This is a genomic window from Klebsiella sp. D-Nf1 (assembly GCF_002810515.1).
GTDB classification, from domain to species: domain Bacteria; phylum Pseudomonadota; class Gammaproteobacteria; order Enterobacterales; family Enterobacteriaceae; genus Klebsiella; species Klebsiella variicola.
Map to the genome: position 1 here is coordinate 287309 of NZ_PIOK01000005.1, position 56782 is coordinate 344090.

A 56782-nucleotide genomic window follows, 5' to 3' on the forward strand; every position below is an offset into this window, starting at 1 on the left:
ACCGTTTCGTCGGTGCTGCCGGAGTCGACGACGATACATTCATCGGCCACCTTCAGCAGCGGCGGCAGCACCTCCATCAGCAGGCGCGCAGAGTTACAGGTCAGTAAGCATACGGAGAGTTTAAGCATGATAGTTACAAAGTTAAACCGCGACTAAACACACTGTATAAGCGAATAACCGTAAAATCGATGTAGAAATTGTGCGCTTAATATTAAGCAGGCTAAAAATGTTATCCAAATCTAAATTAAGGCGCCCGCAGGCGCCTTTTTTGCTGATTTTTACAACAGACCGGAGGCGTTATTCCCAGCTCAGAACCACTTTACCGGACTGGCCGGAGCGCATCGCGTCAAAACCTTTCTGGAAGTCATCAATGCCGAAGCGGTGGGTGATGATCGGTGAAAGATCCAGACCAGACTGGATCAGCGCCGCCATCTTGTACCAGGTCTCGAACATTTCGCGACCATAGATACCTTTGATAAACAGCCCCTTGAAGATGACCTTGGTCCAGTCGATGGACATATCCGACGGCGGGATACCCAGCATCGCGATGCGGCCGCCGTGGTTCATGGTATCGAGCATGCTGCGAAACGCCGGCGGCGCGCCGGACATCTCCAGACCCACGTCAAAACCTTCGGTCATGCCCAGTTCGGCCATCACGTCATTGAGGTTCTCTTTCGCCACGTTCACCGCGCGGGTCACGCCCATTTTGCGCGCCAGCTCAAGACGGTACTCGTTGACGTCGGTGATCACCACGTTACGCGCGCCGACGTGTTTCGCCACCGCCGCCGCCATCACGCCGATCGGACCGGCGCCGGAAACCAGTACATCTTCCCCGACCAGATCGAAGGAGAGCGCGGTGTGTACCGCGTTGCCGAACGGGTCGAAGATAGACGCCAGGTCATCAGAAATATTGTCCGGGATTTTAAAGGCGTTAAAAGCCGGGATCACCAGATACTCGGCAAAGCAGCCCGGGCGGTTGACGCCCACGCCGATGGTGTTGCGGCACAAATGGGTGCGGCCCGCGCGGCAGTTGCGGCAGTGGCCGCAGGTGATATGCCCTTCGCCGGAGACGCGGTCGCCAATCTTAAAGCCGCGCACTTCCTGACCAATCCCCACCACTTCGCCGACGTATTCGTGACCGACCACCATCGGCACCGGAATGGTCTTCTGCGACCACTCATCCCAGTTGTAGATGTGCACGTCGGTCCCGCAAATGGCGGTCTTGCGGATTTTAATCAGCAGATCGTTATGGCCGACTTCCGGTTCCGGTACGTCGGTCATCCAGATGCCTTCTTCCGCTTTTAGTTTGGATAACGCTTTCATCTCACACCCTTATTAGGCGATGACGCCCAGTTGTTTGCCGATGCGGGTAAAGGCTTCCACCGCACGCTCAATTTGTTCAGGGGTATGCGCCGCCGACATCTGGGTGCGAATACGCGCCTGGCCTTTCGGTACCACCGGATAGAAGAAGCCGGTGACATAGATCCCTTCTTTCTGCAGCTCGCGGGCAAAGTTCTGCGCCACCACCGCTTCACCCAGCATCACCGGAATGATGGCGTGGTCGGCGCCCGCCAGCGTGAAGCCCGCCGCGGTCATTTGTTCGCGGAACAGACGCGCGTTAGCCCACAGGCGATCGCGCAGGTCTGCCCCCTCTTCAACCATCTCCAGCACTTTGATGGAGGCGGCCACGATGGCCGGCGCCAGAGAGTTGGAGAACAGATACGGACGGGAACGCTGGCGCAGCCACTCAACCACCTCTTTACGCGCGGCGGTGTAGCCGCCGGAGGCGCCGCCCAGCGCTTTACCCAGCGTGCCGGTGATGATGTCGACGCGACCCATCACGTCGCAATATTCATGAGAGCCGCGGCCGTTTTCGCCGACGAAGCCGACGGCGTGGGAGTCATCGACCATCACCAGCGCATCGTATTTATCCGCCAGGTCGCAAACGCCTTTCAGGTTGGCGATCACGCCATCCATCGAGAAGACGCCGTCGGTGGCGATCAGCACATGACGCGCACCGGCCTCGCGCGCTTCTTTCAGACGCGCTTCCAGCTCCTGCATATCGTTGTTGGCATAGCGGAAGCGCTTCGCTTTACACAGACGCACGCCGTCGATGATCGAGGCATGGTTCAGGGCGTCGGAGATAATGGCGTCTTCCGGCCCGAGCAGCGTTTCAAACAGGCCGCCGTTGGCGTCAAAGCAGGAGGAGTAGAGGATCGCGTCTTCCATCCCGAGGAAATCGGCCAGCTTCTTCTCCAGCTGCTTATGCGTGTCCTGGGTACCGCAGATGAAGCGCACCGAGGCCATCCCGAAGCCGTGGCTGTCCATGCCGGATTTCGCCGCGGCAATCAGTTCCGGGTGGTTCGCCAGACCCAGATAGTTATTGGCGCAGAAGTTAATCACGTGGCTGTCGCCGACGGTAATGTCCGCCTGCTGCGCCGAGGTGATGATCCGCTCTTCTTTGAACAGGCCTTCGGCCCGAGCGGTTTCCAGATTACTCGTTAACTGTTTGTAGAAATCACCACGCATTGCAACTCTCCAGATTCGGCAAAATTTGGCACATATTACCCAAAGCTATACGCTGATACGAGATGATGCAGGCCTGAATGAATTATTTGCAGCATAAATCACGTCAGCCCAGCACCTTATTCTGCGAATGGCTGTAGGCTTGCTCATGTGGTGATATGATATGAGCATTCATGCCCGGATTGTCTTCGGGCTCCCAACTTCAAAGGTACAGTTATGATCATCGTTACCGGCGGCGCAGGCTTTATCGGCAGCAACATCGTTAAAGCGCTGAATGACAAAGGCATCACCGACATTCTGGTTGTCGACAATCTGAAAGACGGCACCAAGTTTGTGAACCTGGTTGACCTGAACATCGCTGACTACATGGATAAAGAAGACTTTCTGATCCAGATTATGGCGGGTGAAGAGTTCGGTGAAATCGAAGCGATCTTCCACGAAGGCGCGTGCTCTTCCACCACAGAGTGGGATGGCAAGTACATGATGGACAACAACTATCAGTACTCTAAAGAAGTGCTGCACTACTGCCTGGAGCGCGAGATTCCGTTCCTGTACGCCTCTTCCGCGGCCACCTACGGCGGGCGCACCAGCGACTTCATCGAGTCCCGCGAGTACGAACAGCCGCTGAACGTCTACGGCTACTCCAAATTCCTGTTCGACGAATACGTCCGCCAGATCCTGCCGGAAGCCAATTCGCAGATCGTCGGCTTCCGCTACTTCAACGTCTACGGGCCACGCGAAGGCCACAAAGGCAGCATGGCGAGCGTGGCTTTCCACCTCAACACCCAGCTGAATAATGGCGAAAGTCCGAAACTGTTTGAAGGCAGCGACGGCTTCAAGCGCGACTTCGTCTACGTGGGCGACGTTGCCGCCGTTAACCTGTGGTTCTGGGAAAACGGCGTTTCCGGGATCTTCAACCTCGGCACTGGCCGCGCGGAATCCTTCCAGGCCGTCGCCGATGCGACCCTGGCGTACCACAAGAAAGGCAGCATCGAGTACATCCCGTTCCCGGACAAACTGAAAGGCCGCTACCAGGCGTTCACCCAGGCGGATCTGACTAACCTGCGCAAAGCGGGCTATGACAAACCGTTCAAAACCGTTGCCGAAGGCGTAACGGAATATATGGCCTGGCTGAATCGCGACGCGTAAGAAACAAGCATGAAAATATTGGTGATAGGCCCGTCTTGGGTGGGCGACATGATGATGTCGCAAAGTCTTTATCGTACGCTCAGGGCGCGCTATCCCCAGGCGATTATCGACGTGATGGCGCCAGCCTGGTGCCGTCCGTTGCTATCGCGCATGCCGGAAGTGAACGAAGCGATCCCGATGCCGCTGGGCCACGGCGCGCTGGCTATCGGCGAACGCCGCAAGCTCGGCCACAGCCTGCGCGAGCGTCGCTACGATCGTGCCTACGTGCTGCCAAACTCGTTTAAATCGGCATTAGTCCCTTTCTTTGCCAACATCCCGCTGCGCACCGGCTGGCGCGGCGAGATGCGCTACGGCCTGCTCAACGACGCCCGGGTGCTGGATAAAGACGCCTGGCCGCTGATGGTGGAACGCTACGTGGCACTGGCCTACGACAACGGCGTGATGCGCTGCGCCAAAGATCTGCCGCAGCCACTGCTGTGGCCGCAGCTGCAGGTCAACGATGGCGAAAAATCACAGGCCTGCAACGCCTTTAATCTCTCAAACGAGCGGCCGATCATCGGCTTCTGCCCCGGCGCGGAATTCGGACCGGCAAAGCGCTGGCCGCACTATCACTATGCTGCGCTGGCGAAAAAGCTTATCGACGATGGCTATCAGATTGCGCTTTTCGGCTCGGCGAAAGATAACGATGCCGGCAAAGAGATCATCGCCGCCCTCAGCAGCGAGCAGCAGGCCTGGTGCCGTAATCTGGCGGGTGAAACCCAGCTGGAACAGGCCGTGATCCTGATAGCCGCCTGTAAAGCTGTAGTGACTAACGATTCGGGGCTGATGCACGTCGCCGCCGCGCTGGACCGCCCGCTGGTGGCACTGTACGGTCCGAGCAGCCCGGACTTCACCCCGCCGCTGTCGCATAAAGCGCGCGTGATCCGCCTGATTAGCGGCTACCACAAAGTGCGCAAAGGCGATGCCGCGGAAGGCTATCATCAAAGCCTGATCGACATCACGCCAGAACGCGTCCTGCAAGAGCTGAACGAATTGTTGACGGAAAAAACCGAGCACGAGGAAGCGTAACGGATGCGGGTATTGATCGTAAAAACCTCGTCCATGGGCGACGTGCTACACACGCTGCCCGCGCTAACCGACGCTGCGCAGGCCATCTCCGGCATTCGCTTCGACTGGGTGGTTGAAGAGGGTTTCGCGCAGATCCCCTCCTGGCATGAAAACGTCGACCGGGTGATTCCAGTGGCGATTCGCCGCTGGCGTAAAGCCTGGTTTTCCGCGCCGATTAAAGCGGAGCGTCAAGCCTTCCGCGAGGCTGTTCAGGCGGTAAAGTATGACGCCATCATCGACGCCCAGGGGCTGGTGAAAAGCGCCGCGCTGGTCACTCGCCTGGCACACGGCGTGAAGCACGGTATGGACTGGCAAACGGCCCGCGAGCCGCTGGCGAGCCTGTTTTACAATCGCCGCCATCATATCGCGAAACAGCAGCACGCGGTGGAGCGTACCCGTGAGCTGTTCGCCAAAAGCCTCGGCTACGCGAAACCCCAGACGCAGGGGGATTACGCCATTGCGCGCCATTTCCTGCAGCACGAGGCTAGCGCTACCGCGCCCTATCTGGTGTTCCTGCACGCCACCACCCGCGACGATAAACACTGGCCAGAAACCCGCTGGCAGGAGCTTCTCGATCTGCTGGCCGACAGTGGCGTCCGCATTAAGCTGCCGTGGGGCGCCCCGCACGAAGAGGCGCGGGCAAAACGACTGGCGGAAGGACGTGAGTATGTTGAAGTGCTGCCGCGTATGAGCCTTGAGCAGGTGGCGCAGGTCCTGGCCAGCGCCCGGGCCGTCGTCTCGGTCGATACCGGACTGAGCCATTTGACCGCTGCGCTGGATAAACCGAACTTCACGCTCTACGGCCCGACCGATCCGGGGTTGATTGGCGGATACGGTAAAAACCAGCATATCGTCAGGCCGGAAAACAGCACCAGCACCAGCGATATTCCGGCCAGTCGGGTTCATCTTCTCCTGCAAAATCAGGGGCTGCTCTGATGGGATCCCTGTTTAAACAGATCTACCGCTATACACGCCCTCGCGCTTATCGTCACAATGAAAATCTGTGGCCTTTTACCCGCATTACGCGCGCGCCGAGCGGCGAAATCAGCGCGTTACGCTATAAAGGGAAAACGGTGCCGCTGGTCAGCCTGAGCGCGCTGAAAAACAGCATGCAGGGCGAAGTCCTGCTGACCGCCACCGGCCCCTCAACCCGTAATATCGACTTTTCCCTGTTATCGGAAACGATCCCGGTGATGGGCGTCAATGGCGCCTGGCATCTTGCCGACAGGCTGCACTTTTCGCTCTATACCATCGTCGACATGGAATTTTTCGATAAGAAGCCTGACATTATCCGCGCCATTGTCAGCCAGCCGGAGATTCTGCTGTTCACTACCATGCACGGAATTGCCAAGATCCTCGATCGCTATGGGGACGCACTACGCTGCCGTTTGGCGTTGATTGAGGACGGTTGCTATAAGATTTACCAGCCGAAAGTCGCCAGCGAAGCGATAAAGCGCACTTACCAGCAGAATGCGGCGATGTGCTTTCATCCCCAGCGCCCGGATATCTGCTTTAGCACCGATATTCGCCAGGGCATCTTCGATGCCGGCACGGTGGTCTACTGGGCGCTGCAAATTCTCGCCTGGCTGGGCTTCAATACTATCCTGGTGAGCGGCCTGGATATGACCAACTTTAACCAGCCGCGATTCTATGAAACACAACAAGAAAAATTGCCTTCGTACCTGGCAACAAAAGTGGATACCCTCGTCATGCCCTCCTTTGCGCATGCCGCTCAGGTACTGCAGCAACGTCAGGTCCGGGTGATTAATTTTTCTCCAGAAAGCGCTGTGCCGGATACTATCTTCGAAAAGGTTGCGTTTAATGAGTACTTTAAAAATGAGTAACTTCGCCAGACAGGGTTACTCGATTGTCTTTCCTTTGTTTTTATTTTTCAGCGCGATTTTTTGCATGTCCACCCGGACCAATAATCTGCTGCATTTATCGATCCTGCTGCTATTGCTGTCGCTGGTACGCCAGGAAAACCGCCAGGCGCTGGCCGGGGTGTTACGCGAGCAGTGGCAGACCTGGACGCTGCTGGCAGCTTTCTTTATCTATTACGCCCTCAGTAACCTGTGGGGACATACGCCACAGCATATTGACTCGCCGATCACCCACGGCGTGTATCTGACGGGGTATCTGTTGCTGATGACGATGCTGCTCAGCGACGAACGAACCCGCCGCCTGGCCATGCTGGCGGTGGTTGGCGGGATCACCGTGCTCTCCCTGTGGACGCTGATTATCGACCATACGCTGGTCCTCACTGCACGAGCGGTCTCCCCCGAGAATCCCGGACCAACGAACGTTATCGACCTTGCCGGTTACTGTGGCATCGGCATTTTAATCTGCGGCATGCTACTGAAAGAAAAAGCCAGCCACTGGCTCTATCTGCCGGTCGCCATCATGCTGGTGATGCTGCTGCTCACCCAAAGCCGTGGGCCGATCATCGCCCTGGTACTGGCGGTCGGCTGTACGCTGCACCTGCACGTCTTCACCCGCCGCAACCTGCTGATCGCCGCGGCGCTGGCCGTACTGGTAGCGCTGCTTTTGGTCATGACGCCGGTGGGTGACATGCTGCTCGCCCGTTTTGAAGAGCTTGGCACCCAAAGCGGGCTGCGCCTGAGCATCTGGCACCATACGCTGTCGGAGATGGCCAGCCAGCCGTGGCTGGGGCGCGGCTTCAGCTATGAACTGGATTTCATCAACTACAGCGGTGAGCACATCACTACCACCCACAGCGTGTATATGGGTGCCCTGCTGAAAGGCGGCATCGTGGGGTTACTGCTGCTGCTGGCGGTCATTGCCTGTGGGCTATGGCAGGCGTGGCGCAAGCGCCGCACCGACAGCCGCTACAGCCTGGCGATCCTGTTCTACGCGCTGGTTTTTATGGCCTCGCAGGGGATGTTTATCATTAGCAACCCACGGGAGACCTGGGTGCTGTTCTGGCTGCCGATGGGCATTGCGCTCAGCAAAGGGCTGGCGGAAAAACGCTAACAAAAAGGGCCGTCAGCGGCCCTTTTTTTATATTCACTTTTAAATCAACCGCGGGCGGCGACCAGCCGGTCGGCCTGCTCTTTAATCACGGGCCACACCGACTCAATCGCCACATCGGCGACATTCGCTTCTTCACAAACGATCTGCTTCGCCTTGTCATAGCCCGGCGCCCAGATGTGATAGCCGGGCAGGCCGGTATCCTTGAGTTTGCGTTTGTTATAGACCGCCACCATCGGTTTATCGAAGGCCCGGGCGATATGCACAATTGAGGTGTCCGGCGTAATGACTAAATCACAACTGCGGATCACTTCGACGGCGGAGTTGATGGTGCTGTCGGCGATGTACAGCGCCAAATTCAGCCCAAGCTGCCGAATTTTCTCACTGCGCCCCACCATCACGATACAGACCCGGTAAGGCAGAGCATGTAGCCGCTCGACCAGGGCCGCCACCTGATGACGACAGAAGTCTTTATCCTCGGAGGCGGTAAAAGGGTTAATGGCGATGCGCAGTTCGACCTCTCCGGCCTGGGAAAGCAAGCGAGCCACTTTCTCCCGCTCATGGCGACAGCCGGGGAGATGATAGTGGTATGGGTGGTCGTCAACGATGCCAAACAGCTTCACTACCTGCTTATAGCGCAGGGAAATATGGCTGTTGCTGTCAAAAAAAGCGATCGAATGATCGTAAAGTTTATAGGGCTCTTTATTAAAACCAATCACGCTGGCCGCCCGTAAATCGGCGAGTAATTTAAAGCGTTCATAGCTGGTCACGTCATCAAAATCGATAACTGCATCAAAACCTACCGCCCGCAACGTATTTAAGGACATGCGCGGCCGATATAAATATACTTGCTGAATGAATTCTGAGCCTGCTAATATTTCGCAACATATTGGTCCGGTTAACACCGAAACCTGATATCCCCGTTCGGCCAGTATTCTGGCGCAGCCGGTAGTGACCACCATATCGCCGACTTTATCGTCCAGGCGCAATAACAGCACGCGACGGACAGCCGCTGGGTCAAAGGCTTTACGCGCTGGCTTATTTCTGTATCGATAGTTAATTAAATTAAATTTAATGCCGCGGAAAAAAGCATTCTTTTTCCGCGTTAATTGTTTAAGGATACGCATACGGTACCTTGAGCTGTGTTAGCGCTGTGTAATTTTCCGCTGGTAATATTCTGCCAACGTCATGCCCTTCACCTGCGGCGCCAGCCAGCTAAAAAAGGCTTCAAGGTCAGCGTATAAACGCTCAATATCCCGTTCATTCTGGAACGTGGGGCTGCCGCCGGGCATATACTCTGAAGAGTGGAGCATATATTCCACGTAGTCATTGCCCTGCGTCAACGTTTGTTCGACGACTTTTTTCATCGTCTCCACGTTGCCGCCCATCGGACGCAACCAGTGTACGGAGGGGGAACGCACCTTGCCACGCAGCCTATCGTAGCCCTGCTTCACGCTGTTCATCCACGCTGAGTGCTTGTACTGGATGCTCATCGGCACTTCCAGCAGCGGAGAGTGGCCTTCGCGGCTGATATCATTTTCATCGAGAAAATAGGCATGCTGCGGGAAGCGGCGATAATCGGTCCCGCCATCGCCCTGCGGCGCTCCCTTGGCGGTCTTCCAGTTCACCCGCGGGGTCACCGAGCAATCCACCTGATAACCGTGCTCCACCAGCAGACGCGCATAGCGCTCGTCGAAGGCCCAGCGCCCGGCGCGATGGCTGACCATTTTGGTCTGGAAAGTATCCTCCAGCAGATGCGTCATATAGTCGACTTTCTCACGCATCATGGCATCGCTGTATTCAATGAGATAAGGCTTATGCCGCCAGTCATCGGCGGTCAGTGGCTCGGTCGGCGGGCTGTTCCACGCATGCAGATGCATGCCGACTTCCGCGGTGCCGCGGGCGATCACGTCTCTGGCGAATTCGATATAAAAGGGGTCGATAGCCATTTCATAGTTGGTCAAATAGACCGGTTTAAAGCCATACTTTTCGCAAAGCTGCTGAAAACGCGGGAGATAACGCGCATTCTCGGTGGTGATGCTGTCATGTTTTTGCCAGAGGTTATCGCCCTCTGTATCAATCGTGATGAGAAATGCGGGATTGTGCACGAAAACGTCCTCAGGCCATACGTATCGGGTCATGGTAGAGCAATACAACGCTTCTCTCAATCTGTCTGATCCCCTAGAATCGGAACCCTTATCCTGGATGAAGAACAGAGTATGACGCCTGAAACCCTCTCCCGCGGCCCGTTGAACCCGGCGCGGATCCTGGTCATTAAGCTGCGCCATCATGGCGACATGCTGCTGATCACGCCGCTTATTCACGCGCTGAAACAGCAGTATCCCGCCGCCAGCGTGGATGTGCTGCTGTATGAAGAGACCCGGGATATGCTCGCCGCCAACCCCGATATCCATCATATTTATGGTCTCGATCGCCGCTGGAAAAAGCAGGGAAAAAGGCATCAGTTGAAGATGCAATGGCAGCTCATTCAGACGCTGCGTCAGCAGCGATACGATATGGTGCTTAACCTTGCTGACCAGTGGCCGAGCGCGATTATCAGCAAACTGACCGGCGCTGCGACGCGGATTGGTTTTGATTTTCCGAAGCGCCGCCACCCGGTCTGGCGCTATTGCCACACCGCGCTGGCCCCCACCCAACAGCACAACCAGCTGCATACGGTACAGCAGAATCTCTCTATTCTCGCTCCGCTCGGTCTCCCGTTGAACGACGCGCCGGCGCGGATGGGCTACAGCGAAGCAGACTGGGCCACCAGCCGCGCCCTGCTGCCGGAGGAGTTCCGGGAAAACTACATCGTCATCCAGCCAACGTCGCGCTGGTTCTTTAAATGCTGGCGCGAAGATCGTATGAGTGCGCTGATCAACGCGCTGTCCGCCGAGGGGTACGCGGTCGTGCTCACCTCCGGCCCCGACGATAGAGAGAAGAAGATGGTGGACACCATCATCGCCGGCTGCCCGCAGGCGCGTCTGCACTCTCTAGCCGGCCAGTTAACGCTGCGCCAGCTGGCGGCGGTAATCGATCACGCCCGCCTGTTTATCGGCGTCGACTCAGTGCCGATGCATATGGCTGCGGCGCTCGGCACTCCGCTGGTCGCCCTGTTCGGCCCCTCGAAGCTGACCTTCTGGCGTCCGTGGCAGGCGAAAGGCGAAGTGATCTGGGCCGGCGACTTCGGTCCGCTGCCCGATCCGGACGCCATCAACACCAACACCGAAGAACGTTATCTCGATTTAATTCCTACCGACGCCGTGATCGCGGCGGCGAAAAAGGTACTGGCATGAGTAAATTCAGGCTGGCCCTGGTGCGGCAGAAGTACCGCCCGGACGGCGGCGCAGAACGGTTTGTCTCCCGCGCGCTGGAAGCCCTCGACAGCAGTCATCTGCAGCTGAACGTTATCACCCGCGAATGGCAGGGGCCGGTGAAACCGGACTGGCAGATCCATATCTGTAATCCGCGCAAATGGGGGCGCATCAGCCGCGAGCGCGGCTTTGCCAACGCCGCGCGCGCGCTCTGGCAGCGCGAGTCTTTCGACCTGGTGCAGAGCCATGAACGTATTCCCGGCTGCGATCTCTACCGCGCTGGCGATGGCGTTCATCGCCGCTGGCTGCAGCAGCGCTCGCGCATTTTACCGGCCTGGAAAAGCCGCCTGCTGTTCGCCGACCGTTATCATCGCTACGTCATGCAGGCGGAGCGCGAGATGTATGAAGACTCACACCTGCGCGGGGTGATCTGCAACGCCGAGATGATCAAGCGCGAAATTATCGAAGACTTTGGCCTGCCGGCGGAGAAGATCCACGTTATTTACAACGCCATTGACAACCAGCGCTTCCTGCCACCGGGCGAAGACACCTTTGCCGCCTTACGCGCCAAATGGCAGCTGCCGCTGCAGGCGACCTGCCTGATTTACGTCGGCTCCGGCTTTGAGCGCAAAGGACTGGCGGCGGCAATCCGCGCCATCGCCCCCACCGATCGCTATCTGCTGGTGGTTGGCAAAGATAAGGATCAGCCGCGCTATCAGGCGCTGGCGAAGAGTCTCGGCTGCGAAGCGCGGGTGCGCTTCTTCGGCATGCAATCGGAGACGCTGCCCTTCTATCAAATGGCCGATGGTCTGCTGCTGCCCACCCTCTACGATCCGTTCCCCAACGTCATTCTCGAGGCAATGGCCTGCGGTCTGCCGGTGATCACCACCACCGGCTGCGGCGGAGCGGAGTTTATCGTCGACGGCCACAACGGTTACGTCTGCGACGCCCTGGATATCCCGGCGCTACAGCAAGCGGTGATGGCTCTGCCGCCGCGCGCGCTGGGCTCTGCGCAAGGCGGCCGCGCCCGCGAGCGAATTATGGACTGCACCAGCGAGCGCCTCTCAACCCAGCTGCTTTCTCTTTATCAGGATCTGGTGAAATAACGATGCGCATCTTATTTGTGATTGACGGTTTACCCGGCGGCGGCGCGGAAAAAGTGGTCCTGACCCTGGCGGCACAGTTCCTGCGCGACGGCGATCGGGTGTCGCTCATTTCGCTGCGCGATGTCTGCGAGTATCCGTTGCCCGAGGGTCTCGACTATCAGGTGGTGGCCGATCGCTGCCGTAAACCGTGGCGCAAGCTGACCGAGCTGTCCCGCCGCGCCCGCCAGCTGGACGCCGCGGTCATCCGGGCCGAACAGCAGGGGCAATTTGACCTCGTGCTTTCCAACCTGCACAAAACCGACCGCATCGTCGCCCGCAGCCGGGCGCTGCGCGAGCGTAACGTCTGGTTCTGCCTGCACGGCGTATTCTCTGCCTCCTATCTCGGGCACCGCACCGGCTTTGACCGCTGGATGAAGCAGCAGAAAATTAAGCGAATTTACCAGGGTCGCAACGTGGTGGCGGTTTCCGACGCCGTGGGACGCGATCTGGTGGAAGCCTTCGCCCTGCGTCCGGCACAGCTGAAAACCATCTACAACCCCTTCGATATCGCCACTCTGCGCGCCGAGGCGGAAGCCGAGAGCGAGCGACCGGCCGGTGACTATCTGATTCACGTCGGCCGCTTCCATCCAGGCAAACGCCACGACCGCCTGCTTGAAGCCTATGCGCAAAGCGGCATTGACGCGCCGCTGGTGCTGTTAGGCCAGGGAAAACCGGAGCAAGAGCAGCGCCTGCGCCAGCTGGCCAAAACGCTGCAGGTTGACGATCGGGTGTGGTTCAAGGGTTTTCAGAAAAACCCCTTACCGTGGATCAAAGGCGCACGGATGCTGGTTTTAAGCTCCGATAGCGAAGGATTCGGCAATGTGGTGGTGGAAGCGCTGCTGTTGCATACGCCGGTTGCCAGCACCCGCTGCCCCGGCGGCGTCACCGAGATCCTCACCGGCGAACTTGCCCGCGGTCTGGCGGATCTGACCAGTCCGGCGCTGGCTCAGACGATGCAAAGCATTTACCATAACCCGCCGACTATCGACGACGCCGCGCTGGAAAAATTCAGCGTCGTGTCCATTTGTCAGCAGTATCGTCAGCTGCAGCGCACCTGACGCCGTCAGTTAACCAGGATCGAAGATTTATGAGTCAAACGCCTTTATTGAGCATCGTGGCTGCCGTCTACAACGGTGAGAAATTTCTTGCGCAATTCTTTGAGTGCCTTGAACAGCAGCAGCTGGAAAGCTATGAACTGATCCTGGTGAACGATGGTTCGACGGACAACAGCCTGGCGGTGATCGCCGAATGGCGGGATCGGCTGCAGAACGTCCAGGTACTGGAGCAGGAAAACCAGGGCGTCTCGGTCGCGCGCAATACCGGCCTCGCCGCCGCCAGCGGCAAGTATCTCGCGTTTCCGGATATCGACGACAAACTCTATCCGGGCATGTATCGCACGCTGCTGGAGATGGCCGAGAAAGAACATCTCGATATCGCGACCTGCAACGGCACCTACGTGTACGAAAAGCGCCGCGAGAGCCACCCGATCTTCCCGCTGGATCGTCTGCCCTCGACCGGTGTGCTGCCGGGCCATGTCTGGCTCAAGCAGGCCCTGGACTCGCGGAAGTTTCTGCACGTCACCTGGCTCAACATCTATCGCCACGACTTTATCCGCCAGCACCACTTCCATTTCGAGCCCGGCCTGCGCCATCAGGATATCCCGTGGACGACAGAGGCGCTGCTGGCCGCGGAGCGCGTGCAGTACACCAGTCAGCAGTTCTATGATTACTACATCCACTCTGAGTCGGTGTCGCATAAGCCGGACAACGACGACACGCTGATGCGTTCGGCGCGCCACTATATGAAGATTCTGGAGATGCTGGAGGCGATCAACCAGCGCTACCCGGATAAAGTGCGCCATATCGCCGCCTGTCGCTGGCAGATCGCCAAAGAAGGCCTGGGGATCATCCACACCTTCGACAGCATGAAAGATGAGTCGAAAAAGCATGTTATTATTAAAGAATTCTTCGACCGCGGTATCTGGCGGTTAATCTGGAAAAACGCCTGTACTTTCCGTTTACGCTGGCGCCTGGGACGCCGTTATCTGCGTATTAAGCGTTATCGCCACGCGGTATAGACCAAAAACCCGCTGTTTCCGCCAAAGAGATAGCTTTACGCGGGCTAAATGCTTAGAATTTGCCCGCCAAAACAGAGAACGGATAAATAGTTTGGAATTGCTTTATACCACCCTACTTTACCTTATTCAGCCGCTGGTGTGGCTGCGGCTGCTGCTGCGCAGTCGTAAGGCTCCTGCCTATCGTAAACGCTGGGCGGAACGCTATGGCTTCTGTCAGAACAAGGTAGAGCCGGATGGCATTCTGCTGCACTCCGTTTCCGTCGGAGAAACCCTGGCCGCCATTCCGCTGGTTCGCGCTCTGCGCCACCGCTACCCTTCGATGCCGATCACCGTCACCACCATGACGCCGACCGGCTCCGAGCGCGCCATGTCGGCGTTCGGCAAAGATGTCCATCACGTCTATCTGCCCTACGATCTGCCCGGCGCCATGAACCGCTTCCTGAATACCGTTCAGCCGAAGCTGGTTATCGTTATGGAAACCGAGCTGTGGCCGAATATGGTGGCCGCGCTGCATAAGCGTAAGATCCCGCTGGTGATCGCCAACGCCCGCCTCTCTGAACGTTCCGCTAAAGGCTATGCCAAACTGGGCGGTTTTATGCGCCGTCTGTTAAGCCGTATTACGCTTATCGCCGCGCAGAATGAAGAAGATGGCAACCGCTTCCTCGCTCTGGGGCTGAAGCGCAACCAGCTGGCGGTCACCGGTAGTCTGAAATTCGATATCTCCGTCACCCCGGAGCTGGCGGCCCGCGCGATTACGCTGCGCCGCCAATGGGCGCCGCACCGCAAGGTCTGGATCGCCACCAGCACTCACGACGGCGAAGAACAAATCATCCTGCAGGCGCATAAAAAACTGCTGGAGACCTTCCCGAACCTGCTGCTGATCCTCGTTCCTCGGCATCCGGAGCGCTTCCCCGACGCGCGTGAGATGGTGCAAAAGGCCGGAATGAGCTTTACTCTGCGCAGCACCGGCGAGATCCCCTCCTCCAGTACCCAGGTGGTGATTGGCGATACCATGGGTGAACTGATGCTGCTCTACGGCATTGCCGACCTCGCCTTCGTTGGCGGCAGCCTGGTGGAGCGCGGCGGTCATAACCCGCTCGAGCCGGCGGCGCATGCCATTCCGGTGCTGATGGGGCCCCATACCTTCAACTTCAAAGATATCTGCGCCAAGCTGCAGCAGGATGATGGCCTGATCACGGTCACCGACGCCGACTCGCTGGTCAGGGAAGTGTCCACGCTCCTGACCGATGAAGACTACCGCCTGTGGTATGGCCGTCACGCGGTGGAAGTGCTGCACCAGAACCAGGGCGCGCTGTCGCGTCTGCTCAAGTTACTGCAACCTTACATGCCGCAACGGAGTCATTAATGTCGAACCGACTTTCCGTGGTGATGATCGCCAAAGATGCAGCGGACCTGCTGCCGGATTGTCTGGACTCCGTTAGCTGGGCAGATGAAATCATTGTCCTCGACTCTGGCAGTACCGACAACACCGTCGAGCTGGCCCGCCGCCTCGGCGCCCAGGTCTATACCCATACCGACTGGCGAGGCTATGGCATTCAGCGCCAGCGCGCGCAGGACTATGCCACCGGCGACTGGGTGTTGATGATCGATACCGATGAGCGCGTCACGCCAGAACTCAGGCAGGCTATTCTTAAGGTGCTGGCAGCGCCGCAGCGCGGCGCCATCTACAGTATTGCTCGTCGCAACTACTTTCTCGGACGCTTTATGCGCCACAGCGGTTGGTATCCCGATCGCGTGCTGCGCCTGTACGAACGCGCCCGTTACCGCTATAACGATAATCTGGTCCATGAATCGCTGGATAGCCTGGGCGCAGAGGTCATTCCGCTAACCGGCGATCTCTTGCATCTGACCTGCCGCGACTTCGCTGGCTTCCAGCAAAAACAGCTGGCGTATGCTGCCGCGTGGGCGCTTGAGCGCCACCGCAAGGGCAAGAAGACCTCGATGGCGGGGATTTTCAGCCATACCCTGGGCGCGTTCCTGAAAACGCTGCTGCTGCGCGGTGGGGTGCTGGACGGTAAGCAGGGCTGGTTACTGGCGATGGTCAACGCGCAGTATACGTTTACGAAATATACCGAGCTGTGGGCGCTGAGCCACGGCTACTCGGAGAAAGGGTAATCATGAGCACAAAAGCGATCTATCCGGGTACCTTTGATCCCATCACCAACGGTCATATCGACATTGTCACCCGCGCGGCGAGCATGTTCGATAAAGTGGTGCTGGCTATCGCCGCAAGCCCGAGCAAAAAGCCGATGTTTACCCTCGACGAGCGTATCGCGCTGGCCACCCAGGCTACAGCGCATCTGGTTAACGTGGAGGTTATCGGCTTTAGCGACCTGATGGCCAGTTTCGCGCGCGCACAGCAGGCCAATATCCTGATCCGCGGCCTGCGGGCAGTGGCGGATTTCGAGTATGAGATGCAGCTGGCCCACATGAACCGCCACCTGATGCCCACCCTCGAGAGCGTGTTCCTGATGCCGTGCAAAGAGTGGTCGTTTATCTCTTCCTCACTGGTGAAGGAAGTGGCGCGTCATCAGGGCGACGTTTCTCATTTCCTGCCAGCTAACGTCCACCAGGCGCTGTTGAATAAGCTGAAGTAACGCATCTATCTGCTGGGGCATGAGCCACGCAGGCTGGCGCTGCACTGCGCACCGCAGGCCCATCCACACCGGCTCTGTCCCGGTCTTTGTGCCAGGTGGCGCTACGCTGACCTGGCCTACAAACATCCCCGGCCCACCAGATGCGCACCCGCAGGCTCGCTGACCTGGCCGTTCCTGAGAACTACTTCTGGCACTGACGGCAATAAAAGGTCGCCCGCTGGGCATGTTTGGTCCCGACAACAGGCGTGCCGCAGATCCGGCACGGTTCGCCCTTGCGGCCATAGACCTGCAGCTCCTGGGCAAAATAGCCCGGCTTGCCATCGCTTTGCAGGAAATCCTTCAGCGTCGTGCCTCCCTGCTCTATCGAACGCAGCAGGACCAGCTTAATCACTTTCACCAGTTGCTCACACTCTTCCCGCGACAGTGAAGAAGCCAACCTGTCGGGATGGATCCCGGCCGAGAACAGCGATTCGCTGGCGTAGATATTGCCGACCCCTACCACCAGCTTGTTATCCATCAGCCAGGGTTTGATCGCAGTTTTTTTCTTCGCGCATTTCTGCTGAAGATAGTCGGCGTTAAATTCATCGCTGAGCGGCTCCGGGCCAAGATGCGCCAGTACCGGATGGTCTTCCAGCGTTTTGGTCCACAGCCAGGCGCCAAAGCGGCGCGGATCGGTATAGCGCAGCACCTTGCCATTACTCATGACCAGGTCAACGTGATCGTGTTTTTCGGCCGGTAGCTCTTCGCTCAGGATACGCAAACTCCCCGACATCCCGAGATGGACGATGATCCAGCCGTCCGGCAGTTCCAGAAGCAGGTATTTGGCACGACGCCGCACGCTGAGCACGGGTACATCGCTCAGGCGATAAATCTCCTCGGAAACCGGCCAGCGCAGCCGTCCGTTGCGCACGACGGCGTGCAGAATGGTTGCGCCAACCAGGTGCGGCTCGATGCCGCGGCGACTGGTTTCAACCTCTGGTAATTCAGGCATGATTTTCCTCATCTACATAGGCAGGCGTCACTATTTTACCTCGTTCAGGAGGCAGCGACGCGATTAGTGGAGAAAATTCACACCAACGGTCATCCGCCTGCCATCAGGCTGCGGTTTAAAGTTCCAGCGCCACAGCATATTGACCGCCTGCGCATCATACTGTTCCACTTCGCTGCTTTTGCTGATGAGAACCAGCGTCGGCATGCCAGTGTCATCGATATCAACGGTCAGTTCCGCCCGCCGTTCGTCCGGCCTCTGCGGCGCCTTCCACTCCACGTTGAAGAGAGCGGCGTTCAACACCTCATCCTGATCGATATCAACCGTCATGCGCTGCGCTGGATCCAGGGGGGCGACGGTTTCCTGACGATCCAGTTTTTTACTGGCGGGTAAGATCGCCGCGGCCTTCGCCGTATCCTCCCCTTTCGTTCTTTCCCCAAGGATATCGCCATAGTCGGCGTAGACCTTTGCCGAAAGAATCGCCTTACGTGGCCCCATGCCAACCCGCATCAGCAGCTTCGTCTTGATATTCTCTATTTTCTGCTCGGTATCCTCGGTGAGCGGCTGTAGCAGCATGGAAGCGATCATCGCGCCCATATACAGCTCAGGATCGCGCTCAGCCCACACGCTCCCCCAGGCCATCCACACCTGCGGATCCTCTGGCGCCAGCGCCAGCAGCTGCGACCATGCTGCCCGCTTCTCCTCAAAGGAAGCGTAACTTTTTCTGAACGCCAGATCCTTCAATAAGGGCGCGTAGTACGGGTGCGTATCCACCAGAGCCTCCATCGCCTCCGTCATTTCAGTAAAGCTTTCCATTCTGCCTTTGGTCGTTTTATCCCGCTTTTTGAGGTAGATAAGCTGTAACTGATGCGCCTCTTCCGCGCTCAGTCTCTGTTGCGGAAACAGCGTTTTCATTCGCGTAAATCGCGCAACCATTTCCTTCGCGGCGCTTTCCATCGCCGTTTTATCATGACGAGCGGCCAGCCGGGAAATGCGCATCGCCCGCGCCTCCATCTCCCCATAGTATTCTTCCGGCGGTACGCGATCGCTGATAAAGCTCACCGGCATCAATACGCGTTTTCCCTGCCGGTGAGAACCAAAACGCCACTCCTGCGCATAGTGCAACGCCGCCTGGTCGAACTCGGGAACGCCGCTGCTGCACTCAACGACCACGTTTAACAGCTCGCCGCTGGCGTCGGTATCCAGCGAGAGTATGGTCGTCGCTGACTTGATATATTTGTGTATCGCCGGATACAGCATCGCCTGCAAACTCTCTTTCCTGATGCCATAGCGCGCCGTATCAATGCTGACGTGGCCTGGAAAGCGTTCGTTAATCGGGCTGACGCTACGCACGGGAGCAGTTTTAAACACGATTGATTTTGCCAAAGGCAGCACCTTGCTCGCTTCACCCTGTTCTGTTGCATACTTATCCAACGGCAAGTCGCAGGAGCGCGTCTGCATCCGCGCCTGCAAAATGAGCAGGATTTGCCGATCTTCCGCTGGCATTTGCGCGATGTATGCTGCCAGCCGCTGCTGTAGCGCAGGCTGACGAGGGCTATCCTTCAGACCCTCCGCCATTAACAATCCGGTCGTAATGCTCTTTGTGAACGGCTGAAACTGCGAATTTCGCACCCGCTCATCATCGCGGGCCTGGATCAATGCTAATGCCCAGCCCAGCCAGGCATCCGGGTTTTCCGGCGCAATGGCAATGGCCCGGCGAAACGCCGTTTCCGCCTGCGCTTTATCCGCCTCGCTCGTCAGCGTCAGGACGGCCGTGGCCAGCGTCAGATCGCCACGGTCCGGCATCCAGGCCAGATAGTCCATCATTTTGGGTAATGCTTTCGCTTCCCGTTCACGATAGCCCAGCGCCTGCTGCCAGAGCGCATCCGCAGCTTCAGCATCTTCTTCATTCCAGCCAAGCGGCAGCACCGCCAGCGTTTTTTTCTGCGCGAGAAATTGCTCGGTGATGTTGTGCTGATTCAACGGCCCCCCACGCAGCGCTATCTGAATAAAACGGGCATGGCGGTTATAGAGAAAATCGGTCCAGGCGGGCATTTCCAGCTGATTCATACTCTGCCAGCGCCGCTGGTTTTGTTCGCCAAAAGGCACCTTGCATAGCGTAATACCGATGACAAAAACAATCTGCGCCACGGCGACGGCAAGATAGCCTTTATTGCGTCGGGTAACCGCCACCCACATCAGGGCAGAAAAATAGATCGTTCCCCCCAACCACAGGCCATAGAGATATAAACGCTGAGGATCATTGAGCGCGGCAGGTAACAGCGGCAGTGTATCCATTAAGCGGAACGGTGCGGACCACAGCAAGGAGACTAAATCCGGCGCCACAAAAGCCATCAACAACGCGAAAAAGAGAATGAGATATCTTAATTTCAGCGTCATTTATGGCTTACTCCGAATAATGGACCGGAATATCAGCGCCGCCACCCAGATAAAAATAATCAGTAACGCCGCAATATCAAACCATGCTGGACCAGAACCGTTGAGCCGGGCAAAACTGCGCGCCAGCCCCCCCATAATCAGCGTACTCATCAGCGCCAGCGCGCCATGCCAGGCAAACGAAGGAACGCTGCTGCGAATACTGCGCCACAACAGGGTTAACGGCCCCGGCCCGGTAGGTTGACGAGGTACGGCAGCGGCTGGCGCCCTGCGAGGCTGCCGCATTACCGGCGCGACCCGCGGGCGATCGGTTTCCGCTTGCTTACGCTGCTTTGCCTGTTTTATTCCCGCAACAACCTGTTTTTTCCGCGCGCAGACCAGGCACGGCATCCCGGCAAAATGCTGGTGTTTTTGGTGACAAAGCGTAATTTTTTGCGTGCTGCGTAGCGCATAAGGACGCAGCACCTGCGCCCATTCATCGGCGGAAGGTCGTCGGGCGGGTGAATCGCTAAATGCGCGATCGAAAAGCTTACGCAGCTCAACTGGCAGCAAATGGTGGGTACTGCCCGGCACCGGAACACTACTTTTTGCGGCATTGATACCGTAGGCGTAACAACGAGCGGCGATACGACCGGGTAAATCATCAGGTACCTTCGCCGATATCGAGCGACCGCTGTAGGGATGAATTCCGTGATTGAGTAGCTGGAAAATAATCACCGCCAGCGAAAAGCGGTCCTGCGCCTCCTCTTGCTCGCCGGGGACCTGGCCGATGCGTTGAAACTCAGGCGCCAGATAATCCGGCGTGAACTGCCCGGCAGGGAAACGCTCTCCCTCGCCCTGAATGCTAAAGCCATCGCAGTCCAGCAGCGCGATATAAAGGCTGTCGCGATAGAAACGCAGGTTGACCGGCTTCATATCGATAACCCGGTGCTGTCGGGCATGCAGCGCCGATACCAGGGTGGCAAGGTTGCTGGCCAGACTGACTTTTGCGCCTATCCCTTCCGGCAGATGGTGCGCCTTCGCCTGCCGTGCCTGTAAAATATACTCCAGCTCAATGGTGCGCTGGGTGTCGAGAACCGGCATGACAAAGCCCACTACGCGCTTGCGCTCGTCGTAGAGCAAATAGTCGGGCCATGCCAACTGGACAATCGACTCACCTTCCGCGGGGGCGGGGATCTCAGGCCGCTGCGACAGCATGGCGTTGAGCTTGCGCTGGTAGTAAGCGGTATCGGTCTGCGGATGGTAAAGTTTAGCAACGCGGGAAGGGTCATCCGCCAGGAAATAAACACTCCCCGCGCCGCCGCTCTTGATCAGTTTCCCCAGACGTACCGTGCGGCGCTGTCCGTCATAGCAGGCTGGCAGCTTTTTATGCTTCATGACGCAGGGCTACCAGAAGCGTCTTGTCATCACCGGTTATCGCCCAGGTGCGCGGGTCGTCCAGCGTGGCGCGCAGCGCTTCGCTTCCTTCAGCTTCTGAGACCTGCTGCACATAACGCAAAACCGGATCGATAAACGGAGAGAACAGCGCATCCCCACGCCGATTGAGCGCGAACGGCTGCACGCCGTCAGTCATCATCACCAGTCTCGTGGCTCTGCCAGAAAACTGGCTGATATGTAAATGCTCCCGCCAGTCGTCGCTGGTCAGGAACCAGGTCTGGTTAGCGTATTCGCCGTTTTCAGGCAGGGAGAAGTGCTGTTCGGCATCCAGGCTTAACGCCGCAGCGCCATCGCCAATATGCACTATCACAGAGGCGGCCTCTCCCAGCCAGGCAGCCAGAACGGTACAGGCAAAATCGCCCGCGGAAATTTCCCGCGCCTGCGCCTGTAGCAGCACGGTCTCGCGCACACTACCGAGCAACGTCGCCAGCTGATTTTCATCCGGCGCCGTGATGAATGTCGCCAGGCGATCGGCCAGCGCATGCGCGACCAACGCTGCGCCCTGTTCGCTATAAGCGGCAGAGCCTGCACCATCGCATACGACGGCGACAAGCCGTTCGCCCAGCTGGCGATAGCAAAAGGCATCCTGGCAGGGAAGTTGATTTTGTCGGTGGCTGCTACCCATGACCGACGCTGCGTATACGCGCCAGTTCATCGTATCAGACCGAAATTTCGGACCAGCTATCCGTCGGCGGTAGCTGTGCTTTACCGCCCGGTGTCGACTGCGACACCACCTGCATACTGGCGCTGAGCCAGAGGAACAGCTCGCGGAACTGCAATCCCTTCAGCTGCTTCACGCCGTTAATGCCGCTACGACTGAACTGCCCCATCGACTCAGTTGCTTCGTGTCCTACGCTAATCGGAAACACAGCGACTTTATTTGCCGCCTGCGCATCACGGCACGCCTGCGCTGCCGCCTGCCAGTTGTCGGTGGGCTCGCCATCCGACATTAAAAACAGCCATGGTCGGGTATAGGGGACGCCAGCCGCTTTCAGGCGCTGTTTTTCCGCTTCAATTTCGCCCAGCGCCAGGCTAACAGCCTGCCCGGTGGGCGTCAGGCCACTGGCCTCAAGCTCGGGGGCGATGAAGTCCATCGCATCACACCAGTCGCCATACAGCTCGCATTCATCATAGCCGCCGTATTTAATCACCAGCAGGCGAACGCGCTTAGCGGCGATGACATCCTGCTTAAGCTCTTCCTCCAGCAGCTGTAGCCCCTGATTCAGTTGGGCGATGGGCTGGCCCTGCATGCTGCCTGAACAATCGAGGACCAAAATTAACGGTGTACGCTGTTCGCTGTTATCGATAAATGAAACATCTGGAATAAAAGAGGCCATAACAATCCCTGTCGCTGATTTTCTGTACCGGAAGAATAGACAGACTATACAAGCAAGACAAGAAAAACCTTTATATTCATTAAGTTAATTGATTTTGAGTTAATAATTAAAAGAGGGATATATGATAAGTTTTGAAGGTGTTTTGCCTGAATAATGGCAATAAAAAACCCCGCCGGGGCGGGGTTTTCATTACAAGAAAGCGAAAATTATTTGATTTTAGCTTCTTTGTAGATAACGTGCTGACGTACAACCGGATCGTACTTTTTCAGTTCCATTTTTTCCGGTTTGGTACGCTTGTTCTTCGTGGTGGTGTAGAAGTGACCAGTACCAGCGGAAGAAACCAGCTTGATTTTCTCACGAATACCTTTAGCCATGATTTATTTCCTCTAAGTACTTAGTACTTTTCGCCACGGGCACGCAGTTCAGACAGAACTGTATCGATGCCTTTCTTATCGATTACACGCATACCTTTAGCAGATACGCGCAGGGTGACAAAACGCTTCTCGCTCTCAACCCAGAAACGGTGAGAGTGCAGGTTCGGCAGGAAACGGCGTTTAGTCGCGTTCAGTGCGTGGGAACGGTTGTTACCGGTCACCGGACGCTTGCCAGTAACTTGGCAGACTCGGGACATGTCTATTCTCCAAAAATCAAATTAGCTCGAGCTTCGTATGGGGTATTGGCGCCTCGTCAGGCTTTACAGCCTGGTCATCGCAGTTCAATGTGAACTCTCGACTGCCAGGCCCAAATGCCAAACCCGAGATTCTCAAAGGTGGCGTAGTATACGCTGACTCGGCGATGTGCTCAAGTCCCGAACAGACAAAGATCCCGAAGGATCGCCAGTTCGGGGCTAAATCCAGCCACGCTCGGCAAAAGATACATACGCACCGCGGCCGATAACCAGATGGTCAAGCACGCGTATCTCCATGAATCGACAACATTTTACCACCCTTTCGGTAATCAGCCTGTCAGCCTGGCTCGGCTCCGGACTACCGGAGGGATGATTATGCGCAAGGATCACGGCGGCAGCGTTCACTTTGATGGCTTCGCGTACAATTTCTCGCGGATGCACCTCAACGTGGCTAAGAGTACCAGAAAAAAGGCGACTATGTTTCAACACGCGGTTCTGATTATCTAAAAAGATCACCATAAAGATCTCGCGCTCCTCTTCCGTGAGCTGGCTTTGTAAAAATTCCCGCGTCATTGAGGGGCTGACCAGCGCAGCCTCCTCGACCAGCTGCGAGCTAAAATAGCGTCGCGCCAGCTCGGCAATGCCCTTCAGTTGCGCATATTTCGCCAGCCCCAGTCCATCCACGGCTATCAGTTGCGCTTTATCCGCGGAAAGCAGAGCGTAGAGCGAGCCAAAACGCTGCAGTAACGCCTGCGCATAGCTGAGCACATCCTGACGACGCGTGCCGACACGCAGAAACAGCGCCAGCAGCTCAACATCCGTTAGCGCTTCGATGCCGTATTGCAGCATCTTCTCCCGTGGCATCAGATTTTCCGTTCCGTCCATGCGCCCTCCTGCGTTAATCAGGCTATCCTGGCACAGCCTGACGGCGCTGCCGACCCGCGGCTTTTCACCCTGCGTAGCCGCTCGCAAAGTGAATGCCCACCAGAGGCACGACGGCGACAGGATTGTGATAAGATGCGCGGATTCTGGTCTACGGCAACAGGAATACATCATGATGACTCTGGCGGGTAAAAAAATCGTCCTGGGCGTCAGCGGCGGTATCGCGGCGTATAAAACCCCGGAACTGGTGCGCCGACTGCGTGAACGCGGCGCGGAGGTGCGCGTCGCAATGACGGAGGCGGCAAAAGCATTCATCACCCCACTCAGCCTGCAGGCGGTATCCGGCTATCCGGTTTCCGACAGCCTGCTCGATCCGGCGGCGGAAGCGGCCATGGGCCATATTGAGCTCGGAAAATGGGCCGACCTGGTGATCCTCGCCCCGGCAACCGCCGATTTAATTGCCCGCGTGGCGGCCGGCATGGCCAACGATCTGGTGTCGACGATCTGCCTCGCCACCCCTTCCCCGGTTGCCGTGGTGCCCGCCATGAACCAGCAGATGTATCGCGCGCAGGCCACCCAGCACAATCTGCAGACGCTCGCTTCCCGCGGCCTGCTGCTGTGGGGACCGGACAGCGGCAGCCAGGCCTGCGGCGACGTCGGCCCGGGGAGAATGCTCGATCCGTTAACCATCGTGGAGATGGCCGCGCAGCATTTCGCCTCCCCTGTCAAAGATTTGCAACATCTCAACCTCATGATTACCGCGGGCCCGACCCGTGAGCCGTTGGATCCGGTGCGTTACATCAGCAACCACAGCTCAGGCAAGATGGGCTTCGCGATTGCCGCCGCTGCCGCGCAGCGTGGTGCGAAGGTCACTCTCGTCAGCGGCCCGGTATCGCTACCGACACCGCCGTTTGTGCAGCGCATTGATGTCACTACCGCACTGGAAATGGAAGCGGCCGTCCAGGCCAGCGCCCAACAGCAGCATATTTTTATTGGCTGCGCCGCGGTGGCGGATTACCGCGCTGCCGCCATCGCCGAAGATAAAATTAAAAAACAAGGTGATGAATTAACAATAAAAATGATTAAAAACCCCGATATTGTCGCTGGGGTTGCGGCGCTAAAAGCGCATCGCCCTTACGTCGTTGGGTTTGCCGCCGAAACGAATAATGTGGAAGAATATGCGCGGCAAAAACGTGCCCGCAAAAACCTCGACCTGATTTGCGCCAACGATGTTTCTCAGCCTAATCAGGGCTTTAATAGCGATAGCAACGCATTACACCTTTTCTGGCAGGATGGGGAAAAGCGCTTACCACTTGAGCGCAAGGAACTCCTGGGCCAATTATTACTCGACGAGATCGTGACCCGTTATGATGAAAAAAATCGACGTTAAGATTCTGGACCCGCGTGTCGGCCAGCAATTTCCGCTGCCGACCTATGCCACCTCCGGCTCCGCCGGACTTGACCTGCGAGCCTGTCTCGACGACGCCGTAGAGCTGGCGCCGGGTGCAACCACGCTGTTGCCGACGGGCCTTGCGATTCATATCGCCGATCCCTCTCTGGCGGCGGTGATCCTGCCGCGCTCCGGCCTGGGTCATAAGCATGGCGTGGTGCTGGGCAACCTGGTGGGGCTCATCGACTCCGATTACCAGGGGCAACTGATGGTGTCCGTCTGGAACCGCGGTCAGCAGAGCTTCATCATCGAGCCGGGCGAACGTATCGCACAGATGGTCTTTGTGCCGGTCGTGCAGGCGGAATTTAACCTGGTGGAAGAGTTTGACGCCACCGACCGCGGCGAAGGCGGCTTCGGTCACTCAGGGCGTAAATAAGCCCAGCAACACGGAACCTGCATCCCAACGCGCATAATGCAATAACATCACCGCAAACTCAGGTTTGCGGTCGCGTTGTGGATGTCTGCCTGACAAGTGCTTATTTTCAGGGGTATTTTAAAACATGGCAGAAAAGCAAACTGCGAAACGGAATCGTCGCGAAGAAATACTTCAATCTCTGGCGCTGATGCTGGAATCCAGCGATGGTAGTCAACGTATTACCACCGCGAAACTGGCGGCTTCCGTCGGCGTCTCTGAAGCCGCGCTGTATCGCCATTTTCCCAGCAAAACCCGCATGTTTGACAGTCTGATCGAGTTCATTGAAGACAGTCTGATTACGCGCATCAATTTGATTTTGAAAGATGAAAAGGACACGACCGCGCGCCTGCGCCTGATCGTTCTGTTGATTCTTGGTTTTGGCGAGCGTAATCCTGGGCTGACGCGTATCCTCACCGGGCACGCACTGATGTTCGAACAGGACCGGCTACAGGGCCGCATCAACCAGCTTTTTGAACGCATCGAAGTACAGCTGCGTCAGGTGATGCGCGAGAAAAAAATGCGTGAAGGCGAAGGCTACACCCTCGACGAAACCCTGCTGGCCAGCCAGCTGCTGGCCTTCTGCGAGGGCATGCTGTCGCGCTTTGTGCGCAGCGAGTTCAAATATCGTCCGACGGATGACTTCGAGGCCCGCTGGCCGCTGGTCGCCGCACAGCTGCAGTAAATCCTCACATGCAGCCGCCAGGCTGCATGATTCTCCTCGCAATCTGCGTAAGTTTGTTGCAAATCCCAGGGCCATTGGTTGAATTGCCCAATGCGCGTTTCCGCTTTCCTTTCCTACTATCCAGCTTGCTGATCGTTTCACCCTCCCCCAACACCACCCGACAAGGAGAGATTTGATGGCGACGTCACGGCGGGATTTATTGAAGATAGGCGGGTTGGCAACCGCATCACTACTAGTCAGTCAAAAAAGCTTCGCAGCATGGGCCCCTTCGGAACGCTATCCTGACCCACGCATCGTGGCCGTCGATGCCAGCTTTCGTCGCTATATGCTTGCCAGCGCAAAGGTTGAACGCATCGCCAGCGGCTTCCGTTGGGCGGAAGGCCCAGTCTGGTTCGGCGACATGCGAATGCTGCTGTGGAGCGACATTCCGAATAACGCCATCATACGCTGGGATGAAATCAGTGGAGAAACCAGCGTCTTTCGCTACCCGGCCAATTATAGCAATGGCCACGCCCGCGACAGACAGGGGCGCTTAATCAGTTGCGAGCACGACACCCGCCGCATTACGCGTACCGAATACGATGGATCTGTCACCGTACTGGCCGATAGCTACCAAGGTAAGCGCCTCAATTCCCCAAACGATATCGTTGTGAAGTCAGACGGTACCATCTGGTTTACCGACCCGCCATTTGGCATCAGCGGCTTTTACGAAGGCCACAAAGCAACGCCAGAATTGCCGCAAAACGTCTATTGCCTGGAGCCAGAAAGCCGCAAACTAAGCGTGGTATTGGGCGACATAAAAGGGCCAAATGGTTTGTGTTTCTCGCCGGACGAAAAGACCCTGTACGTGGTGGAAAGCCGGGCGACACCGAACCGCTTAATTCTGACTTGGGACGTGGAAGGCAATACGCTGAAAAATAAACGGGTGTATCTCGACTGTGGCAACGGTACCGCCGATGGGATCGCCTGCGACGCAGACGGCAATCTGTGGTGCGGATGGGGAAGCGGAAACGAAGAACTCGACGGCGTGCGGATCTTTAACCCTCAGGGTAAGCATATCGGCACCATTCAACTGCCGGAGCGCTGCGCGAACTTGTGTTTTGGCGGCGAACAGCGCAATCGGCTGTTTATGGCGTCCAGTACGTCAATCTATTCGCTGTACGTCAATGCGCAGGGCGCTAAGCTGGTATAGAGGAAATATCCGGCAGCCGAGGCTGCCGGATGCATCATCAGATGCCGTAGGCTTCACGATAGGCGCGAACTGACGCCAGATATTCCGCCATCTCTGGTTTCTCTTCCAGATAAGCGATCAGCTCTTTCAGGGTGATGATTGAGATCACCTGGCAGCCGTAATCCCGCTCCACTTCCTGAATGGCGGAGATCTCGCCGCGGCCGCGCTCCTGACGATCCAGGGAGATCAGTACACCCGCCAGCTGCGCGCCCTGGGCCTGGATAATCTCCATGGATTCGCGGATCGCCGTACCGGCGGTGATCACGTCATCCACCAGCATCACACGCCCCTGCAGCGGGCTACCAACCAGATTGCCACCTTCACCGTGAGTTTTTGCCTCTTTGCGGTTAAAGCAGTAAGGCAGATCGCGGTCATGATGCTCGGCTAACGCCACCGCGGTGGTGGTGGCGATCGGAATACCTTTATAGGCCGGGCCAAACAGCAGGTCGAACTCAATCCCGGAATCCACCAGCGCCTCGGCATAAAAACGCCCCAGCAGAGCCAGATCGCGCCCGGTGTTAAACAGGCCGGCGTTGAAGAAATAGGGACTCTTGCGTCCGGATTTCAGCGTGAACTCGCCAAACTTAAGAACCTGCTTGCTAAGCGCAAACTCAATAAACTGGCGCTGATACGGCTTCATGGATTCGCTCCTTTTGGTACTTTCATCATTGTCAGACTACGCGCTCATCCTTCGCAGGTGTAATGAAGGATGAAGCGCAAAAAAAAAGGCGACTTCTCAGTCGCCTTAATCATTAATTTTCTAACGCCGCCTTCTGCGTCGTGATAATGGATTCGATCCCCCCTCGGGCTAACGCCAGGAGAGTGAGGAGCTCTTCATGGGTGAACGGCTCGCCTTCTGCCGTGCCCTGCACCTCGATAATGCGGCCATCTTCGGTCATCACCACGTTCATGTCGGTTTCCGCGGCGGAATCTTCGATGTACTCCAGATCGCAAATGGCTTCGCCATTAACGATACCAACGGACACCGCGGCCACCATCCCCTTCATCGGGTTGGTTTTCAGCTTGCCGGCTGCCACCAGCTTGTTCAGCGCATCGGCCAGCGCCACGCAGGCACCGGTAATAGACGCGGTCCGGGTGCCGCCGTCTGCCTGCAGCACATCGCAGTCGAGGGTGATGGTGAATTCGCCCAGCGCTTTCAGGTCAACCGCAGCGCGCAGCGCGCGAGCGATCAGACGCTGAATTTCCATCGTCCGGCCGCCCTGCTTGCCTTTTGCCGCTTCACGCGCGTTACGCGTGTGCGTTGAGCGCGGCAGCATGCCATATTCGGCAGTGATCCAACCCTGTCCCTGCCCTTTCAGAAAACGCGGAACGCCTTCGTCAATGGAAGCGGTGCACAGCACTTTGGTATCACCGAATTCGACCAGCACGGAGCCTTCAGCGTGTTTTGTGTAATTACGGGTCAGGGTGACGGGACGCACCTGATTAGCGCTACGACCTGCTGGACGCATGATAGAAATCTCCGGCTTGAAACGAATGTGGGGCGCATTATACGAATTTCATGGCGAAAAGCCTATGCCAACACGTGCCGGGCGCGCACATAATGTCAGTCCAGCGTTTTACGATAAGATTTCAACCCCACGCCAATCACAATCACTGCCAGGCCGATCAACGGCAAAAGATCGGGTAATAATGCCATCGCAGAATATCCTTTCAACATGATGCCCTTAACCAGTCGGATGAAATAGGTCAGCGGTAAACAGGAGCCAATGGCTTTCGCCCAGTCAGGCATACTAATAAAGGGGCTAATAAAACCGGAAAGCATAATGGAAGGAATAAAGTAAAATGACGACATTTGCAGCGCCTGCAGTTGGTTTTGTGCCATGCCAGAAATACCAATACCGATTGACAGGCAAAGAAAGACATAAATTAACAACACAAAAAATAGCAGGAAAACGCTACCGTGAAGGGGAATATCGAACAACAGAACGGCGGCAATCAGAATCAAGGTCGCCTGAAACAAACCAATGATAACAAAAGGTGTTATTTTCCCAATGATAACCTCAAGTCCGGATAACGGAGAGACCAGTAAATTTTCTAACGCCCCGTTTTCTCGCTCACGGGTAATGGACAGGGCGGTCATCAGGATTAAGGTTGTACTGAGTATCGATCCCATAATACCTGGAATAGTATTAAACTGGGTTATCCCCTCCGGGTTAAACATGCGATGGATAATAAGCTCAAAATCATCCTCTTTTTGCTCTACACGCATGTCGCCCGGCAAATCGTGTTGAAACATCGATTTCGCAACCTGCACAAGGGCGCTGAGCGCATTCCCCGTGGTTATCGGATCGATGGCATCCCCCTGAATTAACAGCTGAGGCTTTTCTCCACGCAACATCTTGCGCGTGAATCCCTCAGGAATCGTCACGATAAAAGTGACATCTCCTCGAACAAACGCTTTCTGAGCTGCTTCTTCTGAATCGACAGGAATCATCGAAAAATACCCTGTATTTTGCGCTTCCGTCACAAAAATCTGACTCATGCGCTCGGTATCATAATTTAATAAAGCGGTAGGAAGATTATGGGGATCCATATTGATGGCATAGCCAAGAATGATCAGCTGAAAAATAGGTGTCAGGAGCACCATACTGATGCTGACTTTATCACGACGTAATTCATGGATTTCCTTAATAACCACACCGATCCAGCGAGTAAAGGAGAAGCTTAAATTAATTTTTTTCACAATCGTTTTTCATCAAATAGGTAAATGCATCTTCCAGATTGGTATCCACCTGGCAGAACTCATAGCCCTGCTGTGTAAATGCAAAAAGCGTGGACTTTAACTTCGCTTCATCTCTGGAAGTAATATAAAGCTGATTGCCAAAAATGACCGTTTGCTCAATATCCGGCAAGCGCTGTAGCTGGTTTTCAAGCAGCGTCAGACCGGCGCCGCTCGTTCGCATGGTGATCAGATTCTGGGACGCGATAATTGACGCAATAGTGCCATTTGCCAACAGGCGGCCATAAGACAGATAGGCAACCTTATGGCAACGCTCGGCCTCATCCATATAATGCGTGCTCACCAGTATCGAAATACCTCGGTCCGATAGCTGGTGCAGCATTTGCCAGAACTCGCGCCGCGCTTTTGGATCCACGCCAGCGGTTGGTTCGTCCAGAAACAGCAAAACAGGTTCATGCAACATGCAGGCGGCAAGGGCCATTCTTTGCTTCCAGCCGCCAGAAAGTTCCTTAGCCAGCTGGTGCTGTCGGGTTGTGAGACCTAACTCTGAAAGCGCACGTTCAACCCGGGCCTTACGCTGGTCGAGGCTATACAACCGCGCGATAAAAAGTAAGTTTTCCCGGATGGTTAAATTTCCCCACATTGAGAAATACTGGGTCATATAACCTATCTTTTTTTTTATTTTTTCCCGCTGCGTAAAGATGTCCATGCCCAGACAAGAGCCTTCACCTGAATCCGGGGTAATCAAACCACACATCATCCGAATCGATGTCGTCTTGCCGCTACCGTTTGGGCCGAGAAAACCATAAATTTCGCCTTTTGCCACCTGTAGAGAGAAATCCTTTACGACATGATGTTCACCAAAATGCTTATTGAGATTTGTTACATCAATACAAAGATTATTCATTACCAATAATCTCCACATCAAACGGCTGGCCGATTTTCATCAGGCCGGCCTGCTTCAGAGCAGGGATAGCCTCAGCCATAAAAATGAGTTTCTCCCGGCGTTTCGTACTATAAATAACCGGAGGCGTAAATTCCGCTTCAGGACTGATGTAGTTAATCACGCCAGCAATGGGCTCAGCGCAACCATCGCATATCAGTTTTACCTTAGATCCGATTTTAAATTTACCAAGCATCGCCTCGGGTATAAAAAAGCGTACTTTTATATTCTCAGGAGGTAACAGACTAATTATTGGTCTGCCAGCCGTGGGCCGTTCCCCAGCGCGATAAATAATATCGAAGACTTTAGCATTGACCGGAGAAACAATCGTCGTTTGCTGGACATCCCAAAGCGCCTTGTCACGTTCGAGTTTTGCCGCGGCCACCATCGAGAGCTGTTTGCTAATCTCATCCTGACGGGCAGGCAGTTGCCGCGCTTTGAGTTGATTAATTAACTCTTCTACCTGCGCGCCTTTTTGCGTTAACTCATCCCTGATATCCTCCCATTCCGCTAGCGATATGGCATGACTGGCGTAAAGATTACGATACCGCTCAAGCTGACGCTTTACCTGGGATTCCGCCGATCGTGCTTTTTTAATCTGGGCACGTATAATATCCAGTTCTTCCTGCCGTTCTCCCGACTCTAAATTTCGCAATAATGCGCTCTCTGCAGAAAGTTTTTCCTCAGCTCGCAGGAAAATATTTTGCGCATCAAAGGACTCAATCTTCACTAGCTCTTGTCCAGGCGTGACATTATCTCCTTTCTTAATGAATAGCTGTTCAATTTTTGCAGTGGAAGAATAAGAAAGATAGACAAATTCGCCATGTGAATAACCAGAGAACCTGTTCTCCGGTTTGTTATCACACCCCGTTATCATCAGCATCGCTATCACAACAATAATTATATTTACTGGCTTTTGCATTAAAACGCATCCGTACGCATAGAGTTTTTCATTACTGATGTCTGGATTGAATTATTCTCATTCCAAACCCTAACGGTATCGTCAGTTTAATCCTTTAAATAATGCTTAAAGTATATTTCATTCAATTTATCGAGAGCACTCAGGTTTAACCCAGCGATCGAGTTAAAAGCATCATCTTTTGTGAATGCAAGAATCGATGATCCACCCGGAGAAAACCATTTAGCGCTCTGTTTAAAAGGCCATGGCAGTTCATAGCCTTTTTCTCTCAGCAGACGGTTAAGCGCACACCAGTCGTCTCTAAAATCTTTTCCAGAAAAAGGACTATCGCGTTGCGCATCTTCTGCAGTGAATAACTGTATTGGCGTACAAAAGTTGACCGAGCTGGAAAAGTACATATTATAAAAACTCACAATGAGTTTCTGCACCTCTTCAGGAAAAGAGCCGGGAATCGTCAACACACCTAACAAATATTTATAGTCTGGATATCTTTTTATAAAATCAAATATCCCCCGCCATAAATAATCAAGCACATTACTTTTTTGATAAGGCTTCTGGATAAAGCCACGACCGATTTCCACACACTGACTTAAACAGGAATAGGCATTATTATGGTATTTAAACAGGCTGTTGCTGTAGAGGCCTGTTATTCCGTGTTGCGCTAACTGCTCACCAACGGGGATTAGACGATAGGCGCCCAGTATTTCTTCATCAGAAGGATCCCATAAAATGACATGGTAATAGGTTTCATCAAAAATATCGTTATCTTTGTCTTTACCAGATCCTGCTCCAATATCGCGATAACAGCGCTCGCGTAAGCGCCCTAGCTCATCAAGAATAGGTGAGTCCCCGAGGGTATTGCAGCGAAATATCAATAATTTTCTACCATCATCAAATTGTCTTAATACTTCGCACTCTTCTATTGCGTTTATTAAACTCTCTCGACTACCTGTTAATTTTTGTGGCGAAATCGTATCTACAAGCGCCGGGCCATTCTCTCCGATGCTCTGGAGATGCATCAAGCATACACTTGACGCGGCAGACAGATCTTTATTAAATCGATCAAACGAAGATAAAGATATTTGCTGCCCTACTTTGATTTTCATAGTCTTACCACGATGGCGTAGCGCTTCACGAATAATCATTATATTTGACAGTTGCCGCCAAACCGTCGCAGCTAAATAATAAGTTTTGCTGTTTGATCCCGTAATATGAACAGGCACCAGCGCCGCGTTGTTTCTCATCGCCAGTTGTAAAAAACCGGGATTCCATTGATGTTCCTGTAAACCTGAAAGAGACCAGCTTGCCAGCTTACCTGCAGGACAAATAATCAACACACCACCGTTCTTCAGGTGATCGTTCATTTCCCTGAATTTCTTATGGCTCATCTTACCAGCCATATTCTCAATACCAATGGTAAGTTCTGCCACCTGTGGGAATATCATTGGCAAAATGTGGTTAGCCACTATTTTTATATCTTTTCTGACCTGAGAAACAGTATGTATTAAAGCAAGGCCATCCATCACCGTCGGATGATTTGAAATAACAACCGTAGCACCGTGTCGGGGTATATTATTAAAGCCAGCGGTTTCCGTTTCACAACGTACTTTAAAAAACTCAATGACAGAACTAACCCAGTCCACGCCATTTTTATTAATTAACCGATCGTCGTTTATTAAACGAGATAATACCTTATTGCCAAATGCGGCGCTGAAAAGCCATTTTTTCCAATGTGGAATATTGGTATCCGGGAAAAACTCTCTAATGACTCTGTCAAAGATAGCGTTCATATTAAAATCCTTTTTATAGAACTAATCTAAAACGACTATACTCGTGATCTTTCTGTCGGACAATACCGTCCAAAATGAAAAACCACTAATACAAAATCAATGGGTATAGTTGAAGTGATAATATTCATAGCGACAATGTAAACAATGCCAGGTTTAATATATATGCCGTAATAAATTCAAAAAAAACATACATAGCGCTTACAGGTAATGCACCATAGTATTTCGCGTAGTTATATTTGGCACAAAATCATCACTCTGAGCAGATTTTCTGCCAGGAAACTAACTCGTATAATACCACCTGGGTTTGATGCTCACACCAAATAATATAAAACCATTAACTACAGCAAAAAAGTAATATCTCTCTGCGGTCAACGCAGCGCAAAAAAACTATTTCTTCAGCAAACCCAAATAATTAACCACTTATAACTTAACAGCGTCATTGACGTAAAGTCGCTAATACAAAACGTCTTATTTTTACCCACAACAGAAGCATACCGCTCGCTTAACTTAGTAATTGCATGAAATACATTGTGGTTATGGCCCTCAAAAAAATCGCCATCCAGGTATTTCATCACTATTCCTGTTAAGTCACCGCCCGCATAGCTATAATCCTTGCATTCATTATTACGAAAACAGGAACGTCTATGATCCGCAGTATGACCGCCTATGCCCGCCGTGAAATCAAGGGTGACTGGGGTAGCGCCACATGGGAGCTGCGCTCGGTAAACCAGCGCTATCTGGAAACGTACTTCCGCCTGCCGGAGCAGTTCCGTAGTCTGGAGCCCGTGGTACGCGAGCGCATTCGCGCCCGCCTGACTCGCGGTAAAGTCGAATGCACCCTGCGTTTTGAACAAGATCCCAGCGCGCAGGGTGAACTCATCCTCAACGAAAACCTGGCGAAGCAGCTGGTCAACGCTGCCAACTGGGTGAAAATGCAGAGCGATGAAGGGGAAATCAACCCGGTTGATATCCTGCGCTGGCCGGGCGTGATGGCTGCCAAAGAGCAGGATCTCGACGCCATCGCTGCCGATATTCTGTCAGCCCTGGACGGCGCGCTGGACGACTTCATCGTCGCCCGCGAAACGGAAGGCCAAGCCCTGAAAGCGCTTATCGAGCAGCGACTTGAAGGCGTGAGCGGCGAAGTGACCAAAGTTCGCGCTCATATGCCGGAAATTCTTCAGTGGCAGCGCGAGCGTCTGGTTGCCAAACTGGAAGACGCGGAAGTGCAGCTGGAGAATAACCGTCTTGAGCAAGAGCTGGTGCTGATGGCGCAGCGTATCGACGTTGCCGAAGAGCTGGACCGCCTCGAAGCGCACGTTAAAGAGACCTACAACATTCTGAAAAAGAAAGAGGCTGTGGGTCGCCGTCTCGACTTTATGATGCAGGAGTTCAACCGTGAGTCGAACACCCTGGCGTCAAAATCGATTAACGCCGAGGTCACCAACTCTGCGATTGAGCTGAAAGTGCTGATCGAGCAAATGCGCGAGCAGATTCAGAATATCGAGTAACGCTTTCTTGCCCATCCAGGCACTGCCGTATAAAAGGTCATGATCAATCATGGCCTTTTTATTTTTCTCTCCCGCCGGCTGACGATAAGAATCTACGTATAAAAATAGTCGTCCAGTTTTCGGTTGTGGCAAATGAGCCCAACGCGGCACAGTCAGGGGACACACCACCGCGGGAGAAAAGAATGAACTTCAATGCACTTCACCAGCAAAACCAACCTTTGTTGCTTGCCAACGTCTGGGATGCCAGCAGCGCTCAGGCCGCTCAGCAGGCCGGTTATCAGGCGCTGGGGACCTCCAGCGCTGCTATCGCCGCAATGTTAGGGTATGAAGATGGCGAAGAGATGAGTTTTGACGAGCTGTTATATATCGTCTCACGCATCAAAGCTGTTAGCGAACTGCCGTTAAGCGTCGATTTAGAGGCGGGCTACGGCGCCACAACCAGCCACATCATTGACAATATCCAGCGTCTGACGTATCTCGGCGTGAGCGGAATAAACCTCGAGGATAGTTATGTGGTGAATAATACGCGTCGTCTTGACGATGCCGTGGTCTTTGCCGCCAAAATCCAGGAAATCACCCGCGCTTGTCCCGATATGTTTGTTAATGTCCGCACCGATACCTTTCTTCTCAACGTACAAGATGCACTGGATGAGACGCTCTATCGCGGTCAGTTGTACGCTAATCATGGTGGATGCGGTTTTTTTGTGCCTTGCGTCACCCGTGCGGAAGATATTACCGCCATTGTCCGCCACGTGCCTTTACCATTAAACGTAATGTGTGTGCCTGAGCTGGCAGACTTCAGTACCTTATCAACACTGGGCGTAAAACGTATTTCGATGGGCAATTTTATTCATGCTGCCACACAGGCCGGGCTGAAAGACTTATTATGTCAGGTGCAAGCTCATCACTCCTTCACGGGTGTTTTTTGACCATGAAAATTACCGACAGTATCCAGTGCGATCTCTGGTATCAGGCGCTGCTTGAACGCGCAGTAGAATTCACCGGCGTCTTTTTCGTTGGCGTGAAAACCACCGGCGTATTTTGTATCTCAGTCTGCCGGGCGCGAAAACCAAGGCGCGAAAATGTCGAATTTTATAATGACGTTAAATCCGCGCTGGATGCCGGATTTCGGCCATGCAAAGTCTGTCGCCCGACGGAGAATGCCCGGACGGCTCCCGCCTTTGTTGAGCAAGCGCTCCGTCTGCTGCGAGAAGACCCGAAGGTTCGCCTCAGTGATAGCGAACTACGTCAGCACGATATTAGCCCGGAACGCGTTCGCCGCTGGTTCCTGCAAAACCACGGGATCACCTTTCAGGCTTTTCAGCGGATGCAGCGCGTTAATATGGCGCTTCAGGAGCTAAAAGCAGGTCGATCAACCACCGATGTCGCTTTCGATAGCGGCTATGAGTCTTTAAGCGGCTTCGGCTATACCTGCAAAAAATTGACCGGTTCCGCACCCAGCGTGCAACGCCAGGTTGTTTTAATTCATCGCTTTACCACCCCGTTAGGTCCAATGTTTGTTTGTGCAACGCAGCGGGGAATTTGCCTGCTGGAGTTTGTCGACAGACGAGCGCTGGAGACAGAATTCAGCGACCTGCAGCGACGGTTCGACGCCAGCATCATCGCCGGTGAAAACGCCCACACCCGACAGGCGCAACAGGAAATAACGGAGTATTTTGCCGGGCGGCGTCAATCGTTCGAGGTGGCGCTTGATACCCCAGGCAGCGAATTCCAGCGAGCGGTCTGGCGCCGTTTACAGCGCGTTAGCTTCGGTGAGACGACGTATTATCAATCGATTGCGATGGATATAGGTAAACCAACGGCCACGCGCGCGGTGGCTGCTGCAAACGGCGCTAACCGCGTCGCGATTATCATCCCGTGCCATCGAATTGTCGGCAAAGATGGTTCGATGACCGGTTACGGCGGCGGCATTGCACGTAAAAAATGGCTTATTAACCATGAGGCAACCATCAGGGAAAAGTGCGGCTGATTTTACTTCCAGGATGAAGGGGCCCCTCTCTGTTCACTTTCACTGCGGCTCGGTAAACCTATTTTTTATCCAGCCCCCGGCAGGTTAAAAACGCCCCTGCCGCGCACAGCAGCATCGGGGCCAGATAGCTATGATCCATGTGGGTGAACTCCATCACCAGCGCCACAGCCGTGAGCGGCATCTGCATTGAGGCGGCGAGAAACGCGGCCGCCCCCACCAGGGCGAAGCTGCTTTTATCTCCGCCAGGAAAGCCGAGCTGCCAGAGCGCGCAGAGCAGCAGACTAACCATTCCGCCTACCGCCAGCCCCGGGGTTAACAATCCGCCTTCCGCGCCGCCGCGCAGCACCGCCAGGATCACTACCATCTTCAACACTAACAGGATAGCGACGGTATTAAGAGGCAGCCCGTCGCTGAGCGCGAGCTGCATTGGTCCCTTGCCATTGCCCGGAAGCTCGGGGAAATAAAGGCTCAGGATGGCAAGAAGGGAAAAACCCAGCAGACAGAACACCGGCATCTGCCAGTGACTTCGGACGCGTGAACGCGCCGCGCTGGTCGCTTTGCGAAAAAGCCAGGCGCCGGTGCCAAGAATCGGGCCCGCCAGAATCGCCCACCAGAGAAAGGTGTACGGGAGTGCGCTGGAAACAAAATGGTATTGCGATTCATCCCCTAACCCCAGGGTGGCCGTCCAGGCGGCAATCGCCGAGGTGACCATCGCCGCCAGCGTTTTTTCCCAGCTAAACGACAGCAGCATGACCTCAAGGCTGAACAACGCCCCTGCCAGCGGGACGTTATACACCGCCGCCAGACCCGCGCCCGCCCCACAGGCAATCAGTGTCCGGGTTTCATCTTCCAGCAGGCCCAGCTTACGCGCCACCATCCCGGCTCCCAGCGCGCCCATTTCCCGGGGCGCCACTTCGCGGCCAAGCGGGGAACCCAGCGCCACGGTGACGATCTGCAGCAGGGCATGGATCGTTGTGGTACCCGCAGGCATGGGTGCGGAAGGGTTGGCCACCGCCGCCGCAATGGCAACCCGCTTCTGCCCATAGCGACCAAGCAGCCACCAGCCAAATCCGGCGACGACGCCGCCAGCCACAATTGCCGCGATGCGACGTGGCCAGGACGACTCCGTGACGCCCTGTAAAAATGACACCGAACCGACGATCTGCCCGGCACTGTAGCCAAAAGCCAGGTGCTGTATCGCATGTAAAATCAGCGCCAGCACCATGCCGGACAGGCCAGCCAGAATTCCGGTTAATACCACGGCTATCAGGCGAGTCAGATAATTTTTATTCCCGGCGGCTCCACTCATTTCTCAGGCCTTGAAGAAGAAAAATAAAAGAATAAAGGTCGAGACTTAAACATTAGGTATTCATAGTGTTTTCAATATAGATGCCTATCTTTCCATTTATCATTACTTTTTCTAATCAATAAAAATTGATAAAAAATCAACAAACCTTTAAATAAAGCCATCACATGCACTGTTGTCATTAATTTTTTCTGGCGTAAATGATTCGCTTTAGAAAATCTCAATCGTGATCCTGCGCACAAATCGTTAACCTGCCCGCCATTACCTGGGGGGATCTATGCTGCTTCATGTTCTGTATTTAATCGGTATTACCGCTGAAGCCATGACCGGCGCGCTGGCTGCCGGGCGCCGGCGAATGGATACGTTTGGTGTCATTATTATCGCCACCGCGACCGCGCTGGGCGGGGGTTCCGTTCGTGATATCCTGCTGGGACATTATCCTCTCGGCTGGGTGAAACATCCGGAATACGTCATTATTGTCGCTGTCGCCGCCGTCCTTACCACCATTGCCGCTCCGGTGATGCCGCACCTTCGTCGGCTGTTTCTGGTACTGGACGCGCTGGGACTGATCGTGTTTTCCATCATCGGCGCGCAGATCGCCCTGGATATGGGCGAAGGTCCGATCATCGCCTCTATCGCGGCGGTCATTACCGGCGTTTTTGGCGGTGTACTGCGCGATATGTTCTGCAAACGCATTCCGCTGGTCTTCCAGAAAGAGCTGTATGCCGGGATCTCGTTTGCCGCAGCCGTACTCTATATTGCCCTGCAACATTACGTCAGCAGCCACGATGTGGTGGTGCTAGCCACGCTGCTGTTCGGCTTTACCGCCCGCATGCTGGCGCTGCGCTGGAAACTGGGGCTACCGGTCTTCCACTACACCCATGATAGCCACTAGCCGCCTCAAAACCCGGAGATGCGCTGCCCGCTAAGCCATTGCGCCAGCGCCACCACATCCGGATGGTGCAGGAAGGCCACCAGCTGGCGGGCTCTGATCTCCCCCACGCCCGGCAGCGCGCGCCATTGCGCTTCACTTTTTGCCGCCAGCAAATGCCAGTTCTCGCTTTCGAGCTGCGCCAGCGCCCCCTGAGGCACCGGGAGCCCCATCGCCAGCACCCAGCGGATAAAAGGCCGTTTGCGAACGAGATCAAATTGATGCCAGAGGTGCTGCCCGCGGGCGGCGGAGATCCCTGGCACCGCCTGCAGCTGCTCCACCGTAAGCGCCAGCCAGGAAAAAATATGCGTCATCGGGTTTTGCTGCTGAATGGCGCGCCATAAATTTTCCCCCACGCCATCGACATCCAGCGCGGACTTTGATGACAGCCAGATCAGCCGGGAAAGAAACTGTTCGCTGCACTCAGGGGTGGCGAAATAGCAGCTTAGCGCATTGAATTTCGCCGGCGGCGGCGTCGGTTTATGGCGCTCGGCCGTCCGCCAGACGACGGCGTCGATCCGAGGAATACCCTGCCCTGCCAGACTGATCTGCAGCTGATCGCCAACCCCAATATCCAGCATCTGCCAGCGGGCCACAGAGCCAACGTTAACCCGCTGCACGCGTTTATCATCCAGCCGCTGGGGCTCAAGCTGGGCCACGACGTTGAACCTGCCGCTGCGGCCGGTGCTGAAATGGATCGCCCGTACCTCCATCACCTGCGACGCCGGAGGATACTTCCAGGCCGCCAGCCACTCTCCCTTTCCGGGAGACCAGTCACGCCCAGGAGGCTCACGACCTTCACGTACAATCACACCATCACTTACGAAGGGAAGCGGCGAGCGATACCAACGCTGACGCCATTGCGCCACCTGTTCGACGCGTGTCACCGGGTGGGTATATTGCCCGCTGTACTTAAACCCCGCCTGCGTCAGCAGCTGCTGTCGACGGCGCATATCCGACGGGCCGTCTGGCCAGGCCCAGATGAAAACGTCCAGTTGACTGAGCGCAGCCGCCGCGTCGGCTCGCATCATCAACCCGGCGACTTTCGCCCGCGCGTTCATCCCCCCAGCCTGCTGCTGAACATGGTCGTCCCGGTGCAGAAACAGCTCCCCCTGCAGCACGCTGTTGGCCAGTTCTCCGGTCGTCACTTTTACCAGCGCCGGGATCTGCCGCGCTCGGGCGGTCCATGCCTCACCGCGCAGACCATCGCCGCGGCTAATGGCCTGAACCAAACTCCCCTGGCGATAGACCAGGGTCACCGCCACACCGTCCACTTTAGGTTGTACCCACAGGTCGTTTTTATTTTTCATCCAGCGGGCAACGCTGGCGCCATCGGCCAGTTTGCGCACGCCGGTATGCGCCACCGGATGACGCGTATCGCCCGTCGGCGGAGGCAGATCGTCATCCTCAGGCGTCTCGTCCGGAAAACATTGCCGCCACTGCGCCAGCCGCAGAGTGAGCTGGTCATAAACGTCATCGCTTACCTCACTGGCGCCTTGTCGCCAGTAGGCCTCTTTCCAGGCGACAATTTGCTGATGAAGGCGTGAAATCTCCTGCCTTCCTCTGGCCGGCGGCCAGTCCGGACACGTCGCCAGCGCGCTGGCAGAGAACATCCCTAGTGCCAGCCACCACCCTCCTTTACGCATTGCAGTCCCTCCTTCATCACCTGGCGGAGAGTCTGCTGTAGAACATCGCGAGCCGCGATGGGTACTTTTTCGCCTTGCGAAGCGCCTTCCAGGATTTACGCCTCATTGCAGCAACGGCTGGCGAATTCAGGAAAACGGCAGGCAAAATGAAAGAAACCGCGGCAAAAAGTGTGACAATGACTGCGTCACGCCGCGGCGACGTGTATAATAGGCTCGTATGTAGGACCTCTTTCGATAACCACATACAAAAGACACTCATGGCTCAAGGCACGCTTTATATTGTTTCCGCCCCTAGCGGCGCGGGTAAATCCAGCCTGATTCAGGCTTTATTAAAAACCCAACCGTTGTATGACACCCAGGTATCGGTTTCCCATACCACGCGGGCGCCGCGTCCGGGTGAAGTGCACGGCGAACACTATTTCTTCGTGAATCACGACGAATTCCGCTCGATGATTGGCGAAAACGCGTTTCTGGAACATGCAGAGGTCTTTGGCAACTATTACGGCACGTCGCGTAAAGCGATCGAGCAGGTGCTGGCGACCGGCGTCGATGTCTTCCTCGATATCGACTGGCAAGGTGCGCAGCAGATCCGTAAAAGCATGCCCGGCGCACGCAGCATTTTTATTCTGCCGCCGTCAAAAGATGAACTGGACCGTCGCCTGCGCGGCCGCGGCCAGGACAGCGAAGAGGTGATCGCGAAACGGATGGCCCAGGCCGTTGCGGAAATGAGCCATTACGCGGAATATGATTACCTGATTGTGAACGATGATTTTGACACCGCCCTGAGCGACCTGAAAAATATCATCCGCGCTGAACGTCTGCGCATGAGCCGCCAAAAGCAGCGACATGGCGCTTTAATCACCAAACTATTGGCAGACTGAACCCACATTCAGTATCATGCCCAGTCATTTCTTCACCTGTGGAGCATTTTAAGTATGGCACGCGTAACTGTTCAGGACGCTGTAGAGAAAATTGGTAACCGTTTTGACCTGGTACTGGTCGCCGCGCGTCGCGCTCGTCAGATGCAGGTAGGCGGAAAGGATCCGCTGGTACCGGAAGAAAACGATAAAACCACCGTTATCGCACTGCGCGAAATCGAAGAAGGTCTGATCAACAACCAGATCCTCGACGTACGTGAGCGCCAGGAACAGCAAGAGCAGGAAGCCGCTGAATTACAAGCCGTTACCGCGATTGCTGAAGGTCGTCGTTAATCACACAGCGGGTCGCCCTTGTATCTGTTTGAAAGCCTGAATCAGCTGATTCAAAACTACCTGCCGGAAGAGCAAATCAAGCGCCTTCGGCAGGCGTATCTCGTTGCACGTGACGCTCACGAGGGTCAGACACGTTCAAGCGGTGAACCCTATATCACGCACCCGGTCGCGGTAGCCTGCATTCTGGCCGAGATGAAGCTCGACTATGAAACGCTGATGGCCGCGCTGCTGCATGATGTGATTGAAGATACTCCCGCCACCTACCAGGACATGGAACAGCTTTTTGGTAAAAGCGTCGCCGAACTGGTAGAGGGGGTGTCGAAACTTGATAAGCTCAAGTTTCGCGATAAGAAAGAGGCGCAGGCCGAAAACTTTCGCAAAATGATCATGGCGATGGTGCAGGACATCCGCGTCATCCTCATCAAGCTTGCCGACCGCACCCACAACATGCGTACTCTGGGCTCGTTACGCCCGGATAAACGCCGCCGCATCGCCCGCGAAACGCTGGAAATTTACAGCCCGCTGGCGCACCGTTTAGGTATCCATCACATCAAGACCGAGCTCGAAGAGCTGGGCTTTGAAGCGCTGTACCCTAACCGCTACCGCGTCATTAAAGAGGTGGTCAAAGCGGCGCGCGGCAACCGTAAGGAGATGATCCAAAAGATCCTCTCTGAAATCGAAGGGCGTTTGCAGGAAGCGGGGATCCCCTGCCGCGTCAGCGGTCGCGAAAAGCATCTGTACTCCATCTACTGCAAAATGGTGCTTAAAGAGCAGCGTTTTCACTCGATCATGGATATCTACGCCTTCCGCGTTATCGTCCATGATGCCGATATCTGCTATCGCGTGCTCGGCCAGATGCACAGCCTCTACAAACCGCGTCCAGGTCGTTTCAAAGATTACATCGCCATTCCGAAAGCGAACGGCTATCAGTCTTTGCATACCTCGATGATCGGCCCCCACGGCGTCCCGGTCGAGGTACAAATTCGTACCGAAGACATGGACCAGATGGCGGAGATGGGGGTTGCGGCGCACTGGGCTTATAAAGAGCACGGCGGCGAAAGCAGCACTACCGCGCAAATCCGCGCTCAGCGCTGGATGCAAAGCCTGCTGGAGCTGCAGCAGAGCGCCGGTAGCTCGTTTGAATTTATCGAGAGCGTAAAATCCGATCTGTTCCCCGATGAGATTTACGTTTTCACCCCGGAAGGTCGTATTGTCGAACTGCCCGCCGGCGCCACGCCGGTGGACTTCGCCTACGCGGTGCATACCGATATCGGCCATGCCTGCGTTGGCGCGCGCGTCGACCGCCAGCCTTATCCGCTATCGCAGCCGCTCTCCAGCGGCCAGACTGTCGAAATTATCACCGCGCCGGGCGCACGCCCGAATGCCGCCTGGTTGAACTTTGTCGTCAGCTCGAAAGCGCGCGCCAAGATCCGTCAGCTGCTGAAGAACCTCAAGCGCGACGACTCAGTCAGCCTTGGCCGTCGTCTGCTCAACCACGCGCTGGGTGGTAGCCGCAAACTCGCCGAGATCCCGCCGGAGAATATCCAGCGCGAACTCGATCGCATGAAGCTGGCCACGCTTGACGATCTGCTGGCGGAAATCGGTCTGGGCAACGCCATGAGCGTCGTGGTGGCAAAAAACCTGCAGCAGGGCGAAGCCGCTGCGGCGCCGGTGCCGGCCAATACCTCAAATCACGGTCATCTGCCAATCAAAGGCGCCGATGGCGTGCTGATTACCTTCGCCAAGTGCTGTCGTCCGATTCCAGGTGACCCGATCATCGCCCACGTCAGTCCGGGTAAGGGGCTGGTTATCCACCATGAATCCTGTCGTAACATTCGCGGCTATCAGAAAGAGCCGGAGAAATTTATGGCGGTTGAGTGGGATAAAGAGACCGCTCAGGAGTTCATCACCGAAATCAAGGTGGACATGTTTAACCACCAGGGCGCGCTGGCTAACCTGACGGCGGCGATCAACACCGCGTCTTCCAATATCCAGAGCCTGAATACGGAAGAGAAAGATGGCCGCGTATACAGCGCCTTTATCCGCCTGACCGCGCGCGACCGCGTGCATCTGGCGAATATCATGCGCAAAATCCGCGTCATGCCGGACGTGATTAAAGTCACCCGTAACCGAAACTAGCTTTATGAACTCAAAGCGCTACGAGCGTATCTGCGAGATGCTCGCCAGGCGTCAGCCTGACCTGACGGTCTGTATGGAGCAGGTCCATAAGCCTCATAACGTCTCTGCGGTCATTCGGACCGCAGATGCCGTTGGCGTACACGAAGTGCATGCCGTCTGGCCAAGCAGCCGGATGCGTACTATGGCCTCCGCCGCCGCGGGCAGCAACAGCTGGGTGCAGGTGAAAACCCACCGCACCATCGCAGATGCCGTCGGCCACCTGAAAGGCCAGGGCATGCAAATCCTCGCGACCCACCTTTCAGACAAAGCCATCGATTTTCGTGAAATCGACTATACTCGTCCAACCTGCATCCTGATGGGTCAGGAGAAAACCGGCATCACCCAGGAAGCGCTGGCGCTGGCAGACCAGGACATCATTATCCCAATGATCGGCATGGTGCAGTCGCTGAACGTCTCCGTTGCCTCGGCGTTGATCCTCTACGAGGCGCAACGCCAGCGGCAAAACGCCGGGATGTACCAACGCGCTAACAGCATGCTGCCGCCGGAAGAGCAGCAGCGACTGCTGTTCGAAGGCGGTTATCCGGTGCTGGCCCGCGTCGCCAGGCAAAAAGGTCTGCCTTACCCCCACGTCAACGGGCAGGGCGAAGTGGAAGCCGATGCCGCGTGGTGGGCTACCATGCAGGCAACGAGGTAAATCCGATGTCAGGCCGCCTGCTCGATGCCGTTCCGCTCAGTTCACTCACCGGTGTGGGCGCTGCACAGAGCAGCAAACTGGCGAAAATAGGCCTGCATACGGTTCAGGACCTGCTGCTGCACCTGCCACTGCGTTACGAAGATCGCACCCATCTTTACCCGATAGCCGAGTTGCTTCCCGGGGTTTATGCCACCGTAGAAGGCGAAGTGCTCAACAGCAATATCACCTTCGGCGGCCGGCGGATGATGACCTGCCAGATCAGCGACGGCACCGGCATCCTCACCATGCGCTTTTTCAACTTCAACGCGGCGATGAAAAACAGCCTCGCGACTGGTCGTCGGGTGCTGGCCTACGGTGAAGCCAAACGCGGGAAGTACGGCGCCGAGATGATCCACCCGGAATACCGCGTCCAGGGCGATATGAGCACCCCGGAGTTGCAGGAAACGTTAACTCCGGTCTATCCGACCACCGAAGGCATCAAGCAGGCGACCCTGCGCAAGCTCACCGATCAGGCGCTTGAGCTACTGGAAACCTGCGCGATTAGCGAACTCCTGCCACCGGAGCTGGCGCAGGGGATGATGAGCCTGCCGGAGGCGCTGCGCACACTGCACCGTCCGCCGCCCTCCCTGCAACTTAGCGAGCTGGAAAGCGGCAAGCACCCGGCGCAGCAGCGTCTGATTCTGGAAGAGCTGCTGGCGCATAACCTCAGCATGCTGGCGCTGCGGGCAGGCGCCCAGCGCTATCACGCCCTGCCGCTCGGCGCCAACGATACCCTGAAAAACCAGCTGCTGGCCTCCCTGCCCTTTAAGCCCACCGGCGCGCAGGCGCGAGTCACCGCCGAGATAGAGCGCGATATGGCGCTGGACGTGCCGATGATGCGCCTGGTGCAAGGCGACGTTGGCTCCGGCAAAACTCTGGTCGCCGCGCTGGCCGCCGTGCGCGCTATTGCCCACGGCAAACAGGTGGCGCTGATGGCGCCCACCGAACTGCTCGCCGAGCAGCATGCCAATAACTTCCGCAGCTGGTTTGAGCCGCTGGGCATAGAAGTCGGCTGGCTGGCGGGCAAGCAGAAAGGCAAAGCCCGTCAGGCACAGCAGGACGCTATCGCCAGTGGCGAAGTGCAGATGATTGTCGGCACTCACGCCATCTTCCAGGAGCAGGTGCAGTTTAACGGTCTGGCGCTGGTGATTATCGACGAACAGCACCGCTTCGGCGTGCATCAGCGGCTGGCGCTGTGGGAAAAAGGTCAGCAGCAGGGATTCCACCCACATCAGCTGATCATGACCGCGACGCCAATCCCGCGCACCCTGGCGATGACCGCCTATGCCGATCTCGATACCTCAGTTATCGACGAGCTGCCGCCAGGTCGAACCCCGGTGACCACCGTCGCCATTCCGGACACCCGGCGCAGCGATATTATCGACCGCGTACGCAACGCCTGCACCCACGAAGGCCGCCAGGCCTATTGGGTCTGTACGCTGATTGAAGAGTCCGATCTGCTGGAAGCCCAGGCGGCGGAAGCGACCTGGGAAGAGCTCAAACTGGCGCTGCCGGAACTTAATATCGGCCTCGTCCACGGGCGGATGAAACCGGCCGAGAAGCAGGCGGTAATGCAGGCCTTCAAGCAGGGCGAGATGCATCTGCTGGTGGCCACCACGGTGATTGAAGTCGGTGTTGACGTGCCTAACTCAAGCCTGATGATTATCGAAAACCCGGAACGTCTGGGTCTGGCGCAGCTGCACCAGCTCAGAGGGCGCGTCGGGCGCGGCGCGGTCGCTTCCCACTGCGTGCTACTCTATAAATCGCCGCTCTCCAAAACGGCTCAGAAACGCCTGCAGGTCCTGCGCGACAGCAACGACGGTTTCGTCATCGCCCAGAAAGACCTCGAAATCCGCGGTCCCGGCGAGCTGCTCGGCACCCGCCAGACCGGCAACGCCGAATTTAAAGTAGCGGACTTGCTGCGCGATCAGGCGATGATCCCCGACGTTCAGCGCATTGCTCGCCATATTCATGAACGCTATCCGCTACAGGCCCAGGCGCTTATCGAGCGCTGGATGCCGGAAACCGAACGCTATTCCAACGCGTAGCGCGCGCTTTTGCCGCGCTGCGGGCAATTTTTCTACACAACGAGTGGATTATGAAACGAGAACTGGCCATCGAATTTTCGCGTGTCACCGAAGCCGCCGCGCTGGCGGGCTATAAATGGCTGGGCCGCGGCGATAAGAATACCGCCGACGGCGCAGCGGTTAACGCCATGCGCATTATGCTTAACCTCGTCAATATCGACGGCACCATCGTCATCGGCGAGGGCGAAATCGATGAAGCGCCGATGCTCTATATCGGCGAAAAAGTGGGTACCGGCAAGGGCGATGCGGTAGATATCGCTGTCGATCCCATCGAAGGCACCCGCATGACGGCGATGGGCCAGGCCAATGCCCTGGCGGTGATGGCGGTCGGCGATAAGGGCTGCTTCCTCAACGCGCCGGATATGTATATGGAAAAGCTGATCGTCGGCCCAGGTGCTAAAGACGCTATCGATCTCAATCTGCCGCTGGAAGAGAACCTGCACAATATCGCCCGCGCCCTGAACAAGCCGCTGGGCGAGCTGACCGTCACCGTGCTGGCGAAACCGCGCCACGACGCGGTCATTGCCCAGCTGCAGCAGCTGGGCGTGCGTGTATTCGCGATTCCCGATGGCGACGTCGCGGCCTCTATTCTCACCTGCATGCCGGATAGCGAAGTCGACGTACTGTACGGCATCGGCGGCGCGCCGGAAGGGGTGGTTTCCGCCGCGGTGATCCGCGCCCTGGACGGTGATATGCAGGGGCGTCTGCTGGCTCGCCACCACGTGAAGGGCGACAACGAAGAAAACCGCCGCATCGGTGAAAACGAGCTGGCGCGCTGCAAAACCATGGGCATTGAAGCGGGCAAAGTGCTACGTCTGGATGAAATGGCGCGCAGCGATAACGTCGTCTTCTCCGCCACCGGGATCACCAAAGGCGATCTGCTGGACGGCATCACCCGCAAGGGCAACATGGCCACCACCGAGACGCTGCTGATCCGCGGCAAGTCGCGCACTATCCGCCGTATTCAGTCGATTCATTACCTCGACCGTAAAGATCCGGACATCCAGCAGCACATCCTGTAATACCGCTTTTTCTCCTCCAGGCAACCGTCCGCAAGCGGTTGCCCTGTTCTTCGTTTATATTTGATCAATAGAGCTTTCTTGTGCCTTCGGGGTGGAAATCTTGCTCGTCTGGACCGAAGATAAGGCATCGCTTGGCAACAGGAGAAGACGATGGCGGACTGGGTTAGCGGCAAAGTGACAAAAGTGGAGTACTGGACGGATGCCTTGTTCAGTTTGTACGTGCGGGCGCCTGTTCATCCGTTTACCGCCGGGCAGTTTACCAAGCTCGGGCTGGAAATCGACGGAGAACGCGTGCAGCGCGCCTACTCCTACGTCAACGCCCCCGGCAATCCCGATCTCGAGTTCTACCTGGTCACCGTCCCGGAAGGTAAGCTGAGCCCGCGTCTGGCGGCGCTGAAGCCGGGCGATGAAGTCCTGGTGGTGAGTGAAGCGGCAGGTTTCTTCGTCCTCGATGAAGTACCGGATTGCGATACGCTGTGGATGCTGGCGACCGGCACTGCCCTCGGGCCATACCTGTCGATATTGCAGGAAGGTAAAGATTTTGAACGCTTTAACAACCTGGTGCTGGTCCACGCCGTCCGCTACGCCGCGGACCTGAGCTATCTGCCGCTGATGCGCGAACTCGAGCAGCGCTACGCCGGTAAACTACGCATCCAAACCGTGGTTAGCCGCGAAACTGTGGAAGGCTCGCTGACCGGCCGGGTACCGTTCCTGATTGAAACCGGCGCGCTGGAAGAGGCGGTCGGGCTGGCGATGAACACCGACACCAGCCACGTAATGCTGTGCGGCAACCCGCAAATGGTGCGCGATACCCAACAGCTGTTAAAAGAGACCCGGCAGATGACCAAACATCTGCGTCGCCGGCCGGGCCATATGACAGCGGAGCACTACTGGTAATCAGGCGTCCGCTTTCCAGCGCACGTCCTGGGTCTCTTTGCCGAACTTATTCTCGCCCTGGGTGCCGACAAACGCCCCCAGGTCGATCAGCAGCATGACGATAATCAGCGTCGGCACAAAGCGCCCGACGCCCCACTGCCAGACCTGCGGCAGCATCGCCCAGTTCCCCGCAAGCAGCATCCACGCCAGAATCATCAGCAGCGCCCACAGCCCGGATTTGCCGCGATCGTGCAGCCGTTTCACCACCACCGCCGCCGTCGGCCACAGCAGGCAGACGATAATAAACGCCGCCGTCTGCAGGTTGAGCAGATTGCTGCCTGCCAGGGTAAACAGGGCGCTCATGGTCACCAGCCAGATGGCAATCCAGATCCAGAAATCGCGGCGGCCAATGCGCCCTTTAATTGAGAATAACCACTGCTGTAGGGTCATGCGTTTTTCCTTATCATCATCGTCTGCGTAGTTTACCCTGGCGTCGTGACTTTTTGACAAGCGCCGCGCTTCCCGATTTAATCGTCAGCAGGCAAAAAAAGGAACGACGGGCATGAAGAAGTGGACAATCTTGTGTTTAAGTGGGCTGATGGGCCTGACCGTCAGCCCGCACGCGTTGTCCGCAGAAAGCGAATCGGCGACAGCGGCGCCCTATCTGCTCTCTGGCGCACCGAGTTTTGACCTGTCGATCAGCCAGTTCCGGGAAAAATTTAACGCCGATAACCCGAAGCTGCCCCTGAACGAATTCCGTTCCATCGCCACCAGCCGGGATCAGGCTAACCTGACCCGCGCCGCCAGCAAAATTAACGAAAATCTTTATGCCTCGACCGCGCTGGAGCGCGGCACGCTGAAGATCAAATCCATGCAGATCACCTGGCTGCCGATCCAGGGGCCGGAGCAAAAAGCGGCGAAGGCCAAAGCGCTGGAGTATATGAGCGCCATGATCCGCGCCTTCGTGCCCACTCTTAGCCCAGCGCAAAGCCAGCAAAAGCTGCAAAAACTGCTGACTGCCGGCAAGGGCAAACGCTATTTCGCCGATACCGAAGGCGCCGTTCGCTATGTGGTGGCAGATCATGGCGAAAAGGGTCTGACCTTCGCCATTGAACCGATTAAGCTGGCGTTATCTGAAACGCTGGAAGGTAACAATAAATGACAAAAAGCAAAGCCTTTCCAGTGACGAGTCTCTATACTGTTTCACAGACCATGCTGCCCTCTGGGGCGGCTATATTCCTTAATTCGCTTAAGTAGCGTGGAGAATTAAAATGCGACATCCTTTAGTGATGGGTAACTGGAAACTGAACGGCAGCCGCCACATGGTAAACGAACTGGTTGCGAACCTGCGTACCGAGCTGGCTGGCGTAAGCGGCTGTGCAGTTGCCATCGCCCCGCCGGAAATGTATCTGGACCTGGCTAAACGTGCGGCAGAAGGCAGCCACATTCACCTGGGCGCGCAGAACGTTGACGTGAACCTGTCTGGCGCTTTCACCGGCGAAACCTCCGCTGAAATGCTGAAAGATATCGGCGCACAGTACATCATCATCGGCCACTCCGAGCGCCGTACCTACCACAAAGAATCCGACGAGCTGATCGCGAAGAAATTCGCTGTGCTGAAAGAGCAGGGTCTGACCCCGGTACTGTGCATCGGTGAAACCGAAGCCGAAAACGAAGCGGGCAAAACCGAAGAAGTTTGCGCACGTCAGATCGACGCCGTGCTGAAAACGCAGGGCGCTGCCGCTTTCGAAGGCGTGGTTATCGCTTACGAACCCGTATGGGCTATCGGTACCGGCAAATCCGCGACCCCGGCTCAGGCTCAGGCGGTGCACAAATTCATCCGTGACCACATTGCTAAAGCTGACGCGAAAATCGCTGAGCAAGTGATCATCCAGTACGGCGGTTCCGTTAACGCTGGCAACGCAGCAGAGCTGTTCACCCAGCCGGACATCGACGGCGCGCTGGTTGGCGGCGCCTCCCTGAAAGCTGACGCTTTCGCGGTGATCGTTAAAGCAGCAGAAGCAGCGAAAAAAGCGTAATTCGCTTTTCCCGGTAGCGACACGCGACCGGGGTGACTGACAACGCTCCGGAGCCCGGCTTAGCACAGCGCAAGCCGGGCTTTCTTTTGCCGTTACAGTTTCCCCAACAGCTGATACCACGCGTAATCCAGCGGCAGCAAAATCAGATAACTCACCGCCGCCAGCGCCAGACACAGTTGCATCCCCGCCCTCGCCGGGACCTTGCCTAACCCCATCGCCACCACGATCGGCGACGCCTGATAGGGCAGCAGCGGCGTGGAATACCCCAGCACCTGAATCATGATCACGCTGAGCAGCGGGAAACCGGTCGCGTCGGCAAAGCTCTGCGCAAAAGTGGTATACAGCGCCGGCACGCCGTTGGCGGTCATCATAAAGTTCAGCGCGCTGGTAATCCCGGTCAGGGCGAGGAAGCTGGTGAACGGATTGTCTTTATCCAGTGGCATCACCTGCAGCAGCGCATTGCCCACCGCGCCGCCAATTCCAGTTTGGGTAACGGTGATCGCCAGTCCCAGAATCCCGGCGACGTAAATACAGGTACGCATATTCACCCCGCTGGCAAACTCCTCGCCGTTAATAAAGCCCACCCGCGGCAGCAGCGTGACCACTGCCGCCGCCAGGCCGGTCCACGCAGGGCCGACGCCGTGCCAGCTCTCCGTCACCCATAGCGTGAGGACGACCGCCAGCAGCCACGCCAGACGTTTCTCGTCGCGGCTCATCGGCGGCAGCGGCGCCAGGTCACGCGGTGGATGCGGCTTACCGGGAAACAGCCAGCAAATCAGCGCCACCAGCACCGCCCCTTTCAGCCAGCCAAGCACCGGCGTATGCAGCAGTAAATAGGGAACATAATTCAGATGGATACCGTACGAGCCTTCCGCCGCCCCGCTCATCACCAGATTTGGCACGTTAGCGGGCAAAATCGTCGCCGAAAGCTGAAAGGTGCCGAACCCCACCGCCAGCGCCAGGCCGAACCAGCCGCGGCTGCCATCGACAATGCCCGCGCGGCGGGCCATCGCCGCCACGATCGGCATCAGCAGCGCGATACGCCCCATGTTGGAAGGCATCACAAACGCCAGCGCGTAGCTCAGCAACACCACGCTGCCGACCATCCGCGGCCAGGAGTCAGTGAGCCGCGCAGACAGCGCCTGCGCCGCCCGGTCCGCCAGCCCGGTTTTACGGATCGCGATGCCGAGCACAAAGCCGCTGAACACCAGCCAGAACGCCGAAGAGGCAAAGCCGCCGAAGATCACCTCCGGCGGAGCGATTTTCGCCATCATCGCCGCCGCGAAGAACAGCAGCGCGGTGATAAATTCCGGCAGCAGCGACGTCGCCCAGAGCACAATGGTGACGCCGACAATCAATGAAGGAAGGAACAGCGGGTGGGTAAGCCAGAGCGACATGCCTGTCTCCTGTCGTTTTTTTCAGCAAGAATACGACGACAGGTAAGACAGGTAAACGCCAGAACTAGTGGCTTGCGTTAAGAATGGTGCAGCGATGATCCTGAATTTCTTCCGCTGAAGCCCGGTTCAGGGTCAGCAGGTTACGCTCCGTCGCCAGCAGCACCAGCGAGCCGTCGCTCTGCTGTGCCATCGCCAGCGCGAAGCGTCCCATATGTTCGCGCGCTTCCGGCACCTCTTCCGCCAGCATCAGGAACGGGCTGCGCTGGGCCAGTTCGGCCTCCGTCACCCGGCGCGCCAGGTATTCATGACCCTGAAGCCCGCCCGGCAGCGGCAGCCAGCGGCTGCTGACCGCGGCCGCATCCTTATCTAACTGCGCGCGTACATCGGGGCGCAGGCAGGAGATATGAATATGGAAATGGTTTTGCGTGCGTCCGCTGCGCGAGTTGATCGCCAGCGATACCGCGTTATCAGGAACCGGCGCGCCGTGACGCTGACTCATGATTTCTCGTCCCTGCCAGGCCTGCCAGAAGAAGTTCGGCGTCAGCGGATCCAGCAGCAGCGGGCTTTCGGTGCCGTTAATGCGGTAGGTCGGCATCAGCAGATATTGCAGCGGGCCATTGCGGTCTTTAAACAGCACATAGCCGCCCTTGAGGTTCACTTCCGCGCACGGCGACGGGTTTTGCTGCTGTTGCTGATGGGGTACGCACTGCTGCAGAACAATCTTGCGTAATGCGTCCGGGTTGCCGGAGTGCAGCCAGTAGTAGCCGCCCGCCAGTGCCGCGAGGATCGCCACCAGCAGCGCCAGCAAAAAATATCTTACTCTTCTCATTATCGTTCCCTGTTAAGCCTGAAGCGGAAGAGTAACGTAATTTGATGACTAAATGAAAACAGATGGTGGGCGGGGAGTTATCCCGGGTAGCGGCTGACGCCTTACCCGGGCTACGGACGACGCAGAACTGTAGCCCTGCTAAGCGTAGCGCAAGCAGGGATCCCCGGGTAGCGGCTGACGCCTTACCCGGGCTACGCACGGCGCAAAACCGTAGCCTTGCTAAGCGTAGCGCAAGCAGGGATCACCGGTTGGCGCCTGGCGCCTTACCCGGGATACGCACGGCGCAAAACCGTAGCCCTGCTAAGCGTAGCGCAAGCAGGGCCTAGAGGATTAACGCTGGCTAATCTGGTCGAAGGTGCCGCCGTTAGAGAAGTGCTCTTTCTGCGCTTTCGTCCAACCACCAAACTCCTGATCGATGGTAAACAGCTTCAGTTTCGGGAACTCATTGGCGTATTTTTTCGCTACATCAGGATCGCGAGGACGGTAGAAATTCTTCGCCGCAATCTCCTGGCCTTCCGGCGAGTAGAGATACTTCAGGTACGCTTCCGCCACCTGGCGCGTGCCTTTCTTATCCACCACTTTATCGACCACAGAGACGGTCGGCTCAGCCAGAATCGACTCACTCGGGGTCACGATTTCAAACTTGTCTTTGCCCAGTTCGTTGGTCGCCAGCAGCGCTTCGTTTTCCCAGGCGATCAGCACATCGCCGATGCCGCGTTCTACGAAGGTATTGGTCGAACCGCGCGCGCCGGAGTCCAGCACTTCAACATTTTTAAACAGCGCTTTGACGAACTCCTGGGCTTTCGCCTGGTCGCCGTGATTCTGATGCAGGGCATAGCCCCAGGCAGCCAGGTAGTTCCAGCGGGCGCCACCGGAGCTTTTCGGGTTCGGGGTAATGACCGACACGCCCGGTTTGATCAGGTCGTTCCAGTCATGGATCTGTTTCGGGTTGCCCTTGCGGACGAGGAACACGATGGTTGAGGTATACGGTGCGGAGTTATCCGGCAGGCGTTTCAGCCAGTTTTTATCGATACGGCCGCGTTCAGCAATGGCGTCTACGTCGTAGGCCAGCGCCAGAGTGACCACATCCGCTTCAATACCGTTAATCACCGAGGTCGCCTGTTTGCCAGAGCCACCGTGCGACTGGCGGATCACCACGTTGTCGCCGGTCTCCTGCTTCCAGTGCGCGCTAAACGCTTTGTTGTACTGTTCGTACAGCTCGCGCGTTGGATCATAAGATACGTTTAATAGTTGAATGTCTTTTGCCAGAACGCTGGCGGATGCCAGCAACAGAGTTAACCCTACGCCCCACTTATTCATCGCACCGCTCTCTTTATGTGTGTTGTGATGGGCTAAGCGTGCCAGAAAGCGATTCAATGATTAAAGAATAAAAAAAGATTGGCTATAACTTGCGGATATAAAGAAATGAGTAAGGATAGCCCCCTCCCGAACGGGAGAGGGCGCGAAGGGATTAGACTTCTTCCATGCGGCCCAGCAGCGCCTGCAGGCGATCCTGCCAGCCCTGCTGTTGCTCTTTCAGCTGGCTGTTTTCGCGCTCCAGCTCTTCACGACCATGCTGCGCGCTCTGAACTTCCTGAACCAGGGTGTTGTTCTTTTCTTTCAGCTCTTCGATTTCCATCTGCAACAGAGTGATGGTATCAATCGCCTGCTGAACTTTAGATTCTAATTTCTCAAACACTTCTAATGACATCGTCATACCTCTCCTGAACTTGCAAGGCGTTGATAGAAACTCGTGTTTCGTATACGCGGTCCCGCCTTAACGAAAATTAGCGCACATAGCGGTGTTATCGTCGATTGTATGAATCCCCGCCGCCCCTGTCCAGCGGCAAGCCGCGCAGATTGCGGTTTGCAACACTTTTCAGCCTTTACCTGGTGCTTTCAGCGCAGTTCGCTCGTACTTCATGGGTCATTGTTAATTTTATGGTTAACAAAATGCGAGGTGAAACGCTCCGGCACAGGTCTCAATGCGCGCGCATGGCGCGAAAACGCTCATTTTCTTGACGTGGTACACACATTTGAAGTTCGATATTTCTCGTTTTTGCTCGTTAACGATAAATTAACACTATGCCTACATGGCAATATGGTCGTCTGTGACCACCCTACATACAATAATCATCACAACGCTTCAGGATTCGATTATGAGCCAAACATCAACCTTAAAAGGCCAGTGCATCGCAGAGTTCCTCGGTACCGGGTTGTTGATCTTTTTCGGCGTTGGGTGCGTGGCTGCGCTCAAGGTCGCGGGAGCCAGCTTCGGGCAATGGGAAATCAGCATCATCTGGGGTCTGGGCGTCGCCATGGCGATCTACCTGACCGCTGGGGT

At 56.1% G+C, this 56782-nt stretch carries 56 protein-coding genes (2 of these 56 cut by a window edge); 30 read left to right on the forward strand and 26 right to left on the reverse strand.

Going from position 1 to position 56782, the window contains the following annotated elements; all coding sequences use genetic code 11:
• The 3 genes from CWM54_RS20290 to kbl all read right to left on the reverse strand — a co-directional run.
• Nucleotides 1–128: the 5' portion of a glycosyltransferase family 2 protein gene (locus CWM54_RS20290; RefSeq protein ID WP_061152965.1), read on the reverse strand. 661 nt of this gene lie to the left of the window's left edge; only the first 128 of its 789 coding nucleotides appear in the window; its start codon is at nucleotides 126–128; its stop codon lies off the left edge, out of view.
• Between the two features lie 169 nt (nucleotides 129–297).
• Nucleotides 298–1323 carry an L-threonine 3-dehydrogenase gene (gene tdh, locus CWM54_RS20295; RefSeq protein WP_004205051.1) on the reverse strand — a complete coding sequence of 342 codons (1026 nt, stop codon included), beginning with the start codon at nucleotides 1321–1323 and terminating at the stop codon, nucleotides 298–300.
• Nucleotides 1324–1335: 12 nt separating this feature from the next.
• Entirely contained in the window at nucleotides 1336–2529 is a 1194-nt protein-coding gene (kbl, locus tag CWM54_RS20300; RefSeq protein WP_100680969.1) for a glycine C-acetyltransferase, read from the reverse strand.
• A gap of 213 nt (nucleotides 2530–2742) precedes the next feature.
• Here kbl and rfaD point away from each other — a divergent pair, with 213 nt between their 5' ends.
• Genes rfaD through CWM54_RS20325 form a run of 5 tightly spaced genes read left to right on the forward strand, consistent with a single transcriptional unit; the run spans nucleotide 2743 to nucleotide 7773 of the window.
• On the forward strand, nucleotides 2743–3675 hold the full coding sequence (gene rfaD, locus CWM54_RS20305; protein ID WP_061152963.1) for an ADP-glyceromanno-heptose 6-epimerase: 933 nt from the start codon (nucleotides 2743–2745) through the stop codon (nucleotides 3673–3675).
• A 9-nt stretch (nucleotides 3676–3684) separates the two neighbouring features.
• Entirely contained in the window at nucleotides 3685–4743 is a 1059-nt protein-coding gene (gene rfaF, locus CWM54_RS20310; protein ID WP_061152962.1) for an ADP-heptose--LPS heptosyltransferase RfaF, read from the forward strand.
• A 3-nt stretch (nucleotides 4744–4746) separates the two neighbouring features.
• Nucleotides 4747–5718, forward strand: coding sequence for a lipopolysaccharide heptosyltransferase RfaC (gene rfaC / locus CWM54_RS20315; RefSeq protein ID WP_100680970.1), 972 nt, complete (start codon nucleotides 4747–4749; stop codon nucleotides 5716–5718).
• A complete protein-coding gene (locus tag CWM54_RS20320; RefSeq protein ID WP_100680971.1) occupies nucleotides 5718–6626 on the forward strand; it encodes a sugar glycosyltransferase in 909 nt (302 codons plus the stop codon). Before rfaC ends, CWM54_RS20320 begins: the two co-directional genes overlap by 1 nt.
• Nucleotides 6604–7773: an O-antigen ligase family protein gene (locus CWM54_RS20325; RefSeq protein ID WP_165785945.1), complete on the forward strand. Its 1170-nt coding sequence runs from the start codon at nucleotides 6604–6606 to the stop codon at nucleotides 7771–7773. Before CWM54_RS20320 ends, CWM54_RS20325 begins: the two co-directional genes overlap by 23 nt.
• A 44-nt stretch (nucleotides 7774–7817) precedes the next feature.
• Here CWM54_RS20325 and CWM54_RS20330 read toward each other — a convergent pair whose 3' ends face one another.
• Entirely contained in the window at nucleotides 7818–8897 is a 1080-nt protein-coding gene (locus CWM54_RS20330) for a glycosyltransferase family 9 protein (protein ID WP_061152958.1), read from the reverse strand.
• Between the two features lie 18 nt (nucleotides 8898–8915).
• Nucleotides 8916–9878: a polysaccharide deacetylase family protein gene (locus CWM54_RS20335; RefSeq protein ID WP_012540311.1), complete on the reverse strand. Its 963-nt coding sequence runs from the start codon at nucleotides 9876–9878 to the stop codon at nucleotides 8916–8918.
• A gap of 111 nt (nucleotides 9879–9989) precedes the next feature.
• Here CWM54_RS20335 and rfaQ point away from each other — a divergent pair, with 111 nt between their 5' ends.
• The 7 genes from rfaQ (at nucleotide 9990) to coaD (ending at nucleotide 16924) form a co-directional block, all read left to right on the forward strand.
• Nucleotides 9990–11066 (forward strand): putative lipopolysaccharide heptosyltransferase III, encoded by a 1077-nt coding sequence (rfaQ, locus tag CWM54_RS20340; protein ID WP_080929110.1) that lies wholly within the window; start codon nucleotides 9990–9992, stop codon nucleotides 11064–11066.
• The gene (locus CWM54_RS20345) at nucleotides 11063–12190 is read left to right on the forward strand and encodes a glycosyltransferase family 4 protein (protein WP_100698256.1); all 1128 of its coding nucleotides are present in this window, start codon (nucleotides 11063–11065) and stop codon (nucleotides 12188–12190) included. Before rfaQ ends, CWM54_RS20345 begins: the two co-directional genes overlap by 4 nt.
• Nucleotides 12191–12192: 2 nt before the next feature.
• Nucleotides 12193–13287: a glycosyltransferase gene (locus CWM54_RS20350; protein WP_008806840.1), complete on the forward strand. Its 1095-nt coding sequence runs from the start codon at nucleotides 12193–12195 to the stop codon at nucleotides 13285–13287.
• Between the two features lie 29 nt (nucleotides 13288–13316).
• Nucleotides 13317–14306, forward strand: a complete 990-nt coding sequence (locus CWM54_RS20355) for a glycosyltransferase (protein ID WP_008806839.1) — start codon at nucleotides 13317–13319, stop codon at nucleotides 14304–14306.
• Between the two features lie 91 nt (nucleotides 14307–14397).
• Nucleotides 14398–15672, forward strand: coding sequence for a lipid IV(A) 3-deoxy-D-manno-octulosonic acid transferase (waaA, locus tag CWM54_RS20360; protein WP_008806838.1), 1275 nt, complete (start codon nucleotides 14398–14400; stop codon nucleotides 15670–15672).
• Entirely contained in the window at nucleotides 15672–16442 is a 771-nt protein-coding gene (locus CWM54_RS20365) for a glycosyltransferase family 2 protein (RefSeq protein WP_008806837.1), read from the forward strand. Before waaA ends, CWM54_RS20365 begins: the two co-directional genes overlap by 1 nt.
• A gap of 2 nt (nucleotides 16443–16444) precedes the next feature.
• Entirely contained in the window at nucleotides 16445–16924 is a 480-nt protein-coding gene (coaD, locus tag CWM54_RS20370; RefSeq protein ID WP_008806836.1) for a pantetheine-phosphate adenylyltransferase, read from the forward strand.
• A gap of 181 nt (nucleotides 16925–17105) precedes the next feature.
• On the opposite strand, the gene mutM is transcribed toward coaD, so the two are convergent.
• The 8 genes from mutM to radC form a co-directional block, all read right to left on the reverse strand.
• Nucleotides 17106–17915, reverse strand: a complete 810-nt coding sequence (gene mutM / locus CWM54_RS20375) for a bifunctional DNA-formamidopyrimidine glycosylase/DNA-(apurinic or apyrimidinic site) lyase (protein WP_039102646.1) — start codon at nucleotides 17913–17915, stop codon at nucleotides 17106–17108.
• A gap of 63 nt (nucleotides 17916–17978) precedes the next feature.
• Nucleotides 17979–20312, reverse strand: a complete 2334-nt coding sequence (locus CWM54_RS20380; protein ID WP_100698258.1) for a TonB family protein — start codon at nucleotides 20310–20312, stop codon at nucleotides 17979–17981.
• Nucleotides 20313–21686, reverse strand: coding sequence for a DNA-binding protein (locus tag CWM54_RS20385; RefSeq protein ID WP_100698260.1), 1374 nt, complete (start codon nucleotides 21684–21686; stop codon nucleotides 20313–20315).
• Nucleotides 21676–22401, reverse strand: a complete 726-nt coding sequence (locus CWM54_RS20390; RefSeq protein ID WP_100680975.1) for a PP2C family serine/threonine-protein phosphatase — start codon at nucleotides 22399–22401, stop codon at nucleotides 21676–21678. The genes CWM54_RS20385 and CWM54_RS20390 overlap by 11 nt, the downstream gene beginning before the upstream one ends.
• Before the next feature lie 4 nt (nucleotides 22402–22405).
• On the reverse strand, nucleotides 22406–23083 hold the full coding sequence (locus CWM54_RS20395) for a vWA domain-containing protein (protein WP_061152950.1): 678 nt from the start codon (nucleotides 23081–23083) through the stop codon (nucleotides 22406–22408).
• Between the two features lie 206 nt (nucleotides 23084–23289).
• Nucleotides 23290–23457 (reverse strand): 50S ribosomal protein L33, encoded by a 168-nt coding sequence (rpmG, locus tag CWM54_RS20400; protein ID WP_002922510.1) that lies wholly within the window; start codon nucleotides 23455–23457, stop codon nucleotides 23290–23292.
• A 20-nt stretch (nucleotides 23458–23477) separates the two neighbouring features.
• A complete protein-coding gene (rpmB, locus tag CWM54_RS20405) occupies nucleotides 23478–23714 on the reverse strand; it encodes a 50S ribosomal protein L28 (protein ID WP_002436699.1) in 237 nt (78 codons plus the stop codon).
• A gap of 216 nt (nucleotides 23715–23930) precedes the next feature.
• On the reverse strand, nucleotides 23931–24596 hold the full coding sequence (gene radC / locus CWM54_RS20410) for a RadC family protein (protein WP_061152949.1): 666 nt from the start codon (nucleotides 24594–24596) through the stop codon (nucleotides 23931–23933).
• A gap of 172 nt (nucleotides 24597–24768) precedes the next feature.
• Here radC and coaBC point away from each other — a divergent pair, with 172 nt between their 5' ends.
• From coaBC to CWM54_RS20430, 4 genes are all read left to right on the forward strand, one after another.
• Entirely contained in the window at nucleotides 24769–25983 is a 1215-nt protein-coding gene (gene coaBC / locus CWM54_RS20415; RefSeq protein ID WP_074387093.1) for a bifunctional phosphopantothenoylcysteine decarboxylase/phosphopantothenate--cysteine ligase CoaBC, read from the forward strand.
• Nucleotides 25961–26419 (forward strand): dUTP diphosphatase, encoded by a 459-nt coding sequence (gene dut, locus CWM54_RS20420; protein WP_012540306.1) that lies wholly within the window; start codon nucleotides 25961–25963, stop codon nucleotides 26417–26419. Before coaBC ends, dut begins: the two co-directional genes overlap by 23 nt.
• A 124-nt stretch (nucleotides 26420–26543) precedes the next feature.
• Nucleotides 26544–27140 carry a nucleoid occlusion factor SlmA gene (gene slmA / locus CWM54_RS20425; protein WP_008806831.1) on the forward strand — a complete coding sequence of 199 codons (597 nt, stop codon included), beginning with the start codon at nucleotides 26544–26546 and terminating at the stop codon, nucleotides 27138–27140.
• A 175-nt stretch (nucleotides 27141–27315) separates the two neighbouring features.
• On the forward strand, nucleotides 27316–28332 hold the full coding sequence (locus tag CWM54_RS20430; protein ID WP_100698262.1) for an SMP-30/gluconolactonase/LRE family protein: 1017 nt from the start codon (nucleotides 27316–27318) through the stop codon (nucleotides 28330–28332).
• A 37-nt stretch (nucleotides 28333–28369) separates the two neighbouring features.
• On the opposite strand, the gene pyrE is transcribed toward CWM54_RS20430, so the two are convergent.
• The 6 genes from pyrE to CWM54_RS20460 all read right to left on the reverse strand — a co-directional run bounded on the left by pyrE (nucleotide 28370) and on the right by CWM54_RS20460 (nucleotide 34724).
• The gene (pyrE, locus tag CWM54_RS20435; protein ID WP_008806829.1) at nucleotides 28370–29011 is read right to left on the reverse strand and encodes an orotate phosphoribosyltransferase; all 642 of its coding nucleotides are present in this window, start codon (nucleotides 29009–29011) and stop codon (nucleotides 28370–28372) included.
• 112 nt (nucleotides 29012–29123) lie between these two features.
• Nucleotides 29124–29840, reverse strand: a complete 717-nt coding sequence (gene rph, locus CWM54_RS20440; protein ID WP_002922602.1) for a ribonuclease PH — start codon at nucleotides 29838–29840, stop codon at nucleotides 29124–29126.
• A 95-nt stretch (nucleotides 29841–29935) separates the two neighbouring features.
• Complete coding sequence (locus CWM54_RS20445; RefSeq protein WP_061152947.1) at nucleotides 29936–31075, reverse strand: ABC transporter permease; 1140 nt, start codon at nucleotides 31073–31075, stop codon at nucleotides 29936–29938.
• Nucleotides 31062–31979, reverse strand: coding sequence for an ABC transporter ATP-binding protein (locus CWM54_RS20450; protein WP_100698264.1), 918 nt, complete (start codon nucleotides 31977–31979; stop codon nucleotides 31062–31064). Before CWM54_RS20450 ends, CWM54_RS20445 begins: the two co-directional genes overlap by 14 nt.
• Nucleotides 31972–32937, reverse strand: coding sequence for an HlyD family secretion protein (locus tag CWM54_RS20455; RefSeq protein WP_100698266.1), 966 nt, complete (start codon nucleotides 32935–32937; stop codon nucleotides 31972–31974). Before CWM54_RS20455 ends, CWM54_RS20450 begins: the two co-directional genes overlap by 8 nt.
• A gap of 86 nt (nucleotides 32938–33023) precedes the next feature.
• On the reverse strand, nucleotides 33024–34724 hold the full coding sequence (locus tag CWM54_RS20460; RefSeq protein ID WP_100698267.1) for a lysophospholipid acyltransferase family protein: 1701 nt from the start codon (nucleotides 34722–34724) through the stop codon (nucleotides 33024–33026).
• Nucleotides 34725–35368: 644 nt separating this feature from the next.
• Here CWM54_RS20460 and CWM54_RS20465 point away from each other — a divergent pair.
• The 3 genes from CWM54_RS20465 to CWM54_RS20475 all read left to right on the forward strand — a co-directional run bounded on the left by CWM54_RS20465 (nucleotide 35369) and on the right by CWM54_RS20475 (nucleotide 38222).
• Nucleotides 35369–36232 carry a YicC/YloC family endoribonuclease gene (locus CWM54_RS20465; protein WP_100698268.1) on the forward strand — a complete coding sequence of 288 codons (864 nt, stop codon included), beginning with the start codon at nucleotides 35369–35371 and terminating at the stop codon, nucleotides 36230–36232.
• A gap of 182 nt (nucleotides 36233–36414) precedes the next feature.
• A complete protein-coding gene (locus tag CWM54_RS20470; RefSeq protein ID WP_100698270.1) occupies nucleotides 36415–37161 on the forward strand; it encodes an isocitrate lyase/PEP mutase family protein in 747 nt (248 codons plus the stop codon).
• A gap of 2 nt (nucleotides 37162–37163) precedes the next feature.
• Complete coding sequence (locus tag CWM54_RS20475) at nucleotides 37164–38222, forward strand: bifunctional transcriptional activator/DNA repair enzyme AdaA (protein WP_100698272.1); 1059 nt, start codon at nucleotides 37164–37166, stop codon at nucleotides 38220–38222.
• A 58-nt stretch (nucleotides 38223–38280) separates the two neighbouring features.
• Here CWM54_RS20475 and CWM54_RS20480 read toward each other — a convergent pair whose 3' ends face one another.
• Nucleotides 38281–39531, reverse strand: a complete 1251-nt coding sequence (locus CWM54_RS20480; protein WP_100698274.1) for a chloride channel protein — start codon at nucleotides 39529–39531, stop codon at nucleotides 38281–38283.
• Nucleotides 39532–39805: 274 nt separating this feature from the next.
• On the opposite strand from CWM54_RS20480, the gene CWM54_RS20485 reads away from it, so the two are divergent.
• Complete coding sequence (locus tag CWM54_RS20485; protein WP_012540300.1) at nucleotides 39806–40423, forward strand: trimeric intracellular cation channel family protein; 618 nt, start codon at nucleotides 39806–39808, stop codon at nucleotides 40421–40423.
• Nucleotides 40424–40428: 5 nt separating this feature from the next.
• Here CWM54_RS20485 and ligB read toward each other — a convergent pair whose 3' ends face one another.
• Entirely contained in the window at nucleotides 40429–42105 is a 1677-nt protein-coding gene (gene ligB / locus CWM54_RS20490; RefSeq protein WP_100698276.1) for an NAD-dependent DNA ligase LigB, read from the reverse strand.
• A 257-nt stretch (nucleotides 42106–42362) separates the two neighbouring features.
• On the opposite strand from ligB, the gene gmk reads away from it, so the two are divergent.
• The 7 genes from gmk to fpr all read left to right on the forward strand — a co-directional run bounded on the left by gmk (nucleotide 42363) and on the right by fpr (nucleotide 50194).
• Nucleotides 42363–42986, forward strand: coding sequence for a guanylate kinase (gene gmk / locus CWM54_RS20500; protein ID WP_002922664.1), 624 nt, complete (start codon nucleotides 42363–42365; stop codon nucleotides 42984–42986).
• Nucleotides 42987–43040: 54 nt separating this feature from the next.
• Complete coding sequence (gene rpoZ, locus CWM54_RS20505) at nucleotides 43041–43316, forward strand: DNA-directed RNA polymerase subunit omega (RefSeq protein ID WP_000135058.1); 276 nt, start codon at nucleotides 43041–43043, stop codon at nucleotides 43314–43316.
• Nucleotides 43317–43334: 18 nt separating this feature from the next.
• The gene (gene spoT / locus CWM54_RS20510) at nucleotides 43335–45455 is read left to right on the forward strand and encodes a bifunctional GTP diphosphokinase/guanosine-3',5'-bis pyrophosphate 3'-pyrophosphohydrolase (RefSeq protein ID WP_094917564.1); all 2121 of its coding nucleotides are present in this window, start codon (nucleotides 43335–43337) and stop codon (nucleotides 45453–45455) included.
• A 4-nt stretch (nucleotides 45456–45459) separates the two neighbouring features.
• On the forward strand, nucleotides 45460–46149 hold the full coding sequence (gene trmH, locus CWM54_RS20515) for a tRNA (guanosine(18)-2'-O)-methyltransferase TrmH (protein WP_100698280.1): 690 nt from the start codon (nucleotides 45460–45462) through the stop codon (nucleotides 46147–46149).
• Between the two features lie 5 nt (nucleotides 46150–46154).
• Nucleotides 46155–48236, forward strand: a complete 2082-nt coding sequence (gene recG, locus CWM54_RS20520; RefSeq protein WP_100698282.1) for an ATP-dependent DNA helicase RecG — start codon at nucleotides 46155–46157, stop codon at nucleotides 48234–48236.
• Nucleotides 48237–48286: 50 nt separating this feature from the next.
• Nucleotides 48287–49297: a class II fructose-bisphosphatase gene (gene glpX / locus CWM54_RS20525; protein WP_100698284.1), complete on the forward strand. Its 1011-nt coding sequence runs from the start codon at nucleotides 48287–48289 to the stop codon at nucleotides 49295–49297.
• A 150-nt stretch (nucleotides 49298–49447) separates the two neighbouring features.
• Nucleotides 49448–50194, forward strand: coding sequence for a ferredoxin--NADP(+) reductase (fpr, locus tag CWM54_RS20530; RefSeq protein WP_100698286.1), 747 nt, complete (start codon nucleotides 49448–49450; stop codon nucleotides 50192–50194).
• On the opposite strand, the gene CWM54_RS20535 is transcribed toward fpr, so the two are convergent.
• A complete protein-coding gene (locus CWM54_RS20535) occupies nucleotides 50195–50623 on the reverse strand; it encodes a DUF805 domain-containing protein (protein WP_061152937.1) in 429 nt (142 codons plus the stop codon). It lies immediately after the preceding gene.
• 112 nt (nucleotides 50624–50735) lie between these two features.
• Here CWM54_RS20535 and CWM54_RS20540 point away from each other — a divergent pair, with 112 nt between their 5' ends.
• Together CWM54_RS20540 and tpiA are read left to right on the forward strand one after the other, a co-directional pair.
• Nucleotides 50736–51335: a YiiQ family protein gene (locus CWM54_RS20540; protein WP_100630959.1), complete on the forward strand. Its 600-nt coding sequence runs from the start codon at nucleotides 50736–50738 to the stop codon at nucleotides 51333–51335.
• A 109-nt stretch (nucleotides 51336–51444) separates the two neighbouring features.
• A complete protein-coding gene (gene tpiA, locus CWM54_RS20545) occupies nucleotides 51445–52212 on the forward strand; it encodes a triose-phosphate isomerase (protein ID WP_002922909.1) in 768 nt (255 codons plus the stop codon).
• Between the two features lie 92 nt (nucleotides 52213–52304).
• On the opposite strand, the gene CWM54_RS20550 is transcribed toward tpiA, so the two are convergent.
• From CWM54_RS20550 to zapB, 4 genes are all read right to left on the reverse strand, one after another.
• A complete protein-coding gene (locus CWM54_RS20550) occupies nucleotides 52305–53609 on the reverse strand; it encodes an SLC13 family permease (RefSeq protein WP_100680985.1) in 1305 nt (434 codons plus the stop codon).
• Between the two features lie 64 nt (nucleotides 53610–53673).
• Nucleotides 53674–54438 carry a CDP-diacylglycerol diphosphatase gene (locus CWM54_RS20555; protein WP_061152935.1) on the reverse strand — a complete coding sequence of 255 codons (765 nt, stop codon included), beginning with the start codon at nucleotides 54436–54438 and terminating at the stop codon, nucleotides 53674–53676.
• A 330-nt stretch (nucleotides 54439–54768) separates the two neighbouring features.
• Nucleotides 54769–55758, reverse strand: a complete 990-nt coding sequence (locus tag CWM54_RS20560) for a sulfate ABC transporter substrate-binding protein (protein ID WP_100698288.1) — start codon at nucleotides 55756–55758, stop codon at nucleotides 54769–54771.
• A 151-nt stretch (nucleotides 55759–55909) separates the two neighbouring features.
• Nucleotides 55910–56155: a septal ring assembly protein ZapB gene (zapB, locus tag CWM54_RS20565; protein WP_008806812.1), complete on the reverse strand. Its 246-nt coding sequence runs from the start codon at nucleotides 56153–56155 to the stop codon at nucleotides 55910–55912.
• A 442-nt stretch (nucleotides 56156–56597) separates the two neighbouring features.
• On the opposite strand from zapB, the gene CWM54_RS20570 reads away from it, so the two are divergent.
• Nucleotides 56598–56782, forward strand: partial view of an MIP/aquaporin family protein gene (locus CWM54_RS20570; RefSeq protein WP_100698290.1) — the start only. Its footprint extends 667 nt past the window's final position; the window shows 185 of its 852 coding nt (coding positions 1–185); its start codon is at nucleotides 56598–56600; the stop codon falls past the right edge of the window.

Excerpts from the sequence above, each read along its gene's own strand:
- fpr (WP_100698286.1), top strand. The coding sequence starts at position 49,448 with ATGGCGGACTGGGTTAGCGGCAAAGTGACAAAAGTGGAGTACTGGACG.
- CWM54_RS20355 (WP_008806839.1), top strand. The coding sequence starts at position 13,317 with ATGAGTCAAACGCCTTTATTGAGCATCGTGGCTGCCGTCTACAACGGT.
- CWM54_RS20325 (WP_165785945.1), top strand. The coding sequence starts at position 6,604 with ATGAGTACTTTAAAAATGAGTAACTTCGCCAGACAGGGTTACTCGATT.
- dut (WP_012540306.1), top strand. The coding sequence starts at position 25,961 with ATGATGAAAAAAATCGACGTTAAGATTCTGGACCCGCGTGTCGGCCAG.
- rfaC (WP_100680970.1), top strand. The coding sequence starts at position 4,747 with ATGCGGGTATTGATCGTAAAAACCTCGTCCATGGGCGACGTGCTACAC.
- rpoZ (WP_000135058.1), top strand. The coding sequence starts at position 43,041 with ATGGCACGCGTAACTGTTCAGGACGCTGTAGAGAAAATTGGTAACCGT.
- CWM54_RS20455 (WP_100698266.1), bottom strand. The coding sequence starts at position 32,937 with ATGCAAAAGCCAGTAAATATAATTATTGTTGTGATAGCGATGCTGATG.
- coaD (WP_008806836.1), top strand. The coding sequence starts at position 16,445 with ATGAGCACAAAAGCGATCTATCCGGGTACCTTTGATCCCATCACCAAC.
- CWM54_RS20550 (WP_100680985.1), bottom strand. The coding sequence starts at position 53,609 with ATGTCGCTCTGGCTTACCCACCCGCTGTTCCTTCCTTCATTGATTGTC.
- slmA (WP_008806831.1), top strand. The coding sequence starts at position 26,544 with ATGGCAGAAAAGCAAACTGCGAAACGGAATCGTCGCGAAGAAATACTT.
- coaBC (WP_074387093.1), top strand. The coding sequence starts at position 24,769 with ATGACTCTGGCGGGTAAAAAAATCGTCCTGGGCGTCAGCGGCGGTATC.
- recG (WP_100698282.1), top strand. The coding sequence starts at position 46,155 with ATGTCAGGCCGCCTGCTCGATGCCGTTCCGCTCAGTTCACTCACCGGT.
- mutM (WP_039102646.1), bottom strand. The coding sequence starts at position 17,915 with ATGCCTGAATTACCAGAGGTTGAAACCAGTCGCCGCGGCATCGAGCCG.
- rpmG (WP_002922510.1), bottom strand. The coding sequence starts at position 23,457 with ATGGCTAAAGGTATTCGTGAGAAAATCAAGCTGGTTTCTTCCGCTGGT.
- pyrE (WP_008806829.1), bottom strand. The coding sequence starts at position 29,011 with ATGAAGCCGTATCAGCGCCAGTTTATTGAGTTTGCGCTTAGCAAGCAG.
- ligB (WP_100698276.1), bottom strand. The coding sequence starts at position 42,105 with ATGCGTAAAGGAGGGTGGTGGCTGGCACTAGGGATGTTCTCTGCCAGC.
- rph (WP_002922602.1), bottom strand. The coding sequence starts at position 29,840 with ATGCGTCCAGCAGGTCGTAGCGCTAATCAGGTGCGTCCCGTCACCCTG.
- CWM54_RS20350 (WP_008806840.1), top strand. The coding sequence starts at position 12,193 with ATGCGCATCTTATTTGTGATTGACGGTTTACCCGGCGGCGGCGCGGAA.
- CWM54_RS20540 (WP_100630959.1), top strand. The coding sequence starts at position 50,736 with ATGAAGAAGTGGACAATCTTGTGTTTAAGTGGGCTGATGGGCCTGACC.
- glpX (WP_100698284.1), top strand. The coding sequence starts at position 48,287 with ATGAAACGAGAACTGGCCATCGAATTTTCGCGTGTCACCGAAGCCGCC.
- rfaQ (WP_080929110.1), top strand. The coding sequence starts at position 9,990 with ATGACGCCTGAAACCCTCTCCCGCGGCCCGTTGAACCCGGCGCGGATC.
- CWM54_RS20460 (WP_100698267.1), bottom strand. The coding sequence starts at position 34,724 with ATGAACGCTATCTTTGACAGAGTCATTAGAGAGTTTTTCCCGGATACC.
- CWM54_RS20430 (WP_100698262.1), top strand. The coding sequence starts at position 27,316 with ATGGCGACGTCACGGCGGGATTTATTGAAGATAGGCGGGTTGGCAACC.
- rfaF (WP_061152962.1), top strand. The coding sequence starts at position 3,685 with ATGAAAATATTGGTGATAGGCCCGTCTTGGGTGGGCGACATGATGATG.
- CWM54_RS20465 (WP_100698268.1), top strand. The coding sequence starts at position 35,369 with ATGATCCGCAGTATGACCGCCTATGCCCGCCGTGAAATCAAGGGTGAC.
- CWM54_RS20535 (WP_061152937.1), bottom strand. The coding sequence starts at position 50,623 with ATGACCCTACAGCAGTGGTTATTCTCAATTAAAGGGCGCATTGGCCGC.
- CWM54_RS20450 (WP_100698264.1), bottom strand. The coding sequence starts at position 31,979 with ATGAATAATCTTTGTATTGATGTAACAAATCTCAATAAGCATTTTGGT.
- zapB (WP_008806812.1), bottom strand. The coding sequence starts at position 56,155 with ATGACGATGTCATTAGAAGTGTTTGAGAAATTAGAATCTAAAGTTCAG.
- CWM54_RS20555 (WP_061152935.1), bottom strand. The coding sequence starts at position 54,438 with ATGAGAAGAGTAAGATATTTTTTGCTGGCGCTGCTGGTGGCGATCCTC.
- tpiA (WP_002922909.1), top strand. The coding sequence starts at position 51,445 with ATGCGACATCCTTTAGTGATGGGTAACTGGAAACTGAACGGCAGCCGC.
- gmk (WP_002922664.1), top strand. The coding sequence starts at position 42,363 with ATGGCTCAAGGCACGCTTTATATTGTTTCCGCCCCTAGCGGCGCGGGT.
- tdh (WP_004205051.1), bottom strand. The coding sequence starts at position 1,323 with ATGAAAGCGTTATCCAAACTAAAAGCGGAAGAAGGCATCTGGATGACC.
- CWM54_RS20390 (WP_100680975.1), bottom strand. The coding sequence starts at position 22,401 with ATGAACTGGCGCGTATACGCAGCGTCGGTCATGGGTAGCAGCCACCGA.
- radC (WP_061152949.1), bottom strand. The coding sequence starts at position 24,596 with ATGGACGGAACGGAAAATCTGATGCCACGGGAGAAGATGCTGCAATAC.
- CWM54_RS20330 (WP_061152958.1), bottom strand. The coding sequence starts at position 8,897 with ATGCGTATCCTTAAACAATTAACGCGGAAAAAGAATGCTTTTTTCCGC.
- CWM54_RS20365 (WP_008806837.1), top strand. The coding sequence starts at position 15,672 with ATGTCGAACCGACTTTCCGTGGTGATGATCGCCAAAGATGCAGCGGAC.
- CWM54_RS20485 (WP_012540300.1), top strand. The coding sequence starts at position 39,806 with ATGCTGCTTCATGTTCTGTATTTAATCGGTATTACCGCTGAAGCCATG.
- CWM54_RS20395 (WP_061152950.1), bottom strand. The coding sequence starts at position 23,083 with ATGGCCTCTTTTATTCCAGATGTTTCATTTATCGATAACAGCGAACAG.
- rfaD (WP_061152963.1), top strand. The coding sequence starts at position 2,743 with ATGATCATCGTTACCGGCGGCGCAGGCTTTATCGGCAGCAACATCGTT.
- rpmB (WP_002436699.1), bottom strand. The coding sequence starts at position 23,714 with ATGTCCCGAGTCTGCCAAGTTACTGGCAAGCGTCCGGTGACCGGTAAC.
- CWM54_RS20475 (WP_100698272.1), top strand. The coding sequence starts at position 37,164 with ATGAAAATTACCGACAGTATCCAGTGCGATCTCTGGTATCAGGCGCTG.
- kbl (WP_100680969.1), bottom strand. The coding sequence starts at position 2,529 with ATGCGTGGTGATTTCTACAAACAGTTAACGAGTAATCTGGAAACCGCT.
- CWM54_RS20470 (WP_100698270.1), top strand. The coding sequence starts at position 36,415 with ATGAACTTCAATGCACTTCACCAGCAAAACCAACCTTTGTTGCTTGCC.
- CWM54_RS20380 (WP_100698258.1), bottom strand. The coding sequence starts at position 20,312 with ATGACGCTGAAATTAAGATATCTCATTCTCTTTTTCGCGTTGTTGATG.
- CWM54_RS20560 (WP_100698288.1), bottom strand. The coding sequence starts at position 55,758 with ATGAATAAGTGGGGCGTAGGGTTAACTCTGTTGCTGGCATCCGCCAGC.
- CWM54_RS20385 (WP_100698260.1), bottom strand. The coding sequence starts at position 21,686 with ATGAAGCATAAAAAGCTGCCAGCCTGCTATGACGGACAGCGCCGCACG.
- CWM54_RS20480 (WP_100698274.1), bottom strand. The coding sequence starts at position 39,531 with ATGAGTGGAGCCGCCGGGAATAAAAATTATCTGACTCGCCTGATAGCC.
- CWM54_RS20320 (WP_100680971.1), top strand. The coding sequence starts at position 5,718 with ATGGGATCCCTGTTTAAACAGATCTACCGCTATACACGCCCTCGCGCT.
- trmH (WP_100698280.1), top strand. The coding sequence starts at position 45,460 with ATGAACTCAAAGCGCTACGAGCGTATCTGCGAGATGCTCGCCAGGCGT.
- CWM54_RS20345 (WP_100698256.1), top strand. The coding sequence starts at position 11,063 with ATGAGTAAATTCAGGCTGGCCCTGGTGCGGCAGAAGTACCGCCCGGAC.